Source organism: Arthrobacter sp. CP30, from assembly GCF_053470025.1.
On sequence record NZ_JBQEMM010000002.1, the window covers coordinates 168,963 to 224,444 of the forward strand.

Sequence of the window (55,482 nt, forward strand, 5' to 3'; positions counted from 1 at the left end):
CCGTGGGCACCACCAGGACGGGGAACGCGGACGACGGCGTGCTGATCACGCGCGCCTGCTTGCTGCGCTCGAAGTTGAGGCTCTCGTCGAGCTCGAGGCCGAGGGCCCCGAGTTTGGCGACGACGGCCGCGCGGAAGTCGGCCGCGTTCTCCCCGATGCCCGCGGTGAACACGAGGGCGTCGGCACCGCCGACGGCGACGTGGTAACCGCCCACGTACTTCGCCAGCCGGTAGGACGCCACCTCGACCGCGAGCTTCGCGCGCTCGTCGCCGGAGTCCGCGGATTCCGCGACGGAGCGCATGTCATTCGTACCGGCGAGGCCCTTCAATCCGCTGTTCCGGTTGAGCAGCGTGTCGAGGTCCTTCTCGCTGTATCCCTCGCGCAGCAGGAACAGCAGGATGGACGGGTCGATGTCCCCGGACCGCGTCCCCATCACGAGCCCTTCGAGGGGCGTGAAGCCCATGGAGGTGTCGATGCTCTCGCCGTCACGCACGGCCGTGACCGAGGCGCCGTTGCCGAGATGCGCGATGACCCCCGTGAACGCGTCCGTCCCGAGGAGCTCGGCCGCACCACGCGCCACGTAGGCGTGCGAGGTGCCGTGGAACCCGTAGCGGCGGATGCCGTGCTTTCGGTACAGCTCGTCCGGCACGGCGTACCGCCAGGCGTGCTCGGGCAGGGTGCGGTGGAAAGCGGTGTCGAACACGGCCACCTGCGGCAGGTCCGGCCACTTCTCGGTGATGGCCCGGATCCCCGTGACGGCCGCGGGATTGTGCAGGGGGGCGAGCGGGTTGAGGCGCTCGATCGCGCGGGTGATCTCGTTGTCGATCAGGACCGGCTCGCTGAACCGCTCGCCGCCGTGCACCACGCGGTGCCCGACGGCGTCGATCGTGCGCTCGCCGAGTGCCTCCGCCACCTCGTGATCCACACGGTCGAGGGCGGCGGCGTGGTCGGGGACCTCCGCCTCGCCGATGCGCTCGACCAGGCCTTCCGCCAGGACGTCGTCGCCCTCGCGCACCTGGTACTTGAGCGAGGAGGAGCCGGAGTTGATGACGAGGATGATCATGGGGTCCTGTCCTGGAGCGGGATCGATGGGAACGGCTAGGAGGTGGGCTGCTGCGCCTGGACGGCGGTGATGGCCACCGTATTGACGATGTCCTCCACGGTGCAGCCGCGTGAGAGGTCGTTGACAGGCTTCCGGAGGCCCTGGAGGACGGGTCCGACGGCGACCGCGCCGGCCGACTGCTGTACGGCCTTGTAGGTGTTGTTGCCGGTGTTGAGGTCGGGGAAGATGAACACCGTCGCCTGACCCGCAACGGACGATCCGGGCAGCTTGGAGGCCGCGACCGAGGCGTCGACTGCCGCGTCGTACTGGATGGGGCCCTCCACGGCGAGGTCCGGGCGGAGCTTCCGCACCAGCTCGGTGGCGCGCCGGACCTCGTCCACCGCGCCGCCGGACCCCGACTCCCCGGTGGAGTAGGACAGCATGGCGACCCGCGGCTGCACGCCGAACTGCTCGGCGGTCTCCGCGGAGGCCACGGCGATGTCCGCGAGCTGCTCGTCGTTCGGATCCGGGTTCACGGCGCAGTCGCCGTAGACGAGCACGCGGTCCTGCAGGAGCATGAGGAACACCGAGGACACGATCTTCACGCCGTCCTTCGTCTTCACGAACTCGAGCGCGGGGCGGATGGTGTTCGCCGTCGTATGCGCCGCCCCGGACACCATGCCGTCGAGCTTCCCGAGCTGCACCATCATGGTCCCGAAGTATGCGCCTTCGAGCATCCTTTCACGGGCCTGGTCGAGCGAGACGTTCTTGTGGGCGCGGAGGCGGGCGTACTCGGCGGCGAACTCCTCCAGGAGGTCCGAGGAGGCGGGGTCGATCAGCGTGATGCCCGTGAGGTCGATACCCTGGCCGGATGCGAGCTCGCGGATGCGAGCCTCCGGCCCGAGGACCGTCAGATCGCAGACGTCCCGGCGGCGCAGGATCTCCGCCGCCTTCAGCACGCGGACGTCCTCGCCCTCGGGCAGCACGATGTGCTTCCGCTCGGCCCGCGCACGCTGGATCAGCTCGTGCAGGAAGCGCAGCGGGGTCATGCTCACGGGCCGCGGCAGTTCGAGGCGCTCGAGCAGCTCGTTCTCGTCGACCTGCCGTGACCAGGCGCCGAGCGCAGCGGCGGCCTTCCGCCGCAGTCCGCTGGCGATCTCCCCGCGCACCTCGCTGACCCGCCGCGCCGCGGTGTAGGTGTCGTCGTCGAGCGCGAAGACGGGGAACGGCGCCTGCGCGAGAAGGGCGAGGATGTTGGGATCCGGGGCGAGGCCGCCGGTGAGGAACATGCCCGAGGGCACCGGGAACTCGGGCGAGAACGACGACGCCAGGGTCGCCACGAGCACGTCCGCGCGGTCGCCGGGCACGATCACCAGCGCGCCGTCCGTGAGCAGGTGCAGGAAGTTGCCGACGTTCATGGCGGCGACACGCACGCTCGTGACGTCGCGCTCCAGGTTCGAGTTGCCGGCGATCTGCCGCGCACCGAGCTCTGCCGACACCTCGGACACCGTGGGCTGGGAGATCTCGGTCAGTTCAGGGATGACGTAGACGGGCCGCCCGGACCGCCCGGGCCGCACCTGCTCGCTGATGGCGGTGACGGCGTCGTCCGCCGCCCGGTTGACCATCATGGCCAGGAGGGACACCTTCGCGGCGTCGAGTTCGCGGCGCGCGACGTCGACCGTGTCCGCCGCCTCCTCCACGGACATGTCCTTCGCGCTCACGACGGCGAGCACCATGGCACCGAGGTTGTTCGCGAGGCGGGCGTTGAGGTCGAACTCGACGGCGGCGTCGTTGCCGGAGAGATCAGTGCCCTCGACGATGACGACGTCGCACTCCGCGGCGATCTCGCTGTAGATGGCGACGCACCGTGCGTCGATCTCGGCGCGATCGCCCGTGACCAGGAGTGCCCGTGCCTCGGCGCGGGTCAGGCCGCCCCGGGCACGGCTCTCGGGGAGGTCGAAGGCGCGCTGCATGAGGCGCACCATCGGATCCGCCGAGGGGTCGCTGCCCTCGACGATGGGCCGGAAGAAGCCCACGCGGTCGGCGTGGCGGTGCAGCATGTCGGCGAGGCCCAGGGAGATCAGGGACTTGCCGGAGCCGTTGGTCATGGCGCTCACATATATTCCGCGGGTCATGGGGCCAGTCTCGCAGGCTCCCCGGACGCGTGCCATAACGGGTGTCACGTCCTGGTGGGTGTCCGCGCGGACGCCGAGAGGACACAAAAGACCGCTCGGAGGCCCTGTGACGCGTCATGTCTGTCCGTTCGGCGGGGTGGCTGGACCAGGGCCGGCTGCCACCCTTGACCGGCGTCCAGACCCCACGTAACGTACAACCATATGGTTGTAGTTCAGATGGGTGAGGACGAGGTGGACCGCCTGTTCCAGGCGCTCGCCGACGCGACCCGGAGGGACATCGTGTCCCGCGTCCTGGTCGCCGAGTACTCGGTCTCCGGCTTGGCGGAGCAGTACGCCATGAGTTTCGCCGCAGTGCAGAAACACGTGGCCGTCCTGGAGCGGGCTTCGCTCGTCATCAAGGAGAAGCGCGGACGGGAGCAGATCGTGCGGGGACGGGTGGACGCAGTGCAGCGGGCCCGCCGCCTCCTCGACGAGTACGAGCACATCTGGCGGCAGCGGATCGACAGGATCGGCGACCTCCTCGCCGAGGATGCATCGGATCAGGACTAGGAAGGCAGCATCATGGCAGTCATCAGCACCGAGAAGGACACCGACGCTCTCCACTTCCGGCTCGTCGCGGAGTTCGACGCCGGCACTGAACGCGTGTGGCGGATCTGGGCGGACCGGACCCAGCTGCAGCGCTGGTGGGGACCGCCCACCTGGCCGGCGACCTTCGAGACGTACGAGTTCGAGGAGGGCGGGCGCGCCGCCTACTTCATGACCGGGCCCGACGGCGAGAAGGCGCGAGGCTGGTGGCGGATCACCGCCGTCGAGCCCCACCGCCTGCTGACCTTCGTGGACGGCTTCGCGGACGAGAACGGTGATCCCGTGCCGGACATGGGGGAGACGACGGCGACCGTCACGCTCGAGGATCTCGGCGGACACACGCGCATGACGATGACGACGGCCTTCCAGTCGCTGGAGCAGCTCGAGCAGATGGCTGCGATGGGCATGGAGGAGGGCGTGCGCGAGGCGCTCGGCCAGGTCGATGCGCTGCTGGCGGAGGACGCTCCGGTCTGAGCCGGGTCGTTCCTCCGACAAGGCGCCCGAGAGGACAGAAATGACCGCCGGAAAGGCTCTTCGGCGGTCGTTTCTGTCGTTTCGACGAGGTGGAGCGGAAGAACCGCCGCGCGGGCTAGGCCGTGGCGGCCTTCTGCTTGCGCGGGGGCAGGGCCAGCTTGAAGATCTTGGCCCACGTGGAGCCGACCTGCTTGGGCAGGGGGCCCGTGGTGTAGGGCAGCTTGTAGCGCGTGCAGATCTCGCGGACCTTCACGGCGACCTCGGCGTACCGGTTGGAGGGCAGATCGGGGAAGCAGTGGTGCTCGATCTGGTGGGACAGGTTCCCGGACATCAGGTGCATGAACTTGGAGCCGGAGATGTTGGCCGAGCCGATCATCTGGCGGACGTACCAGTCGCCGCGCGTCTCCCCGTCCACCTCCTCCTCCGTGAACGTGTCCGTCCCATCGGGAAAGTGGCCGCAGAAGATGATGGCGTGCGCCCAGAAGTTGCGGATGGCGTTGGCCGCCAGCGTCCCGTAGAGGGCCTGCTTGCCGGAGCCGGTGAGCATCGCGACGGCGGGCGTCGCGGCATAGTCCTTGGAGAACTGCTTGAGCACCTTGACGCCCACGGCCTTGAGGTCGCGGTTCATGGCCTCCTTGGTCTTCAGGCCCTCCTTGTACTCCGGGATCTCGAGGTCGTACAGGGCGATACCCCACTCGAAGACCGGCGCGAGGATCGCGTTGTACAGTGGGTTGCCCAGGTTGAAGGGGCGCCACGGCTGGTCGGGGTCCATGCGCAGCAGGTTGTATCCGATGTCCCGGTCCTTGCCGATGACGTTGGTCCAGCGGTGGTGGAGATCGTTGTGTGTGTGCTGCCAGGAGCGCGCCGGCGTCACGAAGTCCCACTCCCAGGTGGTGGAGTGGATGTCGGGATCCCGCATCCAGTCCCACTGGCCGTGCAGCACGTTGTGCCCGATCTCCATGTTCTCCAGGATCTTCGCGACGCTCAGCATCGCGGTCCCGGCGAACCAGGCGGGCTTGTACTTGCTGAACAGCAGGGTGCCGCGTCCGGTGAACTCCAGTGAGCGCTGGATCCGGATGATGCGGCGGATGTACGCGGCGTCGGTGGCGCCGCGCTTGGCGAGGATCTCGTCGCGGACGGCGTCGAGCTCGCGGCCCAGTTCCTCGACCTGCTCGTCCGTCAGGTGCTTGGCTGCATCGGGACGGACCAGGGGGTGGCCCGACGCCGCGAGGGCGCCCGGGCGGGTCAGCGTGGTGGTCATGGGGGACTCCTCTGGTGGGGGGATCTACAGGTCGAGGTTCACGGGCCCGGCGGCTGCCGAGACACAGGTCTGGATGAGCTGGCCGGGCTCGTTGTGCAGTTCACCGGTCCGCAGGTCACGGACCTGGCCGGAGCGGAGCGGGATGAGGCAGCTGTGGCAGATACCCATGCGGCAGCCGCTCGGCATCAGGACTCCGGCGTCCTCGCCGATGTCCAGCAGGGGGGTGTCGCCGTCGGCCTGGACCTCGCGGTCCGACTGCTCGAAGGTGACGAGGCCGCCGTCGTGCCCGGCGCCGGCCGTCAGGTCCGTGCTGAACCGCTCGATGGTCAGCGTGGCGCCGCCGGATGCGCCCGCGGCGACGTTCGGGACGGTGCGCGCCGTCTCCAGCGTCGCCTCGCGCTGCCACAGGTCCTCGGCGTCGTTCAGGAAGCCTTCCGGGCCACAGGCGTAAGCCGCGCGGCCGCGCCAGTCGGGGCACAGGTCGGCGATGGTCTTCGCGGTGAACTCGAGGCGGCCGCGGGCACTCGTGAACCAGTGCCGGACCGTCAGGTTGGAGAACTGGTCGGCGAGCTCGTCGAGTTCCTCCCGGAACAGGCTCTTCTCGGGGGTGCTGTTGGAGTTGATGAGGACCACGTCGGCGTCGGGGCGGCGCGGGATCAGCGTGCGGATCATCGACATCACCGGGGTGATGCCACTGCCCGCGGTGAGCATGAGCAGCGACCGCGGGTGCTCGGGGAGCACGAAGTCGCCCTGCGGAGGTGCGAGGAACAGGACGTCGCCGGGCTTGGTGTCGCGGACCAGGACGTGCGAGACGGATCCGGCGTCCTTCACGGTGATGGCGGGATCATGGCCGGCGGCGTTGCTGAGGGAGTAGGAGCGCCACTGGCGTACCCCGTTGAGCTCCACGCCGATGCGGGCCCACTGGCCGGCCTTGTGGGCATGCCAGCCGTGGCCGGGGCGGAAGTAGATGGTGGCCGAGTCCTCGGTCTCGTGGACCACACGGGTGACGACGCCGCGCAGCTGGCGTGAGGAGTACACCGGGTTGAACAGCGCGAGGAAGTCTTCCGGTGCGAGCGGGGTGGTCAGCGCGGATGCTGCACGCGCCAGCTTCGTGAACCGGATCATTGTCCTAACGATATAGCCTCTGCCGCTAAAGATCTTCATCCCGGGCATACAGTTGGGGGATAAGAACTGTCACGGAGAAATAGATGGGGGTCGTCCATATGGGTTCCGACGAGGTAGCCGTCGCTCCACCGGAACCGCCGTGGCTGGCTCTCCCGCCCGGTGTGAGCGACCTGCTGCGGCCGCTCAACGCCGATCTGGTGGAGGCCATCATCGAGGCGGTCCCCCAGCTGGTCCCCGCCTACGCCCGGCCCATCGAGGGGAGCTTCGGCCGCGGACTGCGGATGGGAGTGGCTGCCGCCCTGGAGCGGTTTCTCGACTTGCCGGGCACGAGGCTGCCCGCCCTCTCCGACCAGAGCCGCCAGTTGGTGGCGGGACTGGGCCGCGGCGAATTCCGTCAGGGGCGCAGCATGGATTCGTTGCTCGGCGCCTACAGGATGGGGGCGCGGGTGACGTTCCGGGAGATGTCCCGCCGCTCGATGGACGCGGGACTCGGCTCGGCTGTGGTGGTGGATCTCGGGGAGTCGATCATGGCGTACATCGACGAGCTCTCGGCCGTGAGTGCGGAGGCCTACGCGTTCGAGCAGTCGGAACGGGCCGGTGCTGTGGACCGGCGGCGCGCCGAACTCCTGGAGCTGCTGCTCCTCGGCAAGGCCGACGAGACGGCGCTGCGGCAGGCCGCGCAGCTGGCGGACTGGACCGTGCCGGCGCAGGTCGTCGTCGTCACCCTCCCGCTCGACCGCGCCCAGGGACTCCGGCAGCGGCTCGCGCCCGGGGCGATCGTCATCGAGCGCGATTCCGACGCCGTCGCCCTGGTGCCCGAGCGCGGTGCGGTGTCCCGCGCGGAGCTCCACCGGACGCTGACCGGACGGAGCGCGGCCGTCGGCCCCGCAGGGGAGCTGCACCAGGTCGCGGAGTCCCTGCGTCTGGCCATCCTCGCCGCTTCCATGCTCCCGCCCCGCGAGGGCGACGACGAGCCGCCCGTGTGGGCGGACGAGCACCTGACCGAGGTGGTGCTCGCGGCGGAACCGTCGGCGGTCGGTGAACTCTCGCGCCGTCGACTCGCACCGCTCGCGGAGCTGCCGGAGAACCAGCGGCAGAAGCTCGAGGACACCCTCCTGGCGTGGCTCCGGCACTGGGGCCAGCGGTCGCCGATCGCCGAGGAGCTGGGGATCCACGGGCAGACCGTCGGGTACCGCGTGCTGCAGCTGCGGGAACTCTTCGGCGACGACCTTCGGGACCCGAAGATCCGCTTCGAGCTGGAGATCGCCCTGCGGAGCGTCCGCAGGACGCCCGCCCCGTCCGCCTAGGACGGGTCAGCCGCCGCGATAGGTCGCGGACGTCCAGAGGTGGAACAGCGCGTAGGCGCGGTAGGGCCGCCATGCCTCGGATCTCCGCTCGGCGTCCCGGATGCTCGGGTTGCCCATGGCTCGGCGTGCCACCAGGTCCCCCGGGGTGAAGGCGTCGGCGTCGCGGAGCACGCGGACGGAGAGGTAGTCCGCCGACCACGGGCCGATGCCCGGGATGGCCAGGAGTTCCCTCCTCAGGCGCACAGGCTCTGCCAGGGGATCGAGGGACAACCCGCCGACGACGGCGCGCGCCACGTTCTGCACCGTGGCCGCCCGGCTGCGGGTCACCCCGACGGCGGCACGCAGCTCCTCGGGCGGCGCCGCCGCGATCGCTTCCGGCGTGGGGAACACGGTGAGGCCCGACGGCGACGGCGTCCCGTAGGCGGCGGCCAGCCTGCCACCGAACGTCCCGCCGGCCGCCACCGACACCTGCTGGCCGAGCACCGTCATGATCGCGGCCTCGAACGGCTCGGGGTAGCCGACGGCGCGCAGACCCGGGCGCTCGCGGACCAGGGGGCCGAGGAGTGGGTCGGCGTCGAACGCGCGGGCGATCGCCTCCGTGTCCGTGTCGAGGTCCAGCCAGGCGCGGGTCGTCGTGACGAGGTGTGCGAACTCGCCGTCGTCGTCCGTGTCGGCGGTGAGTTCGACGTCGCCCGGCCGGACGGTGACGGTCACCCGGCGCGGGCCGCCCGGCGTCGTGAGCAGCCGGGTGTGCCGCCGGCCGTCCCGGTCCGTCACCTCGCATCCCGGGACGGCGTGGTTGGCGAGGATCGCGGCCATGGGGCCGGGCTCCAGGGCGCCGTGCGGCGTCAGGACCGCGCTGCGTGTCACGGGAGGATGGAGTCCACGTATCCGCCGTCCACCCGCACCGCCGCGCCCGTGGTCGCCGAGGCGAGCGGCGACGCGAGGTAGGTGACCATGTTCGCGATCTCCTCGGGTTCGATCAGGCGCTGCAGCAGGGACTGCGGCCGGTGGTCCTTCATGAACTGCTTCTGGGCGTCCTCCCACGGAAGGTCCTTGTCCACCAGCTGGTAGACGAAGTCCTCGACGCCGCCGGTGTGGGTGGGCCCGGCGATGATCGAGTTCACGGTCACGCCCGTCCCCGCGGCCTCCTTCGCGAAGCCGCGGGAGACAGCGAGCAGCGCGGTCTTGGAGACGCCGTAGTGGATCATCTCGGCCGGGATGGCGACGGCGGAGTCACTCGCGATGTACTGCACGCGGCCCCAGCCCGCACCGATCATCCCCGGGAGGTAGGCGCGCGTGAGGCGGATCGCGGTGAGCACGTTGACCTCGAAGTAGCGGCGCCACTCGTCGTCGTCGATCTCCAGGGCCGGCTGTGCGCCGAAGATGCCGAGGTTGTTGACCAGGACGTCGACGGCGGGCAGGACGCCGAGGGCCTTCGCGACGCCGTCGTCCGTGGTGACGTCGGCGGGGACGGCGATGAGGTCGGCATCGGGTACGTCCCTGCGGATGGTTTCCATGGCGCGGGCGACGCTGCGGTTGCTGCGGCCGTTGACGCCCACGCGGGCACCGGCGGAAGCGAGTCCCAGGGCGATGGCCAGCCCGATGCCCTGCGTCGATCCGGTGACCAGGGCGGTCCTGCCGCTGAGGTCGAGTGCCAGTGCCATGGGAAGCTCCTTCAGCGTTCGGCGGGTCTCGGATACACCCTACGACGACGGCGCGGGGGTGGTCGCGGGGTCCCCCCGCCCCGCCGCGACGGACCGGGCGGACGTGATGCTGGACACGGAGCGGGGGCCTGGCGACACCTATCACGCCGGAGCCATCGCGTCACAATGAAGTGCGGTTCGATGCGCTGGTGACGGGTGGAGAAAAACCTCAGCGCCAGCAGGTATATTGCTCCCGGTATATGGAATACTTCCACCTCCCCCGAGGTTGAGAGTGGCATCTGGGCGTCATTCCCGCCCATAGAAGGAGATCTACCCCCATGGCAACCGACTACGACGAGCCACGCGTTCGCCCGGAAGACCAGCCGGCCAACGAGTCCCTCGAAGCGATCCAGGCACAGCGGAGTGCGACCACGCAGACCGCACTGATCGACGTCGAGGACGGCGAGACCGCTGAAGGCATCGACCTCCCCGGGGCCGACCTCTCCCACGAGGAACTCCTCATCCAGGTCATCCCGCAGCAGGAGGACGAATTCACCTGCATGTCCTGCTTCCTGGTGCACCACCGCAGCCAGCTCGCCCGTGAGAAGAACGGCGAGAAGTACTGCACCGAGTGCGAAGGCTGACACCCCTCCGGACGTACGCAAAGCCCCTGGCCCGATGGCCGGGGGCTTTCTTCGTCCACAGGTCCGGCCGGGCGCCGCGGCAGGTCAGGGCAGGACGACGAGCGGCAGGCCCGCCGCGGCGCAGGACACCCGGACCAGGCCGTCCCCCGCACCGCGGGACAGGCGGTTGTTGACCCCGGTGTCGTCGCACCAGTCGATGCCGTACGGGTACGCGGACACGAGGTACTCCCCGGGTGGCGTCCCCGGGGGCACCACGACCTCGGTGGAGAAACCGCCCGCATCGGTCATGGGTGCGAGCTCCCGGAGGATGCGCACGCCGTCGATCGTGGTGACGAACACCTCGACCTGCGCCGCATCGCCGTACCTCGGATCGCAGTCCGCCTCGTCCGCGTCGATCCCCACCGTCCCGCCGGCACGTATCTGATCGGGGGCGACGACGTACGGCGGGGGCAGGCAGGCGGGCTGCCGGAGGAAGCCGCCCGGGCCATTCCCGCAGGCTGCACTGCACAGCAGCGCCGCCACGACGGCCGCGCCGAGGCCGAGGTGCACCCGCGTGCCGCGTCTCCCGCCGTCGCTCCCGGTATCTCCCACGGTCCAGATCCTCCACCCGTCGGTGTGCGGGGGACAGGGCCGTGTCGAACCGTCGCGCGATCGTGACGCGGGCGACCGCCCAGTACGGTGATGGGATGGATTCCTCCCACGTGATCGTGCTGCCCGGCGGCGGGTACACCATGCTGTCCGACAACGAGGCGGAGGTGGTCGCGGAGCGCCTGCGCTCGTTCGGCCTGTCCGCGAGCGTCTTCGACTACCCCGTGCAGACCCGGCACCCAGGACCGCTCGACGCCGTCCGCTCCGAGGTCCGGCGCGTCCGTGCGGCCGGCGCTGCCCGGGTGGCCCTCCTGGGCTTCTCCGCCGGCGGACACCTTGCTGGGCAGGCAGCCTTGGCCCCCTCCGGCGAGCCGGCCGAGCGCGTGGACGCCGCGGTGCTCGGCTACCCGGTCGTGTCCATGGAACTCGCGACACATCGAGGTTCGCAGGACGAACTCCTCGGGCCCGACGCCGGGAACGCGCTCCGCGCCTCGACCTCCCTGGACCGTCTCGTCACCGCCGATGCGCCGCCGTTCTTCATCTGGCACACCGCGGCGGATGAGGCCGTCCCGGTCGAGCACGCATACCGGCTCGCGCGGGCGCTCGCCGCACACCGGGTTCCGCACGCCCTGCATGTCTTCGAGGAGGGTGAGCACGGTCTGGGCCTCGCCGACGGGCAGGGTGCCGCCGGCCAGTGGAGCCGGCTGGCGAGCGAGTGGCTGCAGGCCCGGGGCTGGTGATCGCGCCGATCCTGACCCCCGGCAGGGGCGCCGCCCGATGATCCTGCAGACCATCGTGGCGCTCGGCCCGGTGATCGGGCTGATCGCGCTCGGCTATGGCATCCGTGCACGGGCGTTCCTCGCGCCGTCGTTCTGGCCCCCTGCGGAGCGGCTGTGCTATTTCGTCCTGCTTCCCGCTCTGTTCATCAACGGCACGGCGACCGCGGATCTCGGCGGGTTGCCGATCGCCCTCATGGCACCGGTACTCGCCGGCCCGGTGGTCCTGACAGCCCTGGGACTCGTCGTGGCGCAGCGGTGGCTGGACCTGGACGGGCCCGCGTTCACCTCCGTGCTGCAGGGGAGCATCCGCTTCAACAACTACCTCGGCCTCTCCATCGCCCTCGCCCTGTTCGGGACCGACGGCGTGGCGCTCGCCGCGATCGCGAACACCATCCTCGTGCCGCTCGTCAACGTCGTCTGCACGCTCGGTTTCGCGCGGTACGGGGCGGAGCGGCTCACGGTCGGCGGGACGGTCCGCAGCATCGCCACGAACCCGCTGATCCTCGGCTGCGTGATCGGTATCGGCCTGAATGTCACGGGGATCGGGCTGCCCCCGGGCGTCGAGGGCCTGGTGCGGACGCTCGGTGCCGCGTCCCTGCCGCTCGGCCTGCTGTGCGTCGGGGCTGCCCTGGAACTGCGCAGCATGGGACGCAATCTCGGCGCGGTGGGCCTCGCGACCGCCGTCAAGTTCGTGGTGATGCCAGGACTCGGTCTCGCGGGTTGCCTGCTGGTGGGCCTCACCGGCGAACCGGCGGCAACGGTGATCCTCTTCCTCTCCCTGCCCACCGCGTCCTCGGCCTACGTCATGGCGAGGGCGCTCGGCGGTGATTCCCGGCTCATGGCCTCGATCATCACCCTGCAGACCGTGGCGGGCGTCCTCTACCTGCCCGTGGTCTTCCTGGTCATCAGGGCCTTCGCCGGTTGATCGCGCCGGTTGATCGCGCCGGATGGCCGCGACGGGTGGCCGCGACGGGTGGTCGCCTCGGTCGGTCGCGCCGGTTCGGACACGGACAGCGGACCCGTCGACCGGCAGAGGCGCGCTCAGCGGCGAGCGGGCGAGTGATGCGGCGACCGGGATGAGGAGCAGGAGCACGACGGCTCCACGGAGCCGCCACCTCTCCCAGCCGCCACCGACCCGGTGCCAGAAGGCCGCACGCGGTGTTCGACGGCGATGGACGTGACGTCGAAGTGCAGCCACCACAGTCACACCGAGAGTGCGACGCCGACGACCGCGCCGAGGAGGATCGGGACGCTGACCGGTTCCTGGGCCGCACCGACAGCGATCGCGACGAGCGATGCACCGAGCGCCAGGATGACCACCCGTCCGTAGCGCTCCGTCCGGTGCGCGACGGAGTGGTGGATGCGCCGCGTGCGGAGGCGAGGAGGGCTGGATCAGCGGATCGCCGAGCTTCGGTGCCGACGGCAACCACGTTCGGTACTAAGCATGCTTGCTATCAGGTCGATCGGCCCCTACGGTGAGGAGGAACGATCCACGTCGAAAGGGCCACCATGATCACGCTCGACCAGATGAAGGACTCGATGAACGCCGGCGGCAACGTGCTGAGCGAGGACGGGGCGGTCCTCGGGCCGATGGGGCACCTCTACGTCGACGATGCCACCGGCGAACCCAGCTGGGTCACGATCACCACCCACGCGTCGGGCGAGCCGGAGTCCTTCGCACCGCTGCGCGATGGGGTCCTCGACGGGAACGACGTCCGCCTGCCGTACCCGCACGGCACCGTCCATTCGTCACCGAAGATGTCCCAGGACGGGCACCTCAGCCCGGAGGAGGAGCAGCACCTGCTGCGCTACTACGGCCTGATGGCGCCGAAGGACGAGACGCTCACCGAGACTCCCGCCACTGGCGGCAACCGGTCCTCACGCACCGACGCCTTCGCGGGGCGTGCCGAGCAGCCGCGCCGCGACGAGGGACTGCGACGCGGTGCCGGCCCGGGTGGGACGGACGATGACGGCGATCTGGCCATGACGCGCTCCGAGGAGCAGCTGAGGGTCGGTACCGAACTCCGGGAGACGGAACGGGTTCGCCTGGTCAAGCGCGTGGTCACCGAGGATGTCACCATGACCGTCCAGATCCGGCGCGAGGAGCTCGTCGTCGAGCGCGTCCCGGTCAGCGACGGCAAGCCCCTCTACGACGACGGCTCGGGCACCTTCAGCAAGGCCGAGCGCGAGCGCCTGTACTCGGCGGTGGAGACGGCCTTCAGCGGGGACGTCGTCGAACTGGTCCTGTACGAGGAGAAGCCCCGCGTCGAGATGGACGTGGTGCCCATCGAGCGGGTGCGTGTCAGCCGTGAGGCGCACACCCACGACGAGACGGTGGGCGGCCAGGTCCGCAAGGAAGTCATCGAGACGGAGCGCATCGAACTCTGACGGAGGACGGGCGGGGCCGAGCGGCTCCACCCGAAGGATGCGATGAAGGACCGTCGGAGCTGCCGTCCGGCGGTCCTTCGTCATGTCCGGGCGGGTTGCGCCTCCCGCCGGATCGGACTCGGGCCGGGGATCAGTACTCCCGCGAGGACAGCACGCAGAACTCGTTGCCGTCCGGGTCGGCGAGGACTTCCCAGCTGACGTCCGGACCCTGGCCCACGTCGGTGCGCGTCGCCCCGAGGCCCACGAGGCGCTCGATCTCGGCGTCCCGATCCTGGCTCGTGTGCGGCGCGAAGTCGAGGTGCAGGCGGTTCTTCCCCTCATTGGCGTGCTCCACGGGCACGAACACGAGTCCGGGCGGCACCTGCTCGAAGGCCAGCTTCGAGCCGAGATCGCGAGCCCAGGGCGGTACGAGGACGGCTTCCTCGTCGGTGTCGAACATGACCTCCCACCCGAGTGCCTCGGCCCACCAGCGCGCCAGCGCACGGTGATCGGTGGATTCGATGACGGTGGAGTACCAGCGCAGAGTCATGACCGGATTCTGCTCCCCGACTGCACCGGGCGCACGTCCTCGCGGTCAAGGAGTGTCCGCATGGCTGTCGGCGGGCCGGGCGGTAGGGCCGAATGCGGCGTCGGAATAACGTCACAATCGCATGCGCTAATCCCTGCTAAGGTAATCCTTACCTGATGCTCCGAGGGTCGATCCGACCGGTAGCACGCCGGTACCCGTCATTGTCGTCACCCTGGAAGGCCCCCATGCTCCGCGCCCCGAAACTCCTCACCCTCGCTGCCGCCGCAGCCATGACCGTCGCGCTCGCTGCCTGCTCCACGCCGGCCGCCGAGTCCGCCGCCGAGGCACCCTCCAGCGCCGGCTTCGAGCCCATCACCATCGAGCACGGCTTCGGGACCACCACCATCGAGGAGAAGCCGGAGCGCGTGGCGACCGTGGCCTGGGCCAACCAGGAGGTGCCCCTCGCGCTCGGCGTCGTCCCCGTCGGCATGGCGGCCGCCACCTTCGGTGACGACGACGGCGACGGCGTCCTCCCCTGGGTGACCGAGAAGCTCGAGGAGCTGGGCGGCGAGACGCCCGTGCTGTTCGACGAGACCGACGGCATCGACTTCGAGGCCGTCGCGGATACCGCGCCGGACGTCATCCTCGCGGCCTACTCGGGCCTGACGCAGGAGGACTACGACACCCTCAGCGAGATCGCCCCCGTCGTCGCCTTCCCCGAGACCGCCTGGGGCACCCCGTGGCGCGAGATGATCGAGCTCAACAGCGCCGGCATGGGCATGGCCGAGGAGGGCAAGGAGCTGATCGCGGACCTCGACCAGCAGATCAGCGACGCCACCGCGGAATTCCCGGGCATCGCCGGCAAGAAGACCATGTTCATGACGCACGTTGACCCCACGGACCTCAGCGAGGTCAGCTACTACACCACGCACGACACCCGGGCCATGTTCTTCGAGGACCTCGGCCTCGCCACACCGGCGAGCGTCGCCACCGCATCCGCGGAGACCGACCTCTTCTCCGGGACCATCAGCACCGAGCAGGCCGACGTGCTGGACGACGTCGACATCATCGTCACCTACGGCGACGACGAACTGGTCTCCACGCTCGAGGCCGACCCGCTGCTCTCGCAGATCCCCGCCGTCGCCAACAAGGCTGTCGTGAATCTACCCGGCACCACGCCCGTGGGCACCGCGGCCAACCCCACGCCGCTGTCCATCTCGTGGGTGCTCGAGGACTACCTCACGCTCCTCTCGGACGCCGCAGACAACGCCTAGTGCCCCCGTCCGCCCCGCCGGCCGTCGCAGCCCCCGCCACCGCGCGGGGACTGCGACGGCTCCGGCCGCTCTGGCTCGTCATCGCCCTCGCCGTGCTGGGGGTGGTGGCCTTCGCGTCCGTGGGCATCGGCTCACGCGACGTGTCGCTCGCCGATGTGATCGCGGCCCTGGGCGGATCGACGGACGGCTTCAACGAGGCGGCGGTGGCCAAGCGGATCCCGCGGACCCTGCTCGCGGTGCTCGCCGGTGCGGCCCTCGGCCTCTCCGGGGCGGTCATGCAGGGCGTCACCCGCAACCCGCTCGCCGACCCCGGGATCCTCGGGGTCAACACCGGAGCCTCCCTCGCCGTCGTCACCGCGATCGCGACCGTCGGCCTGAGCTCGGCGACGGGCTACATCTGGGTGGCCATCGCCGGAGCCTCGGTCACCGCCGTGTTCGTCTACGTGGTGGGCTCGCTCGGTCGCGGCGGAGCGACGCCCCTGAAGCTCGCGCTGGCCGGTGCCGCCACCTCTGCCGCGCTGACCTCGCTCATCAGCGCCGTCGTGCTCCCACGCGGTGACATCTCGGGTAGCGTGCGGTCCTGGCTGATCGGTGGTGTGGGCGGAGGCACCTTCTCGAGCATCTTCCAGGTGCTCCCGTTCCTCGCCGTCGGCCTCCTCCTCAGCCTCCTCTCCGCCCGCTCGCTCAACTCCCTGGCCCTCGGCGACGAGCTGGCGGCCGGGCTCGGCGAACGCGTGGCCGTGGCGCGGGGGCTCGCCGCCTTCGGCGCCGTCCTCCTGTGCGGGGCGGTGACCGCCGTGACCGGGCCCATCGGCTTCGTGGGCCTCGTGGTCTCGCACGCCTGCCGCCTGCTGATCGGCGTGGACCACCGCTGGCTGCTGCCCCTCTCCGCCGTCCTCGGGGCCATCCTCCTCACGTCCACCGACGTCCTCGGGCGGATCGTGGCGCGCCCCGAGGAGATCGACGTCGGCATCATCAGCGCGCTCGTGGGTGCCCCCTTCTTCATCTACATCGTCCGCCGGCAGAAGGTGCGTGAACTGTGACAGCGCTGCAGGCACCACCGCGCGTAGGCATCACCGCCGGTGAGATCGCGCAGGGGCGACGGCACCGCACGGCTCGGCGACGCCTCGTGGTCGGTGTCCTCGCCGCCCTGATCGTCGTCGCCTTCATCGTCTCCCTGTGTGTCGGGCAGACCACCTACTCCCCCCGCGAGGTCCTCGGGGTGATCCTGGGGCAGGACATCGACGGTGCGAGCTTCACCGTGGGGCGCCTCCGGCTCCCGCGTGCCACACTCGCGGTCATCGCGGGCCTCTGCTTCGGGATCGGCGGCGTGACGTTCCAGACCATGCTGCGGAACCCGCTCGCGAGCCCGGACATCATCGGGATCAGCGCGGGTGCGAGCGCCGCGGCGGCCTTCGCCATCATCACGCTCGGACTCGGCGCCACGCAGGTCTCGATCTTCGCCATCATCGCCGGTCTCGGGATCGCCCTCCTGGTCTACGGGCTGTCCTTCAAGGGCGGCGTCGTCGGGACGCGCCTGATCCTGATCGGCATCGGGATCGCCGCCATGCTGGACAGCCTCACGGCGTACGTCCTGAGCAAGGCCGCGCAGTGGGACCTGCAGGAGGCCTCGCGCTGGCTGACCGGCAGCCTGAACGGGGCCCGCTGGTCCGAGGTGGTGCCCGTGGCCATCGCCCTCGCGGTGCTTGCGCCCGTCCTCCTGACCCAGTCCCGGAACCTGTCCACGTCCCAGCTGGGCGACGACGCCGCGGCGGCCCTCGGGGTCCGCGTCGAGCGCACGCGCATCATCGTGATCATCGCCGCCGTCGGCCTCATCGCGTTCGCGACGGCGGCTGCCGGGCCGATCGCGTTCGTCGCCTTCCTCTCGGGGCCCATCGCCGCGCGGATCGTCGGCCCCGGCGCGTCGCTGCTCATCCCCTCCGCCCTGGTGGGCAGCCTGCTGGTGGTGACGGCCGACTTCCTCGGCCAGTACGCCTTCGACGTCCGCTACCCGGTCGGCGTCATCACCGGTGTGCTGGGCGCGCCCTACCTCGTCTATCTGATCGTGCGGACCAACCGCTCGGGAGGCTCGCTGTGACCACTGCCCATACGCTGAACGCCCTGGACCTGACGGTCGGATACGGGGACCGGACCGTCGTGGAGGGCCTCGATCTGCAGGTGCCCATGGGTGGCATCTCGGTGATCGTCGGGGCCAACGCCTGCGGGAAGTCCACCCTGCTCCGCGCCATGTCCCGGCTCCTCGCACCCCGCGGCGGGCAGGTGGTCCTCGATGGGCGGGCGGTGCACCAGACACCGGCCAAGGAGCTGGCACGGACACTGGGGCTCCTGCCGCAATCGCCCACCGCACCCGAGGGCATCACGGTCGCGGACCTCGTGGGCCGCGGGCGGCATCCGCACCAGGGCCTGTTCTCCCGGTGGACGCCGGCCGACGACCAGGCCGTGGCGGACGCCCTCACCGCCACCGAGACGGCTGCGCTCGCGGACCGGCCGGTGGACGAGCTCTCCGGCGGGCAGCGGCAGCGCGTGTGGATCGCGATGGCCCTGGCGCAGCAGACGGACATCCTGCTGCTGGACGAACCCACCACGTTCCTCGACGTCAGCCACCAGCTCGAGGTGCTCGATCTCCTCACGGACCTCAACCGGTCCCGCGGGACCACCATCGTGATCGTGCTCCACGACCTGAATCTCGCCGCGCGCTACGCGGACCACCTCATCGCCCTCACCGACGGAAGGGTCCATGCGCTCGGCACCCCGGCCGAGGTGCTGACCGAGGACACCATCCGGGCGGTGTTCGGGCTGGACAGCCGCGTGGTCGTGGATCCTACGTCGAACAAGCCGCTCATGCTCCCGCTCGGCCGGCACCACACGACCACGGAGCGCTGACCCGCCGGATGCGGGGCGGGGGCGCCGCCGTCGCGCCGCCTGCGAGGGATACCAAGCCTGCTGATGATAGGCGTAGGCTGACGGGACGACGTCGGACGAGCACCGCTGCCGCGTCGGACCGACCAGGCACCATCCCACCGGAAGGACGTCCCATGAGTACTCACGACGAGAAGCCCCAGCACGATCCGAGCGCCGACCAGCAGCTGTCCGAGTCCCTGGAGGGACATAAGGAACTGGCCGACGAGGCCGAGGAGGGCTCACCCCTCGAGGAGACCGACAGCCCGGTGCGCACCGAGAACAGCTGACCCGCTCCGGCCGGGCCGACGTAGCGGCACGGCTGGACGGGGTAGACGCAGAAGGGGCGCCCGCAGCAGCGGGCGCCCCTTCCGTCGTTCGGGCAGGACTACTTCTCGACCGGTCCGAACATCGCATCGATGTCCGCCATCTCCAGGTCCGCCGTAGCCTGGATGAGCTCGAGCAGCGCGGGGTCCAGCCCGGGGGCGAACTCCTCCAGGCGCTCGGGCGCGATCTCCGACGGCACACCCTGCGGGGCCTGCTCGCTGGCGTCCAGCTGGGTGCCGTCGTTCGACGGGGACAGCCCCTGGTAGATCTTCCCGGCCTCCGACTGCCCCTTGAGGTCGAAGGTGTACTGCTTGCTCTGCAGCCCGAGGTCGAGGAGCTTCTTGACCTCCGGGAACTGCTCGGCGTTGGTCTTGGGGATGGGCAGCAGCGCTTGCCACTTCACGCCGAGCGTCTCGAGGGCCTTGGCGTAGCCGTTCTCGTGTGCCTGGTCGCGGACGATCAGGTAGGCGATGGTGGAGCGGGCGGTCTTGTTGTCCGTCATCTCGTACATCCGGCACTTCTGGAGCCGGCCGGTCGCCTCGAGCATCAGGTTGTACAGGAGGTCCAGCGGCAGGTTGCCCGAGTTGTAGACGTAGCTTCCGCTCCAGGGATTACCGGCCGAGTCCACCGGCATGGCACCCTGAGCTCCCACGAGGTAGTGGTGGATGTTGCCCTGGGACAGGGCGAGGTTCAGCGGGATCGCGCCACCGGCGCCGGGGGTGTCCAGCGGGTCGTCGAGCGTGCCCTGGTAGCGGGGTGAGCCGTCGAGGAGTCGGGAGATGGTCGTGCCGATCAGTTCGACATGGCTGATCTCCTCCGTGCCGATGCCCTGGATCAGGTCACGGTAGGGCTTGGCGGCCGCGCCGCGGAAGTTCATGCTCTGGAACAGGTACTGCATCATGGTGCGCATCTCGCCGAACTGTCCGCCGAGGCCCTCCTGCAGGGCGTTGGCTGCGGCGGGATCCGGCTCGTCGGGGATGATCTCGTTGATGAGCTGCTGGACGTGGAAGAACATGGGACCTCCTCAGGGAGCGGCAGAATGCCACTCGATTCCCACACTCGTCCCGAGAAGTCGGCCTCACAACCACCCTTGCTTTTCTGTGGTGGGGGTTGCCAGAACCACCCTGATCGGCGGCACCGGCGGAATCATCACGACGGCGGCAGCCCGCGGCTCCGTCGGTGTCGGTCGATCCCGCCGCGCCCCGTAGGCTGGGAGCTCACCATGCTGGGGGGTCCATGATGTCCGGGAAGAAGTACGTCTGGTTCGTCGTCGCGGGAGGATGCTTCGTGGCGGCGGCACTGGTCTTCGGCGGGCGGTCGCTGCTGCTCGACTGGCTGGGCACGTCCCCGGCATACCGCACGGTGATCGCCGCCGGCTGGGTCCTCCTCGCCGCGGGGGCCGGCGCGGTGGCGAGGGGATGTACCGCCGAGGTGCCCGACGGCGATGCGTCCCGTGGGGCGACCGAGGGCAGCACGCCGTGAGCCCGTTCCCGGGCGGCGTCGGCCCGGCAGCCCAGGTCCGCCAGACCCATCGCGGGTATGGCGCCGATGCTGCCGGACCGGTGGTGACACTGCGGCAGGCGGGCTGGGCCCTGATGTTCGTGGTGCTGTACGTGGCGGCGGCGTGCGGGGTCATCCTGGTCCTCGGGCTGACAGGCCTCGTCGACTTCACGCTGGAACTCCTCGTGCCCGTGCTGCTGGGAACCGTCACCGCGGCGGCGCTCGCAGCGCTGTCCGTCCATCTCGTCCGCCGCAACCACCTCACGGCGGCCCAGCTGGGCTTCCGCCGCCCGGGCCCACGGATGGCCCACCTCCTCTGGCAGATCCCCGCGGCCATCCTGGGCGCCCTCGTGCTGCAGGGCGTGTTCCTCGCCGTCCTCGGTCTGACGGGGTTCGACATCGGCGCAGCCCCCACGACCAACGATCCGCTGGCGGACCTGGCCGGACTCCCCGTCCCGGTCGTCCTGTTCGTGGTGCTCGTCGTCGCGGTCCTCACGCCGCTCTGGGAGGAGGTCCTCTTCCGCGGCGCGTTCCTCGACGGGTTCGGCCGCCGCTTCCGCCCCGCGCTCGCCGTACTGCTGTCCGCCGCCCTCTTCGCCGCCGTGCACCTCGTGGTGGTCGGGTTCGCCTATCTCTTCGCGCTCGGCGTCGCGCTGGCCCTTCTGCGACGGTTCCACGGGAACCTCTGGGTGCCGATCCTCCTGCACGCCGTGAACAACGGCCTCGCCGTGCTGATCGTGCTCTCGGCTATCTGACCCCAAAGGCGCCGACCCCGAAGGCACCGCCTCCCGCTTCAGTTCTCCGGGAGCGCCGCGAACGTCTTCTTGGTGCCGTTGTACCAGCCGAGCCCCTTGATCGGGTTCTTCCAGCGGCCCTTCATGGCGGCGCGCGCCGGCTGGTGGGCGGTGTCACCGGCGGCGACCGCGTCCTTCAGGTGTTGGTCCTGGGCCTGGATGATGATGTCCGCGGAGTCACCCGTGAGGGCGAGATCGCAGGGGCCGCCGAGCTGCTTGCAGGTCATGGTCTTCATGGCGTGTTCCTCCTGTGGATGCGGGCGACCCGGAGCGGTGCCCTACCTGTACGACGACGGCGAGCAGCCGGATGTGACACCGGCCGCGTCATTTCTTCTCCGCACCCGTCCGACGCACGAGGGAGGCGAGGACCTGCGGCTCCGCGCGGAAGGTGATGGCGTGCACCAGGCCGTCGGCCACGGTGAAGTCGAAGAGCACGCGGGCCTCGCCCCGGTGGTACCAGGCGGCGCCGGGACGGCCGTCGACGACGACGGGCAGGGCGGCTTTCGCGGCGCCGTCGAACATCGAGGCGACGGCCTCGCGTCCGGAGAGCAGCTCCGGGGTCCCCGCCGCGATCGCGGCGGTATCGGCGCGGACGACGGCGTCGGGCGCCAGCAGGTGCAGCAGGCGTGCGAAGCTGCCGCCGCGGGAGGCCTCGAGGAAGGCATCGACCACCTCCCAGTCGGCGGGCGCTTCCGCCTGTACGGCCACCGCGACCTTCGAGCGGGCGCGTGACGCGAGTTTCCGTGCGGCATCGGCGGACACATCGAGGACGGCCGCCACGGTGCGGAACTCCACGCCGAAGGTGTCGTGCAGGACGAAGGCGACCCGCTCGGTCGGCGTGAGCCGGTCGAGGACGATCCGCAGCGCGACCCCGACCGCCGCCGCCCGGACCACGCCGTCCGCGGGATCGGGGGAGGAGGGCCCGACGTCGACCCCGGGCTCGACCGGTTCGGGGACCCGGGCGCGGAGCCGGTCGAGGCACAGGCGCGTGGTGACGACCGTGAGCCAGGCCGGCAGGTTCCCGATGACGGCCGTGGTGCCGTGCAGGCGGAGCCAGGCCTGCTGCACCATGTCCTCGCCCTCCGCGCGGTCGTCGAGCACGCCGGCGGCGATCCGCACGAGGCGCGGCCGCTCCGCCTCGAACTGTCCGGTCAGGTCCATACGGCCACCCTAGGCGGCGGAGGCCGTCCGGCGAAGGGAGCGCGGCCTCACGTGCCGCGGAGGGCCACGACGGGCTCGATGCGCGTCGCCTTCCGGGCGGGCAGGCTCCCTGCCGCGAGACCGACGATCGCGCCGAGGAGGGCACCGCCGACGGCGACCAGCGGATGCGTCACGGGCGTCCACTGCTGGGCCGCCGAGATGGCGATCACGGCGAACACCCCTGTGGTGGCACCGAGCAGCCCGCCGAGCAGACCGATGATCACGGACTCCGTGACGAACTGCGCGGCGATCTGCCGCCGCGTCGCCCCGATGGCACGTCGCAGGCCGATCTCGCCCGTACGTTCCATCACCGAGAGCATGGTGACGTTCGCGATCCCCACTCCGCCGGCGAGCAGCACGACGACGGACAGGACGACGAAGATGAGGTTCACGTCCGCCTGGACGGACTCGGCGAGATCCGAGCGTCCCTGCGGCGCTGCGACGGTGACGGCCTCGGGAGCATCGGGGGAGAGGGCGAGGGCCGCCTGCTCCGCGACCTGCGGGCCTGCGCCGATGACGATCCTGGCCTGCACCTCGCCGGGGGCGGTCAGGCCGAAGTCCTTCCGGGCCGCGCCGGTCGGGATGACCACGCTGTCGAGGAGTTCGGCGCGTTGCTGCACGTCGCCGAAGACGCCGACCACCGCGTAGGGGATGCCGTTGACGAAGATGGAGGGTTGGGAGTCCACGCGGGTGATGCCGAGGCGTCCGGCGAGCCGCTCGCCGAGGACTGCCACCCGGTCCTGGCGCTGGTCGTGGCCGTCGTCGAACAGGCGGCCGTAGCGGACGGTGCCCTCCAGCGCGTCGACGAGGCCTGCGGACGCCGCGAAGATCCGCGGTGGCACTGTCCCGGGGGCCGAGGGATCGTTGACGGGAACCGCCGTGACGGTGCCCTCGGGCAGGCTCACCTCGCTGATGAGCGCGGCCTGCTCGATCCCGGCGAGGCGCTCCATGCGCTGCACCGCGTCCCAGGGCAGCGAGCTGGTGTCCACGCTCTCGCCGTCGGCGGTCTGCGCCTGGGCGGGTGAGGCGACGATCTGCGTGGCGGCGAAGGCGTCGAACTGCTTGCTGAGCTGCCCCGCCGTCGTCTGGGCGAAGCCGATCGTGGCGACGAGGGCGCCGATGCCGAGGACGGTCCCCGCGAGGGTCATCAGGAGGCGGCCGGGGCGGGTCCCGAGATCCGACGTCGCTTCGATGAGGAGATCGGTGACGCCGAATCGGTCCGCGGCGGGCACGGGATGGAGCAGGTCCGGCAGGCCGTCGGTGGACTCGTCGGTCGTGCCATCGGTCATGTCATCCGTCGTGCCATCCGTCGTGTCAACCGGGGCGTCGTCCGGCGCGGCGGGCGGGAGGTCGGGGGCGAGGTGTCGTGTCACGGCGCGCTCGTCACCCGTCCGTCGGCGATGCCGACACTGCGGGGTGCGCGGCGGGCCACCGCGGCGTCGTGGGTGATGATGACGAGCGCCAGGCCGTCGGAGACGAGCTCCTCGAAGAGTTCCATGACGTCGGTGGACGTCCCCCCGTCGAGGTTTCCGGTGGGCTCGTCCGCGAGGAGCAGGCTGGGCCTGGTGACGACGGCGCGGGCGACGGCCACGCGCTGGCGTTCACCGCCGGAGAGCGTGCCGGGCAGGAACGCGAGGCGGTGCCCGAGCCCCACGCGTTCGAGGGCCTGCCTCGCCCGGTCCTCCCGTTCGTCCCGCGGGGTCCCGCTGTACAGCATGGGCATCATGACGTTCTCCAGCACCGGGCGCCGTGGCATGAGGTGGAAGGCCTGGAACACGAACCCGATGCGCTGGGCCCGGACGGCGGCGCGCGTGTCCTCGTCGAGGGCGCCCGTGAGGTGGCCGGCCAGCCGGTACTCGCCGACGCTGGGCCGGTCGAGCAGGCCCAGGATGTTCAGCATGGTGGACTTGCCGGACCCGCTGGGACCGACGATCGAGACGTAGTCGCCGTCGTGCACGGTCAGGTTGATGCCCTTCAGGGCCTGCACCTCCGGCGGGCCCGGGAAGGACCGGGTGACGTCCCGCAGCTCGACGAGCGGCGTGCTCATCGCCCCACCACCACGAGATCGCCCTGCTCCAGTTCGCCCTCGAGGGGCGTGACCTCCACGGCGCCCGGCGTCGCCAGTCCGCTGCGGACCACCACCAGGCGCGTCGTCGTCTCCTCACCCGCCCGCGGGTCGCCCTCGGTGACCTCCACCCGCGTCTCGCCGCCGGGGCCGGCCGTCAGCGCGGCGTACGGGACCGAGAGGACCTCGCCGTCGGTGGCGCCGACCGCGATGGAGACCCGGACGTTCGAGCCCTGCAATTCCCTGATCTGTTCCGGGCTGAGCGGATCGGGCGTCAGCTCGATGGTCCACCGCTGGGAATCGCCCTCGCCCGGCGTCACCGCCGTGATGGTGGCCGGATGGGGCGTGCCGTCCGGCAGCTCGAAGGACGCCGTGTCCTCGACCTTCAGGAGCCGGGCGTCGCCCTCGGCGGCGGACCCGGACAGGCCGACGGTCGCACCCGAGACGGTCATCGCCGGGCCGTCGAGGACGCTGCCGCGCTGTGCGGCCACGGCATCGACGCGGCGCGGCAGTTCGGTGAGGTAGAGCACCTCGCCCGCGGGCAGCGCGGGCAGGGCGGCCACGTCGGCGCGCGCCAGCTCCTCCTGCGCCGCGATCAGCTGCGCGGTCGCTGCGTCGACGGCGGCCCGCTGCGGTGCGTCGGTGCGGTCGGACCCGACCTGCTGCCGTCGCAGCTCCGCGAGCTTCAGTCCATCGGCCGCGGCGCCGATCTGCAGGGGATCCTGCGGGTCCGCCTCCTGCGCGGCGGCGAGTTCACGGCGGGCGCCCGCCACGGCGTTGTCGGCTTCGAGGATCTCGACGGCGGTGGCCCCGACCGGCGTGGCCGCGAGGTCGTTCTGGGCCGTGACGAGACCCTGCTCCGCGGAACGGACGGCCTCCTGGGCGGACCGGAGGCTCTCCTCGCTGCCCTCCTCCGAGGCGGGGGCGCTGTAGCCGGCGTCCGTGTAGAGGGTCGCGACGGCGTTGGCCGCCTCGACGCCGAAGACCGGGTCCGCGGGATCGCCGGCGTCGATGCCGATGGTCCGGAGCGCGGTCTTGAACTGCACGACGTCGGGACCGGACACCCCGATCTGCAGGGTCCGGTACGCCGGGAGCTCGCCGGGCAGGACGATCACCGGACGTCCGGCCACCTCGAGGGCGATCGAGAGCGCCTTCAGTTCCGCCCCCTCCTCCGGTACCTGACCCGTGACGACCGCCGCACCCGCGATGGACGACGTGTCGACGCGGACCTCCACCGGATCGGCGTACGCCACCTCGCCCCGGATGGTCACGTCGTTGCTGAGGCGCCCGAACTCGACGGGGACGGTCACGAGGCCGGGGGCCGGCGGCTCCGCCGTCGACGCGGCGTCGGCGGGGGAGACGAGGAACCGGCCGAGCAGCAGCCCGGCGACCAGGCTGAGGACGGCGGCGACGGCCACGATCCAGAGGGTGCGGTTGCGGCGGAAGACGGCGGCCAGCCCGGCCCCGGATGCGCCGCGCGGGCCGTCCTCCCCGTCAGGGGCAGGAGTCAGGATCTCGTCGAGGCTCCGGGTCTCCGCCGTGGCTTCCGCGGTTCGGGCTCGCCGGAACCGTGCCACTCAGCTTCCCTGCTCGAGATCGGCGCGGAAGGCCTCGAGTTCGGTCTTATGGTCGTCCACGAACTGCTGCTCCTGGGCGAACTGCACCTCCTGCTGCTTCTGCCGGTAGTCGGTCTCCTCCCGGCAGTCGAGGTCCGCGAGGGCGAGCTCGATCTCCTTCTCGCCGAGGGCGTCCATCTCCGCCTGGTTCGGCATGCCCATCCCACCCGCCATCGCCGTGTCATCCGTCGTGCCGATCTCACCGGTGCTCTCGTAGAGCTTGTTCATGTCATCGTTGATGCTGGTCTGGGCGTCCATCTGCGCGGAGAACCCGGGGTGGCCCGCGTCCGCCATGCAGGAGGACCACGCCGCGTCGATCTCGGTGAGTTCGGGCGAAGTCATCATGGTCTCGTAGAACGTGTTCATCGCGTCCATGAGGGGCTTGTGCTCGTCCGTGGACATCGGGTCCACTGCGGTACCCCGCTCGTTCTCCGCCCACCCGTAGCAGCCGGCCGTGGTCCAGTCCCACTCCATCGGCTCACCCTCGGCGGGCATGTCCTCCGGGTCCGGCATCGGCCCGTGCAGGGCCTCGTTGAACGCCTGCTGCTCCGACTCCGAGAGGCTCGCGACGTAGTCGGCATTGGCGTCGACGTATTCGCCCTCCCCGCCGGACTCCATGTCGTCGCGCCCGGGGTAGTTGATCATCCCGTACCCGTACTGAGCCACCCATTCGCGGGAATCCGGATCCCATTCATCACCGCTCACCGGCATGGACATCGAGGCGGACTGCACATTCGGTGAATATTCGAACCCTTCCTCCGACATGCATTGCGCCACGAGTTCCTCACGCTCTCGCTCGTCCTCCGCGAATTTCTTCTCCTGCTCCTCCTGGCTCAGGTCCCCGCCATAGGCGGAGGCGAAGAAAGCGGACAGCGGGGATTCCTTCTCGGCGGCGGGAGCTTCCTCCGGCGACGCGCAACCCGCGAGCAGGGCCGAAGCACACATCGTCGTGGCCAGGGCAGTGATGACGCGGGATGACAGTCGCACGGGTCCTCTTCCTCCATAGGGCAATAGTGAGGATGCTATTGCCTGGAATCGTCCACGGAGTCATACCTAGGGAGGACATCGCGGCCCGTTCGATAACGATTGGGAACCGTGTCCTTTTCGTCCCGTCAATGGTAGACAATCAGGCGGTCTCCCCTTGATCGGATACTGCCGGACCGAATTCCTGCGGCAGACCCGAGGGGCCGCGCGTGTCAGCACAGCGGAGCACCACCACCCGGACAGCGTCATGATCACCGCGGGTCCCTCGGCCCGTCGGCACCCTGAGACTGCTGCGAGATCCTCGGGACGACGACGGGGCGCCCGCTCGTGCGGACGCCCCGTCGGTCGGGTGGAGGGAGGGTGCCTAGCGGGTCAGCGTCACCCGGTAGGTGCCCGTCGCGGTGCCGTCCTCGCTCGTCACCGTGATGACGGCGGTCCGGTCACTGCCCTTCGGCTGCGTCACGGAGACCGTGGCGTAGGGATCCGCCGCTGCGGCGGACACGGCGGGCAGCTTGCCCTTGACCGGCACCGCGTAGGTGGTGACCGCCGGGTCGAAGCCGGCGATCGGCGTAGCGCCCACGCTGATCGAGGAGAGCGTGGCGTCCGAGGACACCGCCGGAACGGCCCCGAGCACCTGGATCTCGCTGACCACCATGTGCGTGTTAGGGCGGGCCGTCATGACCACCCGCACGGACTGCGCCGTCACCCCGGTGAGCGGCAGGGTCACCGCGGGAGCCGGAGCGCCCGAGGGGACGGCCACCGGCGCGCCGGCCGAGGTCCAGACGCCGTCGGCGCCCTGTACCTGCAGCTGGAGGGTCTGCGCGTAGCTGTCCGTGGTGCCGTCGCGGAAGAAGTTGACCACGACGCCGCCCAGCGGCCGGGCCGACGGCAGGGTCACCGTCAGGGTGTCCGAGGTGTTCTTCGCGCTGGACTTCCAGTTGGACCAGGCCTTGTCGCGGAGATCGCCGTTGAAGAGCCCGGCCGTGCCGTAGCCCGGCTCGGTGAACGTGGCCGTGGCGGTGGTGCCGCCGTCGTCGGCCACGTTGTCGAGCGTGCCCTCGGTGACCTGGATGCGGACGGCCGCCGGGAGCGTGCCGCCCGCGCCGTCGTCCGCCCGGCCGGCGAGCTCGTACACGCCGGGGGCGGGGTAGCTGACGGCGGTGTCCCAGGTGACGTCGCGGTCCACGGTGCCGCCGAGGCTGCCCATGGCCGTGACGGTCGGAGGCAGGACGGGAACGGCTCCGACGACGGCCTTGGCGCGTGCCGGCTGCGTGGAGACGAGGGTGTCGACCGTGACGGTCAGTTCGGCGGGGAACTGCGCGCCGGTGACGTCCGTCGCGGTGCCCTTCACCTTGACGGTCCCGGCCTTCTTCCAGCGGTTCCCGTTCGGGATCTTCCACTCGACGGGGATGGCCCCGCGGGCGCCGTCGCGGTACACCGGCGTCACGGTCTCCGGCAGCACGGGTGCGGTGCCGGGGACGGTGAAGGCGGTGGCCGGTTCGACGCCGAGCACGGTCTCGTCGACCAGTATCCAGCGCTGGTTCGCACCCGAGTTCGCGAGGTACAGCGTGACCGCCGCGCCCTCGGCCGTCGATCCGCCACCGACCTCGAGCAGGAGGTCGGTCTCGGCGTTGACGAACGTGTAGGTGCCGTCCCCGGTCGTGGAGGCGATCCACTCGGCCCGGGGGTTGCCACCGGCGGGAGCGACGACGGCGGCGCCGCCCTCGTCGGCGAGCTGCGCGGCGCCGTCGAGGGTGGTGATCGCATAGCGCTCGCGGTTGGTGTTGTCCTCGCCGAGGCTGGTGAAGCGGAACAGCTGCTGCGCGTCGGCGGGGTCGGTGGCGCTGATGACGGCGGTGCCGCCGGCGGTCTCGATGGACTTGCCGCTCTGCACGCCCTGCAGCCGATACACGTGGCCGTCCTGGAGGGCGGCCGCGTCCTCGGCGATGCCCGAGACGCCGTCGACCACGAAGGTGGTGACGGACTCGGCCGGTGCGGTGACGACGGCGCTGCCGCCCTCGATCGCGACCGGCTCACCCTCGACGAGGGCGCCGTCCGCATCGCTGACCACGGGGGTCACCGTGGCACCCCTGGCGACGGAACCGAACTTCGAGAAGTCCAGGACCACGGGCTTGTCCTCGGCATCCTCGTTGATATGCACGACGGCGGCACCGGAGTCGGTGATCGCGGCGGTGGTGTCCTCGTCGTCCACCTGCACCAGGCGGTCCCCGGGCTGGATGTAGTGCGTGTAGTTCCGCACGGTGTTGAACTTGGTGTTCGTGTAGATGGGGCACGTCTCGAGGGTGTCCACGTCCGTGCAGTCGAAGGGCATCTGGATGCTGCCCCAGTTGGCGCCGGCGGCGGACTCGCCGCCGGGTGCCATGTTGTCGTAGTCCTCGACGGGCTGCCAGAACACCCAGGCGCTGGGCTCCAGCTCGCGGAGGTCGTCGGTGATGCGCTTGGCCATGCCGAGGCCCGGCTCCATGCTGGTGAAGCTCTGGCCGTCACCCCAGGAGCCCTCGACCTCGCTCATCCACACGGGCTTGTCCTCGGCCTTCGCGATGTCCCGGACGGTGGTGCGCTGCCCGGTGCCGTAGGTGTGCACGTTCAGCTGGTCCACGAGGGCGCGGACGTCCTCGGGGTAGGAGTTCCAGTTCGTGGCGAAGGTGCCGGGGTTGGTCTCGTCCATCGCGGAGATGGTGGCGTCCGTGTCGGCGTCCTGCAGCTGGGCGGCGAGGTCGCGGAGGACCTGCTGCTGCAGCTGCGGGCCCATGTGGGCGCCCTCCTGGCGGCCGCTGGTCGGTTCGCCGGTGGCGTCGAGCTGCGTGCTCCAGTAGTTGGTGTTCGGCTCGTTGAACGGATCGAGGGTGTCCACCTCGATGCCGTGGGCCTTCTCCAGCTCCTCGGTGACGCGCACCAGGTAGGCGTTGAAGTCGGAGATGCTCCCGGGCTTCAGCTGGTCGGCGGTGGAGTTGAACCCGCCGGACGTGTAGCCGCTGACGGTCTGGAACCACGGCGGCGAGTTGCTGAAGGTCTCCCAGTGGGTGATGTCCTGCTTGATGCGGTCGATCCACCAGCGCTGCGTGGCGTCCGCCTCGAGGTTCCAGTCCGCGGGGTCCTCGGGGGACCACCAGGCGGTGTCCTCGCGCGTGGTGCCCTCGGGGGCGTTCCACCAGCCCTCGACGGCGCCGCCGGGCCGCAGGTAGTCCTTCACGTCCGGGGCGTTGCCGCCGCCGATGTTGTACCGGGCGATGTTGAGGTTCAGGCCGTCGGGCCCGAAGACCAGGTCGGCGAGGCGGTTCCGGATCTCGTCCGGGTAGTCGCCGGTGGCGTTGGCGAACCAGACGAGGCTGGTCCCCCAGCCCTCGAACTCCTCCCCCTGGTAGGAGGGGTCCGGGGTGAGGGTCAGTGCGCCCTCGGGTGCCGCGGGCGGTGCGGGCGGGGCCGGGGGTGCGGCCTGCGCCGCACCTCCCATGAGGGAGGCTGCCGCCAGGACGGCGGCAACCCCTGTCGCGGCCGCTCGTGTGGCGGCGCGCCTGGATCGATTCGTCATTGAACGTGGTTCCTTCCAGCGAGGGGTGGTGCAGGTCTTACGAGACGGTGGTGCGGGCCTTCCTCGTGAGGACGGCGACGGAGCGGGGAGCCAGCTTGGACTCCTCGCCGGTGAGGGTGTCGCCGTCGACCCCCGTGATGTCCACGGGTGTGTCGGTGCGGTTGATGAGGAAGACGTGGTCGGCGTCGTCGCCGGTGCGGATGACCTGTTCGACGGCGCCGCGGAGTTCCGCGGGGAGCTCGCTGGTCACGCCGGCGCGGGCCGCGAGGTCCGCGAGGACGGTCTCGAGTCCCTCGGCGCCGAGGCGTGCGCCGACGTACGCCGCGCTGCCCCGGCCGGAGGCGCGCCGCGTCACGGCGGCGTCTCCCGCGTGGTCGCCGGTCGTGTAGCGGGAGAGGACCTGGACGCCGTCGAAGCGGGGGAGTACGCGGTCCGCCCACAGGGTCGCGGTGGTGCCGTTGTCCAGGGCGACGGACTCGCCGTCGAGCAGGGGGCCGAACTCGTCGATACGGATGCCGAGCAGGTCCGCGAGGGCCCCGGGGTAGCCGCTGAGCCAGATGTGGTCGTTCTCGTCGGTGATGCCGCTGAAGTAGCTCGCGACGAGGTGCCCGCCGCCGGCCACGTAGTCCTCGAGGCGCGCCTTCAGGGCGGCCGGGACCACGTGGAGGACGGGGGCGACGACGAGCCCGTAGCCGGTGAGGTCCGTCGCGGCGGGGATGACGTCGGCGCGGATGCCGAGGGCGAGGAACGCCGAGTACCAGTCCAGGGCCTCCTGCCGGTAGCGCAGGCGGTCGGAGGGGTGGGAGTCCTGCTCGGAGGCCCACCAGGAGTCCCAGTCGAAGAGGATGGCCGCGGGTGCCTGGCTGCGGCGGGAGCCGACGACGCCGGACAGTGCGCCGAGTTCGCGCCCGAGGGCGACGACGTCGCGGAAGATGGGGCTGTCCTCGCCGGCGTGGGGGACCATCGCGGAGTGGAACTTCTCGGCGCCGGCCTTGGACTGCCGCCACTGGAAGTAGCAGACGGCGTCCGCGCCGTGGGCCACGTGGGTGAGCGAATCGCGGCGGAGGGCACCGGACTTCTTCGGGGTGTTGACGGGCTGCCAGTTCACCGCGCTGGTGGAGTGCTCCATGAGGAACCAGGGCTTCCCGCCGGCGATGTTGCCGGTGAGGTTCGCGGAGAAGGAGAGCTCGTCCACGGCCTGGGGGCCGGGCACGAAGTAGTGGTCGTTGGCGACGAAGTCCACCTCGGCAGCCCAGTCGGCGTAGTCCATGCCCTTGGTCTCGCCCATGACCATGAAGTTGGTGGTGACGGGGATGTCCGGGGTGATGCGGTTCAGGATGTCGCGTTCGGCGCGCAGGTACTGCTTGAGGGCGTCGGAGGAGAAGCGCTTGAAGTCGAGCTGCTGCGTGGGGTTCGGGTGCGAGGCGGCCTGGCGCGGGGGCAGGATCTGCTCGAACCGCGTGTAGCGCTGGGACCAGAAGTCGGTGCCCCAGGCGTCGTTGAGGGCGTCGATGCTGCCGTAGCGGTCGGCGAGCCAGGTACGGAAGGCGCCGGCGGCGTCGTCGGAGTAGTCGTAGATGTTGTGGCAGCCGAGCTCGTTGGAGACGTGCCACGCGCAGACGGCGGGGTGGTCGCCGTAGCGCTCGGCCATCGCCGTGACGAGCTTCAGGGCGTGCTCGCGGAAGACGGGGCTGGTGGGGCGCCAGTGCTGGCGGGCGCCGGGCCAGAGGGTGCTGCCGTCGACCGTGACCGGGAGGATCTCGGGGTGCTCGGTGGCGAGCCATGGCGGCGGGGAGGCGGTCGCGGTGGCGAGGTCGACGGCGATCCCGTTCGCGTGCAGGAGGTCGATGACCTCGTCCAGCCAGGCGAAGTTCCATTCGTCGCGCTCGGGCTGCAGGCGGGCCCAGGAGAAGATCGCCAGCGACACCACGTTGACGCCGGCCTCGCGCATGAGGCGGACGTCCTCGTCCCACGTCTCGCGCGGCCACTGCTCCGGGTTGTAGTCGGCGCCGTACGCCATGCGGGGGCGGGCGGGCTCGGACGGCCAGCGCAGCCAGCGGTGGGTGGTGGGTGTCGACACGGTGAAGCTCCTTGGGTGATTCTCGAGACGTGTGGCGCGCGGGTGGTGCTCCCGCCGTCGTCGTGCCCATCCCCTGACGGAGGGGCGGGGGACGACGACGGTGGGTCCAGCGGGGATGGAACAGGGGTGGAACGGACCGGGCGGGTGCGCGCGAGCTCCCGCCCGGCCCGGGTCCGATGAAGCAGGGACTACTCCGAGACGGTGAAGCCCTGCTCGTTGCCGTACTTGACGCTGGCGTCCTGCCAGTTCTTCAGGCCCTCGGACAGCGGGGTGTCCGAGACGTAGGCCTGGCCGGCGGTGTCGTTGAAGATGCTGTTCGCGTAGACCTGGAAGGGCAGGTAGGACCAGCCCTCGGGGACGTTCTGCGCGGATTCGGCGAAGATCTCGTTGGCCTTCTGGCCGCCGAAGTACTCGAACTCGGTGTTGAGGAACTCCTCGGACTGGAGCTGCGCGGACGTCGCCGGGAAGGCGCCGCCGTCGATCCTGGTCTGGACGCCGTCGCCCACGTTGGCGTAGTCGAGGAAGGCGTACGCGAGGGCGCCCTGCTCACTGGCAGCAGGGATGGTCAGCGAGGAGCCGCCGTTCTCCGCGCTCGCGGTCTGGCCCTCTTCCCACTGGGGGAGCGGCGCGGCACGCCACTGGCCTGCGGCCTGGGGGATGCCGGAGGTGAAGTTGCCGGGCATCCAGGCGCCGGTGGAGAGGGTGGCGATGGTGCCGTTGCCGAGGCCCTGGTACCACTCGTCGCTCCAGGAGCTGATGGGGGCCAGGAGCTCCTCGTCGAGGAGCTGCTGCCAGGTCTCGGCGAACTTCGTGGAGCCCTCGTCGGAGAAGTTGACGGTGACGTCCGTACCGTCCACCTGGTAGGGCTGGCCGCCGGCCTGCCAGATGAGGCTGGTGGCGAAGCCGGCGTCTCCCGTGTCATTGGCGATGTACACGTTGGGGTCCGCCTCGTGCAGCGTGCGGGCGGCCTCGACGTACTCCTCCCACGTGGTGGGGACCTCGACGCCGTACTTCTCGAACACGTCCGTGTTGTAGAAGAGGGCCATGGGCCCGGAGTCCATGGGCAGGCCGTAGATGCCCTCGTTGGCCTGGACGGAGCTCCACGGGCCGGGGCTGAAGGTGTCCTGGAGATCGACGGCGCCGTAGCCGGTGAGGTCCTTCACGGACTCGGCCAGGGCGAACTGGGGTAGTGCGTAGTACTCGACCTGCGCGACGTCGGGCACGCCCGAGCCGGCGGCGATCGCGTTCTGCAGCGCCGTGTACTGGTCGTTGCCGGTGCCGGCGTTCACGAGGTCGATGTTGACGTTCGGGTACTCCGCCTCGAAGTCCTCCACGACCTTCTCGAGGGTGGGCTCCCAGGCCCAGACGGTGAGGTCGCCACCGGTCTCGAGGGCTGCCTGGACGTCGTCCGCGCTGACCTCTTCGGGTGCAGCGCCACCGGCGTCGTTGCCGCCGCCGCCACCGCAGGCGGAGAGGGTCAGGGCGGCCGCGAGGGCCAGGGCCGAGCCGCGGAGCACGGCCGGGGAGATTCTGCTCTTCATGGGGTTCCTTTTCACTTCATCGTTTTCGGAAGGGGGTGTTCGGGAGGGGTTCTACTCTTTGACCGCGCCGGCGCTCAGGCCGGACTGCCAGAAGCGCTGCAGCAGCAGGAACGCCGCGATCAGCGGAATGATGGTGAGGAGGGAGCCGGTGATCACGAGGTTGAAGATCGCCTCGCCGCCGGCGGTGGACGCCTGGTTGTTCCAGGCGTTGAGGCCCAGGGTCAGCGGGTACCAGTCCGGGTCCTTGAGCATGATCAGCGGCAGGAAGTAGTTGTTCCAGGTGGCCACCATGGTGAACAGCAGCACCGTGACGATGCCCGGTCCCAGCAGCGGCAGGGAGATCTGGAAGAACGTGCGGAACTCGCCGGCGCCGTCCATGCGCGCCGATTCCAGCAGCTCGGTGGGGATGGCCTCGGAGGCGAACGTCCACATCAGGTACAGCCCGAACGGGGAAATCAGCGAGGGGATGATCACCGCCCACGGCGTGTTCGTCAGGCCCATCTGGCTGAACATCAGGAAGGTGGGGACCGCCAGGGCGGTGCCGGGGACGGCCACCGCGCCGAGGACGACGGCGAACACGGCCTTCTTGCCGGGGAACGTGAACTTCGCGAGGGCGTACCCGCCGAGGACGGCGAGGAAGGTGGCTCCGCCGGCGCCCGCCACCACGTACAGCACGGTGTTGAGGAACCAGCGGCCGAAGATGCCGTCGTCGTACGTGACGGTGTCGCCGATGTTGCTGAACAGCGCGAAGTCCCCGCTGAACCAGAGGCCGAAGGAGCTGAACAGGCTCTCCTGCGTCTTCGAGGAGTTGATGACGAGCCAGACGAGCGGGACGAGGCTGTAGACGAGGACGATCCCGGTGAGGACGGTCAGCAGGATGCTGCGCTTCGGGGTGTCGACGCTGCGGCGCGAGCTCTTCATGCGCACGTAGCCGGGCCTGGTGGTCCGCTTGTCGCTGCGGGGGCGGGTGGGTTCGACGGCGACGCTCATGGTCAGCCCTCCTTCCGCATGCCGCGCAGCTGCACGGCGTAGGCGATGACCATGGTGATGATGCCCATGACGATCGCCACGGTGGCGGAGTAGTTGTACTGCTGGCCGGAGAAGCTCAGCGAGTAGGCGTACAGGTTGGGGGTGAAGTACGTGGAGATGGAGTTCGGCGCGAGGCTCTGCAGGATCGCGGGCTCGTTGAAGAGCTGGAAGCTGCCGATCACCGAGAAGATGGCGGCCACCACCATGGCACCGCGGATGGCGGGCAGCTTAATGGCGGTGACGAGGCGGAACTGGCTGGCGCCGTCGATCTCCGCGGCCTCGTACAGGGACTTCGGGATGACGCTGAGCGCCGAGTAGAAGATCAGCATGTTGTAGCCGATGAACTCCCACGTGACGATGTTGCCGATCGAGGCGAGGATCAGGTCCGGGTTCAGCGGGTTGGGGATGTTGGTGCCGAGCGCCTCGTTGATGTTGCCCACCAGGCCGAACCGCGTGCCGTACATGAAGCCCCACATGAGGCTGGCGACGACGGCGGGGACCGCGTAGGGCAGGAAGATCGAGATGCGGAAGAAGGATTTGCCATAGAGGCGGCCGCTGTCCAGGGCCAGGGCCACCAGCATGGCGATCAGGAGCATCACCGGGACCTGCACCGCGAGGAACAGGACCACCCGGATGAGCGAGGACCAGAACTGGGAGTCCTGCAGCACCTGGGCGTAGTTGGCGAGGCCCACGAAGCCGTTGCCGCCTACCAGCTGGTTGCGGAAGAAGCTCAGGTAGATCGAGTAGGCGATGGGTGCGAGGAACACGAGCGCGAAGACCGCCATGAACGGGCCGATGAACAGCCAGCCGGACCAGGAGCTCTTCTGGCCGCGCTTCTGCGCTCGTTTCGCGGGCTTCGGCTGCGTGCCGAGCGCGGCGGGTGGGGGTGACGCCGTCGTCATGTTGGTCCTTGTCCTCGATCGATGTTTGCGTAAACACCAGCGTGCGCTCTTCTCGATGTTTACGCAAACATTGTTGTTACGATGGTCACATGTCCACCACGCCGCGTCAACACTCCATCCGGGATGACCGGCGTGTGTCCATGTCCGATGTCGCCCGGCTGGCCGGTGTCTCGGCGCAGACGGTGTCGCGGGTGTCCAACGGCAGCGCGGGGGTCATCGACGCGACGCGGCAGCAGGTCATCGCGGCCATGAACGAGCTCGGCTACCGCCCCAACAGTGCGGCGCGGGCCCTGAAGCGGGGGAGCTTCCGGACCATCGGCGTCATCCTGTTCACGCTCTCGACCACCGGGAACGTCCGCACGCTCGAGGCCATCGCGGCCCGGGCCGCGGAGGAGGACTACGCCATCACGCTGATCCCCGTGGCTGCGCCCACGCAGGCCGGCGTGCGGGGTGCGTTCTCGCGGCTGAACGAACTGGCGGTGGACGGCATCATCGTGATCATGGAGGTCCACCTGCTCGACGCCGCCACGGTGTCCCTGCCGCCGGGCGTCCACGCCGTGGTGGTGGACTCCGATGCCAGTGACGGCTTCAGCGTGATCGACACGGACCAGGCCGACGGCGCCCGGAAGGCCGTGGAGCACCTGCTGGACCTGGGGCACTCGACGGTGTGGCACGTGGCGGGGCCGTCGGCGTCCTTCGCGTCTGAGCGGCGCGTGAACGCGTGGCGGTCGGTGCTCTCATCCCGGGGGTGCGCTGAACCTGCGTTGCTGCGGGGGGACTGGTCGGCGGACTCGGGCTACCTCGCGGGCCTGACCTTGGCCGCGTCCGACTGCACCGCGGTGTTCGTGGCGAACGACCAGATGGCGCTGGGAGTGCTGCGAGCCTTCCACGAGAAGGGCATCCGGGTACCGGAGGACGTCTCGATCGTGGGCTTCGACGACATCCCGGACAGCACCTCCTTCAGCCCGCCCCTGACCACCGTGCACCAGGATTTCGCCGAGGTGGGCCGGCGCTGCGTGGACAAGGTGCTGAAGCAGATGCGGGAGAACTCGACGGAGCCGGGGCTTGACCTCGTGCCGACGCGGCTCGTGGTGCGGGATAGCACCGCGGCACGCCTGGGCTGACCGACGGGCCTTTGCCCGGATCTGCATCAGCGCTGCCCACCCTCGCCTGCACCTCCACCATGTGTGGGTTGGCTTCCTGGTCGGGGCCGCCGGGTCAATAGCTCCCCGATGACCCGCCGCCGCTGAAGCCCCCGCCCCCGTTGAAGGACGACCCTGAGGCGTTGGTCCCGCTGCCACCGGAGTAGAGCGCCGGGTTGGCGGCGTAGAGGGGAAGCCACACGGCCGGGTTGGAGACGGCGTCGTCACCGCAGTGGCTGTACCGGTATTTCCGGTATGCATCGCGCTGCTCCTCGGTCAGGCGCAGGTCCGGGTAGGCGTCCTCAGCCGAGCGGATCTCCTCGTCGGCCTCGCGGCGACGGCGTCGGGAGTGTGCGACCCCCCACCACATCAAGGCTCCGATGAAGACGGCCATACCACCGGCCACTGCTGCGAGGAGACCCCAGTCGAACGGCTCCTTCACCGGATCCTGGCCCTGGGCGTAGCCATAGATCTGGCCGACGGCCTCCGTCAGACCCCGGGCGTACTCCTCGTCCGCGAAGGCCGGTTCGAGGACGTCCTCGATGACCTGCTCGGCGTTGTCGTCGGAGAAGGTTTCACGGGCACCGTCGGCGGTCTCGATGCGCAGTTCGCGCTCCCCGGTGTCCGCGACCACGAGCACGCCGTTGTCTTCGCCGTCGTCGCCCACACCCCACTCCGTAGCGACGGACCGGGCGTAGTCCTCGATCGAGCCACTCGCGTCCTCCACGGTCAGGATGGCCACGCGTGCGGCGTCGGTGCGGGCGTTCTGCTCGTCGATGAGTGCATTGAGCTCCTGCTCCTGAGCAGCGGTCAGGACGTCGGCTGCGTCGAGCACATTGCCATCGGCCGGGGGCTCCGGAACCGCTGCCGTGCCGCCAGCACCGCAGCCCGTGAGGGCGATCAACAGGAGGGAGACGCTCGCGGCGGCGACGGCTGCGCGGTGGTTCGTCATGGCTGCTCCCCTGCATCGACGGTGGCGCGGGGCCGGTCGTGGGGTCCCGCTCACGGACAGTCTAGGGGCCGCCTCCAGCGTGTGGTGGGTTGCCGGTGCGAGTCAGAGACGGGCTACCAGGGTCTCGTGCTCGTCTGGTCCGAGGTTTTCAGAGCTAGGGCGAAGACCATCGCACGAGGCACCAAGGTCCAAGCGCGTTGCGCGGCGAACGGGTTTCGCCCTCCTTGACGGCTGTCCCATTTGAGGATCCGCTTGTGCGATGCACACCGATGGCGGTGTAATCAGCCCGGGGTGTCTTGGGTGGTTTCGGTAATGCTGATTGCCCACTGCTGACCGGTCTCGCCCTCGACCTCCACAGAAAACTCTCCCTCTATGGAGCGGGTATCGAACACGTTCCGCAGGCCCTCACCTTCCGGGTCGACCTGACACGGTGCCGTGAAGCTGCCGAGGCTTGAGGCCTGGACGTCTACTGTTCCAGTACCCCTGCAGCCGACGTACACGGCGATCGCAGGTGCCTCCGTCGAGAGCGGCCCGAGCGCATTGGTCCCTTCCTGCTCATCCAGAAAGCCGAGCACCGTCTCATTCGCCGGCTGGTACGCCAGTATCGGGCCCGGCGTCGGTGTTGTGGCTGCAGGCGTCGGCGCTACGGCTTGACTCGGTGCGCTGGCCTCAACTGTGGAAGGAGTCGTTTGATCGGGTGCCGGGGACGAGGACGTACATCCGCACAGCGCGAGGAGGCTGCCGATCAGGATGGTTGAGGCCGTACGGCACATACTGCTACCCCCACGTACTTCGGTATTCTCTGACGATGTTCCTCGAACTGTAGAGGACGGGGTAGAAGGATTGCTGATAGCTGAGGCCTCATTTCCCATCAATACAAACCACGAAGCGGAACGACTCCCCACAGGGCGCTAAGGGATGGGCTCGAGGAGTCGCTTCACGTCTCACACATACATCCGTTCAGCCATCCGCTCACAGTAGAGCCATCGGTCTCAAGTTGGCCGCCCCATATGACGATCGGTCTGCGGGACGCCTCGTACTATGGCACTCGCTTGCCGTCATAGCCGTGTATCAAGCCGAGCCGGGCGAGCGAGGTATAGGGCGGGTACCAGTCGATGGACTGCCCAGATAGCCACTCTTTCAGTTCTTCGAGAGTGGCGAACCAGGGGTCCGGGTCGTCGTCACCGGGGCCGGCCAACGCATCATCGGTGATGAAGTAGTCGGCGGCGAAGTCGAAGTCCTTCGGTTCATACGATCGGTTCAGGTCAGCCTCGCCATAAACGTGAATGAGAAGATCGTGACCGATATAGGGGCCGCTGATCACTTTGCCGGCGAACTCACGCCGCCCGGCGACGAGTCCTTCCCAGGACGGTCCATAGCCGTAGTCAGGGATCGGTTGGGCTTCCAGCTCCAGCAGACGGGCTTTCCGCATGCGCCACTCCCTGCTGAGCTTCAACTTCAGCTCCCACCATCTCCACATCGCTCAAGTATGAGGCGTTAGCGGTGACGAAGGATGAGTTATGAGCGGCCATTTCCCGCTGAGGGATCTCTCAACGGGCGTCCCGCTGAGGGATCAGATAAAGCGCTCTATGCAAGACTCTCGAACACCATCGTCGCTTGAATGCGGTCACCGCCACCGAGTCCTTTGCTCCCGCTGCTCGAGGTGGTGATGGTGTGGAGCCGGTAGCCCTTCGCGGTTTGATCGTTGATGGACTTCTCCAGCGAAGTCAGGTTGCCTGATCCAGTTCCGAGCAGCTTTTCTTTGAGGATTACCTGTAAGACGACGTAGTGCGGCATTGAATGAGATCCTCCCGTTGCTGGCTAATTGGGGCCATGCTACTCGGTGTGGCGGGCGCTTCCCGTGGGCAGAGTAGTGACACCACGAGATTTCAACCCGCCCGCAAGCCGATCCCTTAGCGTGATCCGTGGCGGGCATCGTTCGTCGTTGCGTCCTAGATCTCGACGGTGATTCTTAAATAGTTCGAGAACTGGGGAACCTTTTGACTGGCTGCGGACACTACAGAGTATGAGCGTCAGTGATGAAGAGGTGTGGGTCGAGGTACTGGCAGGTAGGGGACACGCGTTCGGAGAGGTCTTCGACCGTCATCGCACCCGCCTTTACCGGCACTCCCGTGGTCTGGCCTCGTCGTGGTCCGACGCAGACGACATCGTTGCTGTGACGTTCCTGGAGGCTTGGCGCAAACGCGACGACATCCGCTTCGTAGGCGGGTCGATGCTGCCCTGGCTCCTTCGAACGGCGACGTTCACAGCGAGCAACCTGGCCCGAGCCTCGCGGCGCCACAAAGCCGCGCTCCAACGCCTTCCCCCGGGAGACACACAACCGGATCACGCGGAGCAGTTCGACGACGGCGAAGCAGTAACAGCCCTCAGGAAGCTCTCCTCAATCGACCAGCAAATCCTCACACTATGCGTCCTCGAGGGTATCAGCGTGGAAGACGCCGCCCGGGTCATGGGCGTCCGCCCAGGCACGATCAAGTCCCGTCTCTCACGAGCCACAGCGCGACTGCGGGAGTCCCTCAGCGAACCAACCACAGCACTGCGACCGGAAGGTGCGACCCATGTCCTCTGAACTGCCTTCATCCACTCGCGATGCAGAGCTACGACACATGCTCGTCGCGACCGCCTCAGCTGCCCCCATCCGTCCTCGACGCCGCTGGAGGGTCGCCGCCCCGATCGCCGCCTTCGCCCTTGCAGGAGCAGTGACGGGAACGGTGTCTGCCACCGCACTGAATGCAACGAACGCACCGCAGGATGACGCACCCGTCTCCATGGACAACTCAGTCGCCATGTTCGTGCACGACGACACGCAGCTCATCGGCGAGCCGGTACAGGTCAGCGGACAAGACGAAACCGCCATCCCACTCGGAGCGAAACCAGAAGGCGCAACCGAACTAGCCGTCATCCTCCGCTGCCAAGGCGCCGGCACCTTCAACGTCTTCATCGACGGTCAACCCAAGGTGACCGTTGTGTGTGACGAGGACTCGAACGCCACTGCGGGTGGCGGGAGCTACTTCACCGTGGAGGACAGGCCCACCCACGCAGTAACGGTCGATGCCGGTGATGGAGAGCAATACGCGGTCTGGGCTTCCTGGGCCGCTCGCGCCGTTCCTCCTGCACCATCGTCCAAACAGACAGAAGCGATAGCCGATGGTGAGGTCACCGAAGCGGAGTACCACGCACAATTCGACCGTTACTCCGAGTGCATGACCGCCGCCGGCTACCCCCTAGGATCGATCAACAAATCCGACACGGTCATCACCTACAACAACTCCGGCGCTGCCGTCACCTCGGGTGATGAAGGCCGCTGCTACGCCGAACACTTCTCGCAGGTCGACATGGCTTGGCAAAGCGACCACGCCCCACAGACAATCATCGAACAAGCACGCTGAAGGATCCTGCAACGTGCGGGCGGGCTGGGTCTCGGTTCTATCCGTTTTCGCGTCCAGGTAGCGGAGTCCCGTCGAGGAAAGCCTCGTAAGCTTCGCGTGCATCTTCTTCCACCGTAGGCTGCTGAGAACTGTATCGGCCATCCGTCCGGTCCCGCTTCGGCCCTGATACCCAGTATTCGTCGCCTGAGTCGACATCGTAGAAGTTTGAGTCGAAGTTCGCTCGAGCGGTTCCCGTTACTCGGTGCAGCGTGCGTCCCTGGAAATACACAGTGCGCCAGGTCTTACTGAACTGGACTCGCGAGATCCAAGCCGGGCCTCTATCTGTGCCGAAGCCGGTCTTGAGTTGGACGTACACGATGCGTTCATTCACTCGCTCAGAGTAGCCATACTCAACGGAGACCTTACGGAAGCGGATCCGTGACGCACTGCTGATTTTGGTGTCTGCTTGTACGACGCCGCTTCATGAAGGCGGAGGAGAGATGGCGGTATGACGAATGTTCTAAGTCTCACCGAGCGACATGTCCCCGGGACCATCTGGGTCAAGGGCGGGTTGTTTCGTCGCGGGCATACGGAGGAGACCGTCGAGGTGCACTTGGACTTCGTGATTGACGGTAAGAACTTGCGTGACTGGATTCAGGAGTGGGAGGAAGAGGACACAGCCCCGGAGGAGGTGTCTCTTCTCATTGCTGCGCAGCCCAAGCTTGCGGCGGAGCAGATTGATCGGCTTTTGGGGCGCCGTGCCCATCAGTACTGGGATCGAGGCTGGCTACTGTTCTGCCTCTGCTGGGACGAGGGCTGCGGCGGAGTGACAGTCGAGATTCGTCGTGCTGGCGGAAAGGTCTATTGGTCACATTTGGGGCTGGAACAACTCCTACGAGTCTGAGACGGACTACATCGAGAACGCGACTGACTTCGTGTTTGATGAGCTCCAGTACGAGCAGGTGCTATTAGAAGCGCGTGCTCAGCTTGTCGGAGAAGAACTGACCTGACCTGGGTGAGTGTAGGGCCACCCCCGCCCCGCAGCAGGATCCCTCAGCGGGTGGCCGTCAGCGGTCGGGGATCATGGTGATATGCCCATCAAGGTTGCCGATGTATACGAGGAAGCCACCTACCGTCCGTTTCCGGAATGGATCGTTGAGGAAGAGGACAAGCGCGTCTTCTCTGGAGCGTCCTTCGGTCTGTCGGGCGACGCGTGGGCCACCGTCTTCTCAGCGCAGCTAGTTCTCGAAGACCGGCTCCTCGCGGGCCTCTCCAAGCGACTCGGTCGCTTCAGCCACCTTCTGCCGCCTGTTACGAACCTGATTGCCGATGAACTTTGGCTAAGGGTCTGTTCCCCGACTTTCGAGGACACAGACCAACGCTTCGTCCGTGGAGACCAACATCTGGCTCTTGTGCAAGACCGCTTTGATCGCGTTGGAGTCGAGGACTACTTCCGCGGCAGAGTAACCGACGTCGAAGATCGTCGATTGCCGGCGGCGTTCACCAGGCTTCAGCGATACTTCTACGTGGTGGACCCCATGGACTGAAGGAGTTCGGTAACGGATTACCCTGCGGGTGACCTGACCGTTTAGTCAGCTGTGGCGGTTCGTGTTTCCACTGTCCTGTAGGCGTAGCCGTCCTGTTCGACGGTCTCCCATCCGAAGTCAACGGCGCTACCTGGGGGCAGGGTTCGGTAGCCGTCGACTGAGACGCAGCTGAAGTGAGTCCAGCACCCTCCGGGCGTGGCTGGAGAGTCGATAACTCCCCAGCCGTCCTCGTCGTTCCAAAATCGGACAACACCTCGCGTACTCATTGAGCCAGTCTAGAACTGGAAATACGCCGGACAGCAGGAGCCATGATCAGCGAATGAAGCGCGATGAGCGATCCTTGAGTGGGCGCCTTCGAAGTGATGTTTGTGGGTGCGGAAGGGGCCTTCGCGTTGGCTCCGATCCTCAGGACCCAGCCGACCAAGTGTCCGTGATGCCTGCGGCGTTCCCGCACGCTGGACACAGTGTGGTGCATGGCGCTCCCGACCTCCGCCAATCCACTTCCGCAATCTGAGGGGTACCGCACGGAAACTTGGTCGATCCGTGTCACGCGGCGTGACCGACCCCGTGCACGGCTGGGATCGGCAATAGCCCTCAGGGATCGCTGTATCGGCTTCCGCACTTCGGGAAGGTGGGAGACGGGTTGTACTTCGTCCTTCTGGCTGTCCCGGACAGGGATCGGCATACGGTCCGCCGTCCACCGATGAGATCCTTCGGTAACGTTTTGTTTCATGATCAACCTGCCAGTGCCGCCTGCGCTGTCTCGTCCATCAACGACGGTCAAGACGTCGTACCTTATCGGCGAGCAAGCTGACACGTTGCACCGGGGATCGGACACGGCTTGGCTGCAGGCGGCAAGTCGCGACTTCGATGGGTTCGTGGCAGACAGAGTGGGCATACGACAAAGGTGGGGCGTTCCTTCTGAGCTGTTCTGGTTCACCTCCGGTGAGTACTACATCGGCTCCCTTGTCATCCGTCACCAGTTGACCGGCGACGAGGGCGGCGGCCATATCGGCTATCACGTCGTCTACCCGTGGCAGCGCAAGGGCCATGCCACCCAGATGCTTCGGGATGCTCTCCTAAAATGTTCGGCTCTAGGGATTAAAAGTGCCCTCCTGACGATTGCTCCTGAGAACGCCGCTTCACTTGTGGTGATGCGCCGCAATGGAGGAGTTGCTGATGGAAAAAACGGCGAAGGTGAGCTTCGCTTTTGGATCGACACATCGTCCGTAAGCTAATCAAGCTGTGAGCCGATCCATAACCGAACACCGTTCGGCAGGGTCAGTGGCTGTACTCGGTGTGTTCCCACAGCAACTCGTCATCGACTACGACCGAGGTCAGCGTGAGACCGAGGCGGTGGGCGATACGTGCTGAGGCGTCGTGGTCCGGGTGGATGAGAGCCCTGATCCTCCTGACGTGTTGATCGAGGAGCCAGGCGAGCATGGTCCTAGAGGCTTCGGTGGCGAACCCCTGGTTCTGCTCTGATGGGGTGACAAGCCACGCGACGTCCGCCACAAGACCGTCGTCGTCCATTGTGAGAGTGGCCTGCACATACCCGATCGCAGCTCCCGTTTCCTTCGTGCGGATGACCCAGTTCAACCATCCCGCGTCACCGGTAGGAGACTGGCCGCCGGACTGACGTTGATAACGGGCGCAAAGATCATCGTCAGTGGGCGGTTCGCCACCGGTGAAGGTGTAAAGCTCGGGTGCGGCCAGAACCGGGACCATTTCGGTCGCGTGTTGAGGTTCCAACGGTTCGAGAGTGAGCCGGAACGTCTCGAGCTGGGCCGCGCGGAGCCAGGGCATGAAGCACATCGTTCCACAGCACTCCACGTCAGCCCGTATGCCTATTGTCGACCGTGCACAGTCGAAGATCCTTGTGCGGAGGTTTGAGGCGCCAGCTAGTTCAGGGTGTCGCTGCGTGACCTGGCGTCATTTTCGGCGGCGGCCGGTCGTGCCACGGGCAGCGCGATGGTGTAGGCCAGTGAGGTGAGAAGGAGGGCTACGAGGCCCAGAAGCATCAGCCCAATTCCACCAATGTCTCCCACGGACGCTTCCGCCGACCTGAACGAAAACAGGTAGATCCCGTTCGCTACGAGAACTGGGATGCTGGCTATCGCCAGGAGCTTGGTCCCAATCTTCAGGAGGCTTCGGCGGCACCCTGTCGCCCGGCCGACCAACAGGAATGCTACTGAGACGCACAAGATGAGAATTGTCGACCCAATGTGCGACACCGTGAAGAAAAATTGTGGGTTAGAAGCTGTGTCGAAGATAAGGCCGAGGTTGGTCGCAAAGAGGTAGGCAGAGATGAACGACAGTGTCAGGGCAGTCAAGCCTGGTAGGACTCGAAGCGCGGTTGTCATGGCTCACTGTCGCACAGGGCGTGAGGCTCAGCGAGGCGCGGCAAGTACCGATAGTTGATGAGCCTGACAGGTACGTCGACGGCGGTGACGTGGACCCCACGAAACCACGAAGCAGACGCGTCTCATTTGTTGATCAACGAGTCGATGTCAGCGCCCGTAAGCCGGTCCTCCATTGGGACATCTTCCGCTAGGAGAATCGATTAGACACGTTCCGCACTGAGCCTGACGTGGTCGATTCCCGTAAGACCCGCCCGAGAAAATGCCCGATGAAGGTACCCTAACTGGGACAGGTGTCGCCGGTCTTTGGCCTCCCAGTCATCTGCAGGTCAGGGGGGGGGCACCGGATGCTGAGCTGCTCAGCCGGCTCGGGGGAACAAGCACGCCACTTCATGCGTTAGCATCGATGTATCAAGGGGAGTACTCCCGTCTGTGATCGGCCCGTCAATACGGATGCACTGAAGCATCCCGGGCCCATCGGTTCCGGTTTGTCCGGGCGGAGGAGACCTTGGCGACCATCCGACGCCGACCCCCTTTGGAGTACCTCCGTGGACATCTCTCCCACAATCTGGCTGATCACCATCGCGGTGACCATCGCCTTCTTTGTCTATGAATTCTTCGCGCACGTGCGCACGCCCCACGAACCGACCATCGGTGAATCAGCCCGCTGGTCCGCCTTCTACATAGGCCTTGCCCTCCTCTTCGGTGTGGTGATCGGCCAGGTGTGGGGCTGGGACTTCGGCGGTGAGTACTACGCCGGGTACTTGACCGAGAAGGCACTCTCGATCGACAACCTCTTCGTGTTCCTGATCGTCATGACCGGCTTCGCGGTTCCGAAGAAGTACCAGCAGAAGGTGCTGATGATCGGCATCATCATCGCGCTGATCCTCCGCGGAGCGTTCATCGCGATCGGCGCCGGCCTGATCGAGAACTTCTCCTGGATCTTCTACATCTTCGGCGCGCTGCTCCTCTTCCTCGCCTACAAGCAGGCCTTCGGCAGCCACGACTCCAACCCGGCCGACGGCAAGTTCATGCAGCTGGTCCGGCGCGTGCTCCCCGTCACGGACGAGTACCACGAGGACAAGCTCACCGTGAAGAAGGACGGCAAGCGCTGGGTCACGCCCATGCTGCTCACCATCATCGCGATCGGCTTCGTGGACCTGATCTTCGCCGTCGACTCCATCCCCGCGATCTACGGCCTCACCGAACAGGCGTACATCGTGTTCACGGCCAACGCCTTCGCTCTCATGGGCCTCCGCCAGCTGTACTTCCTCATCGGCGGCCTGCTGGAACGCCTCGTCTACCTGGCGCAGGGCCTCGCCGTGATCCTCGCCTTCATCGGTGTGAAGCTCGTGTTCCACGCCCTGCACGTCAACGAACTGCCCTTCATCAACGGCGGCGAGCCGCTCCTCTGGGTGCCCGAGATCCCCATCTCCGTGTCGCTGCTCTTCATCCTGGCGACCATCACCGTGGCCACCATCGCGAGCCTCATCAAGACCCGGGGCGACGCGGCGAAGAAGGACCGCGACGAGGTCGAGGGCGAGCCCGTCATCGCCGCCGACGCCGAGGGCACGGACATCGAGTCCGGGCGCGACGACGACAAGAGCACGGCAACCAGCCGGAAGTAACCCCGCTCGATGACGAGACGTCCCGGTCCCCTGACGCAGGGGGCCGGGACGTCTCGCGTGATCTAGGTGGAATTCTTCGTGCCGGATCCCGGTTCTGGAGAGCAGAGGTTTGAGCTCGACGGCGCGGGCGCCGACCGCCTGAAGGTGGTAGGCAATCGCACCGACGGAGCCACCCTCTCGTCCTGATCGCCGGGACCGCACCGTCCCCGGCAGCACCGAACACCGCAACCTGGAGTTGATGCGCTATCAAAGCAATCGGAGTCACCGAATTCGGCGGACCGGACGCCCTAACCGTCCACGACCTTCCCGAGCCGCACCCGGGCGAGAAGGAAGTTCGCATCCGCGTAAGGGCAGCCGCGGTCAGCCCGACGGACACGAATGTCCGCACGGGCGCCTATGACATGAGCCAGTCCGAGCCGCCCTACCTACCCGGCATGGATGCTGCCGGCGTCATCGATGAAGTAGGGCGCGGCAGTGCGTGGAAGGTCGGTGACGAGGTCATGGCCATCGCGCTGCCTCTGGGGGAGCACGGCGGTGCGTACGCCGAACACCTCGTGGCTGCCGATGATTCGATCGCTCGGATCCCTACCACCAGCACGCTCGAGGAGGCAGCCACCATTCCCATGAACGGGCTCACTGCCGTACAGGTCCTCGAGTTCGCCGCTCTCACGCCCGGGCAGGTCATCGCCGTCACGGGCGCAGCCGGGACGCTCGGCAATTACACGATCCAGCTCGCCAAGCAGCAGGGCCTGACGGTCATCGCGGACGCGGCACCCAAGGATCGCGAGTTGGTGCAGAGCCTCGGCGCCGATCACATCCTCGACCGCGGTGAGAACCTCGCCGGTCGCGTCCGGGAGGTTTTCCCGGACGGCGTCGACGCGATCGCCGACACAGCGCTGCTGCACGACGACGTCGTGCCGGCCCTCCGCGACGGTGGGGTCTTCATCTCCGTGCGCGGCTGGAAGGGTGAACCGACCCGCGACATCCGCTTCGAGGCTGCGTGGGTGTTCGACGAGTACCACTCGCAGGCAAAGCTCGACTCCCTGCGGCAGGCCGTCGAGGACGGCGTGCTGACCCCGCGCGTGGCAGACACCCTCCCCGCCGAGCAGGCGCCTGAGGCCCACCGGCGCCTCGAGGCGGGCGGCGTCCGCGGCCGGTTGGTGCTGACGTTCTAGCGGAGCCCTCACGAGGAACGCCCCCGAGCCGAGAGCTCGGGGGCGTTCCTGTCTCCTGCCGGCATGGCACATTCGTAGGGGCGCGAGCCCTGCTGCTTGGCATACTGGGCGGATCACCCTCGACGAAGAGAGCAACGATGCCCCGCACCCTGCCTGCCCTGGCCCTCGCCGGTTTTGTCCTGACCGCCTCGCTCGCGGCGGTCGCACCCGCCCACGCCGCACCGGGACAGGGGAGAGCGCCCTCGCCGGCATCGGCCTGCGCCCTTGACGACGGGCGCACCACGCTGACCATCCCGTCGGGCGGACTGGACCGCACCGTCGTCGTGCATGTCCCGGAGTCCGCGGGCACGCGGGCAGCGCCCCTGGTCCTCGATCTCCACGGCAGCAACAGCACACCGGCGGAGCAGCTGACGCGGTCGCAGCTGGACCGCACGGCGGACCGCGAGGGCTTCATCGTCGCCGCACCGCAGGGCGCCCTCCCGGCAGCGGCGGGCTTCGTCTGGAACGTGCCGTACACCGCGACGGACGTCGCGGAAGCGCCCGACGACGAGGCCTTCCTCCAGGACGTCATCGACACGCTCGTCGACACGGGCTGCGTGGACGAGCGCCGCGTGTACGCGGCGGGCTATTCGGGCGGCGGGCGCATGGTGTCCCAGTTCGCGTGCGACAACCCGACGGCGGTGGCGGCGATCGCGCCCGTCGCCGGCCTGCGGGCGGGTGCACCGCTCGCCGTCGACGGCGGTCTCGCGCCCGATCCGGCAACCTGCGCGCCGGGCGACGGCGTCCCGGTCATCACGTTCAACGGCACCACAGACCCGGTCAACCCGTTCGCCGGGGGAGGAGCGGCGTACTGGGGGTACGGGGCACTCGCGGCGTCCGAGCGCTGGGCGGACCTCAACGGCTGCCACACGGTGAAGGAATCACGCGTCAGTGAGAACGTCACACTGACCGACCACCGCGGCTGCCCCGGCAACGCCGCAGTCCGCCAGTACGTCATCGCCGGGGGAGGGCACACCTGGCCCGGCGGCAATGCTGCCGCGTTCCCGGGAGCGGGCGTGACGACCACGGAGATCAGCGCGAACGACCTCATGTGGGACTTCTTCGAGCAGCGTCGCACCCGCTGACACGCAGGGAGGGCTCCGGGACACCTGGTCCCGTAGCCCTCCCTGACGAGCATGTGCTGCGGTAGGTCAGGCGACGCAGCCACCGAGCGCGATCTGCCCGTCGATGGCCTTGATCTGGCCCTGAACCGCCCCGAGCCTGTCCTCGAGCGCGTTGACAGTGGCCTTCTGCGTGGTGATGGCCGTCTTGTTCGCCTTCTTCTGCGCCTCGAGTGTGCGCAGGACGGTCTGTGCGTCGGTCACCTGCTTGTCGAGGGTGGTGAGCTGGCTCTGCAGGGACGTGAGCTGGGCTTCGGTGGCGCTGATCTCACCGTTCAGTCCATCCAGTTGCGCGAGGAGCGGAGCAACGCGGCCCTGCAGCGTCAGGACCTCCGCCTCCTTGCCGGCGATGCTCGAGTTCAGCGCGGCCAGCGCGCCCACCAGGCGATCCATCTCGGTGTTGAGGGCGACGATCTCCGCCTGCTTGTCCGTCACTGCCTTCGCCGCGCTGTCGGCAGCTGCCTGCAGGGTGGGCAGACGGTCCTGCAGCCCGCTGAGCTCGGTCGACTTGGTGGCGACGGCGCTCGTTGCCGACGCCAGCCGGGCTTCCGCTCCGGAGAGGTCGGTGCGCAGCCCGGACAGGACGTCCTTCTGGGTGGTGATGGAGGCCTCGGCGGCGGCGACGCCGTCGGTCAGGCCGGGCAGCGCTGCGACGAGATCGGCGACCACCTGCTCCTGGTCCGCTACAGCGTCACGGGCTTCGTCGGCAGCCGTGACGAGGGCCGGCAGCTGACCCTGAAGGGTGGTCACGTTCGCCTGCTGGGCAGCGACCAGGGCCTTCGCGTCGGCCAGCGCGGTCTGCAGCGCCGGCAGCTGGGACTTCAGGGTTGCCACATCGGCGTCCTTCGTCGCGACGGCGGTATTCGCGGCGGTCAGCGTGGCCTGCAGTTGTGCTGCCTGCAGCTGGAGGGCGCTACTCTCGCCTTGCTTCGCCAGCAGCTGTGCGTTGAGGCTGTCCACCTGGGTCTTGAGGGTCGTGAGGTCGCCCTGCAGGCCGGAGATCTGGGTGCGCTTGTCCGCGATCTGCGTGTTCACGGCGGCCAGGTCGGCCTGCTTCAGCGAGCGCTGATCCATCAGCGACTTCCTGAGGTTCGAGTTGTTTCCTTTGATCTCGCTGATCCTGGTCGTGAGATCGGCGATGTCGGAGTCGAGAGTCGTCTTTTGCACCTGAAGCGCCGTCAGTTGCGTCTCCGCCGTCGTCAGGGCGGTCTGCTTCGTCGTGATCTCACTGTTCTTCGCCGTGATGTCCTTCTTCAGCTGCGTGATCTGCCCGGTCACGGTGCCCTGGATTGCGGTGTTCGCGGTGACGGCGTCGGCAGCTTTCGTGGCGTCGGCCCGGAGCGTGACGAGGGCGGCCTCGGCGGCAGTGACGGCCGTCGTCTGCGCGGTGACGGCATCCCCGGCGCGGGTGGCCGCCGTCTGAAGGGTTTCGAGGTCGGCCTGTGCGTTCGAGACGGCCGTGTTCTTCGCCGTCACTGCTGCCGCCGCTGCCGTGGCGGCGGTCTGCCGTGCAGTGAGGTCGTCCTCGGCCTGGGCGATGTCGGTCCGCAGTGCGTCGAGCTCCGCCTGCGCCGTGGTGCCGGCGGCGACGAGCTGTCCGAGGAGATCCTCGCCTTCCGCGACAGCCGTCCGGGCGGCAGCGACGGCGTCGGCTGCTTCCCGGGCCGTCGCGGTGAGCCCGGCCAGTTCACCCGTCGCCGTCGTGATGGCGTCGTTCTGGCGGGCTGCATCGCCGGCGGTTCGGGTCACGGTGGCTTCGAGGCCTGCCAGTTCTTCGGACGCACGACGCACGACCTCACGCTGCGCGTCGACCTGCGCAGTCGCCGCGGATGCCTGGTTCCGGAGATCGGCCGCTGCCGCCTCGGCCGCCGTCAGCTGCGCCTGGATCGGTGCGAGAGCCGCGACGGCTGCAGCCTGCTCAACCTTCAGGTCGGCGAGCTGGGTGTTCGTCGTCGCGATGGTCCGCGTCACGGCTTCCTGCTCCGCGACGACGGTTGCTTCGGCGGCCCGGGCTGTGGTGAGGGCCGTGGCGAGGCGTGCATCCTCGGCTTCGAGGGCTGCGAGCGCTTTGGTCGCGTCGTCGATCTGGGTCTTCAGGGAGGTAGCGCTCGCCTGGAGTGCCGCCTTGTCCGCCTGCAGCCTGGCGATGATGTCGGCGTTCTTCTTCGCTGCGGCCTTGAGGAGGTTCTCCTGCACCATTCCACGGTGCGCCAACTGGTTCACCACGCCGTTGCAGATGCCCGACGTCGGACCGGTGGCGGCCGAGGCCTGCGGGGCCAGGAAGAGGGCGCCGCCGAGGAGCCCCGGCAGGAGGACGGCAGTGGCGAGGCGGCGGGAGAGAGGGGATGCGGCGAGACTGGTACGCACGGGTGCTCCTGAATGAGTGAGGGCAGCCACGTCGCCGCCTCCCCAAAGGTAGGGAGCGCCTGCAGATCCGAATACAGTGGCGCGTACGTCAGTCAGCGGCCCCGCTACTCGCGTTCTTGTTCCCAGCTACCTGTCAGGGAGTGCTCAGCGGTTACGGTCCGCTGTCCTCGGTGGCTGCCAGGGTTGTTACTGCAATCACGGCTGAGTACCGTGAAGAGCGAGGACTGAAGTGGCACTGCCACCTGCTTCTGAGGGGGACGATCATGAGCAACACAACACCTCGGGCGTTTCTCGCGCTCTTCATCGGACTGTTCATCGCGGGCGCCGCGCTGGTGCTTTCGCTCCCGGCGGTCTTCGGGCCGCATGAGCCCTACCAGGCCTGGCTGGCCATGATCCTGGGAGGCGTGACCGCGGTCCTCGCTGTCGCCGTGATCCTGATGCGTCCACCGAGACGCGGCGTGAACCACTAGATCATCGAAGGGGCCCTGCGCACTCCCTGCAGGGACCCTTCCCCACGTCAGGGCCGCCCCCGCTCGCGCCGAGGTCAGGGGGCCGGAGGCCGCGCGATGAGGAGCTCGCCCCTGCCGTCGAGGTCGATCGGGCCCTCCCCGGCCGGTACCAGCCACGTGCTGCCGCGCGGGGCTTCCCGGCCGGACAGGGTCACCGGTCCGTCACTGACCACCAGCACCGCGAAGCCCGGATCGAGCCGCGCGGGGCCGTCGACGGGCCGGCGCTCCAGCCGGAAGAACGCGTCCGCGCCGGACGGGAAGGCGGAGCCCGACAGCGGTGACGGGCGCACCAGCCCTCCGAGCGCTTCGCGGGGCAGCGCCGTCCGGTCGACCGCCGTGAGAGCCACGCCGAAGCCGAGGCCCAGATGCCCGTCCGCCGTTCCGTCGAGGGCGAAGTCCCGCCATTCCAGCAGGATCGAGAGGTCCTCCGGCTGCTGCAGTTCGAGCAGCAGCACGCCCTCGCCGATGGCATGCAGCACCCCCGGCGGGACGAACACCACATCGCCGGGGGCCACGTCCACCGGGTGCAGCAGGCCGAGGAGCGCATCGACGTCCTGCGCCTCCACGAGGGCCGCCAGGTCGTGTTCGCCGACGCTCCGCGCCAGTCCGAGGTGCACGGTGCCGCCGGTGAGGATGTACCAGGCCTCGGCCTTGCCATGGCGGTGGCCGAGGTGCTCCGCGGCGAAAGCATCGTCGGGATGCGCGTGGACCGGGAGCCGCTGACCGGCGTCGAGCAGTTTGACCAGGAGCCGCACGTCCCCGCCCCAGCGCGCCGCGTGGTCCGATCCCAGCCAATACCCGGGATCGGCCGTGACGGCGTCCCGGAGGAGCCGGCCGTCGGCGAGGCGCCTCAGTCCGAGGCCCTGCTCACCGAAGATCGTGGTGGTGGACCCGATCCAGTCCTCGGGCTCGAATGCTGCGTCCGACGCCTCGCCGCGGAAGGACGAGATCTGCGCCCCGCCGCGGTAGAAGCGCTCGGGCGGGCGGTTGGACGGCAGGCGTTCGATCATGGTTGCGGTTCCGGCACGGGTGCGTGGACCACCAGGAAGCCACCCACGAAGCTGTCACCGAGCCCGATGGTGGTGGGCGTCGCGGTGTCGATGCGGAAGGCGGGCACTCCCGCCGCTCCGGTGATCATCCGCTCCACGCCCTCCACCACGTCCTCGCCGCGCGCGCTGCGCGAGAGGAGCGCCGTCGCCTCGAAGTCGGACTCCGTGAAGCCGTCGCCCAGGCGGAAGCGGGTGGCCGCCATCTGCACGGCGCTGGCCACCGCGTCGCGGTGCCCGGCGGCGGCCGGGCCCACGGCGATGGCCCAGTGCTGCGTGTGCACCAGCAGGGCAGGGACCGGGATGAGGCGATGCGCCGCGAGGAGCGCGGCGGCGACATCGGCCGGGTCCAGCAGGTCCACGGGCCGGTCCACGTACTCCTGCAGTTCGTCCTCGTTCATCCCGTACACGTCGATGCGCTGGAGCAGGTGCGCCCAGATGCGTTCGGCGAACCGCCTCACGTAGAAACCCGCGTCCTCGTAGTACACGAGGGCGTCGGGCGGCAGGTGCTCCAGGGCGGCGTCGAGGTCGGTGAGCCGGCGTTCGAGCAGGGCCTCGTCCTGCATGGTGTTGAATCCCGAGACCAGGAAGGCCCTCGCCTCGGTGAGGGCGTCCCCCAGTTCGGGGGCGATGGCCATGCTGCGGTTCGGCGGATCATTGGCGAAGATCAGGCGGTTCGACGACGGCGAGACGATCTCGCCGTCGTCGAACCGGATGACGGTGCCGGGTGGGTACTGCACGATCAGATGCGGGTCCAGGGTGTCCCCGGTGGCCGAGCTGACCCAGGAGATGGACGCCGGCATGAGCCGGCGCACGTGGTCGTCGATGCTGACGAGGTGCTGGACGCTGGGGATGCCGAGCCGGTCCAGGGCGATCCCGGCCCGGACCCCCGTGCCGCCCAGCGTGATCTCCGTGGTGAAGCGGTCCGCGAACTGCTTGACCACCTCGGAGGACTCCACGAAGCGCTCGCCACCGGCGCCGTCGAGCACGAAGGCGAGGATGGTGACCACCAGGGAGCGTTCGTCCACGATCGGTGCCATGGTGGTGAGCTCCGCGCGCCGGATCCCGTACTGCACGGCCAGCGCGCCGAGGACCTCCGCGTCCCAGCGCACCTCGTAGTCGACGGTTCCGCCGAGTCCGAGGACGAGCGTGGTTCCCATGGCACCGATCCTTTCCTGCCGACCTGCGCCGGCGTCCGTCACCTCTGTCGACCCTCTGCCTGACCTTTGTCTGACCTCTGTCAGCCTCCTGCCAGCATGGTCCCGCGGGCAGGCCTCAGTACAGCTTGGCCTTGCCGTCCGCGCCGAAGAGGTCGATCTTCTCGGCTGCCGTGACCTTCAGGGCGGCGATGGCCTCGGGCTGGATGGCGTTCGGCTCGCGAAGGCGCTCGTCCGTGCCCAGGATGCGCCGCATGGCGTTGTGGTAGGAGACCTTGATGTCGCTGGAGATGTTGATCTTGTTGATGCCGAGGCTCACCGCACGCGCCAGCTCGCTGTCCGGGTTCGCCGAACCGCCATGCAGCACGAGGGGGATGCCCACGGCGGCCTTGATCTCCTCGAGGAGGTCGTGCCGCAGCTCCGGGTTCTTCTCCGCCGGGTACAGGCCGTGGGAGGTGCCGATGGCGATCGCCAGGCTGTCCACGCCGGTCTCCTTGACGAAGCGGACGGCGTCGTCGGTGTTCGTGTAGATGATCTCCGCCGCACCGGACTCGCCGTAGCTGTCATTGGCGCCGATGGTGCCGAGCTCGCCCTCCACCTGGATGCCCACGGCGTGCGCTGCCTCGACGACCTTGCGGGTCAGGGCCACGTTCTCGTCGAAGGGGAGCAGTGAGGCGTCGATCATCACGGAGGTGAAGCCGGCCTGGATGGCCGTGATCATCTGCTCGTAGGTTCCACCGTGGTCCCAGTGGATGGCCACCGGGACGCTGGAGCGGTGGGCGCG

Annotated in this window: 54 protein-coding genes and 1 pseudogene (2 of these 55 running past the window's edge); 24 read left to right on the forward strand and 31 right to left on the reverse strand. The window is 68.7% G+C overall.

Features of this window, described 5'->3' with window-relative positions; genetic code table 11:
- Positions 1–1,063: the 5' portion of an acetate/propionate family kinase gene (locus tag ACTIMO_RS04125; RefSeq protein WP_448181555.1), read on the reverse strand. The gene continues 53 nt to the left of window position 1, outside the view; only the first 1,063 of its 1,116 coding nucleotides appear in the window; its start codon is at positions 1,061–1,063; its stop codon lies beyond the left edge, outside the window.
- A gap of 35 nt (positions 1,064–1,098) precedes the next feature.
- A complete protein-coding gene (gene pta / locus ACTIMO_RS04130) occupies positions 1,099–3,177 on the reverse strand; it encodes a phosphate acetyltransferase (RefSeq protein ID WP_055765803.1) in 2,079 nt (692 codons plus the stop codon).
- A gap of 201 nt (positions 3,178–3,378) precedes the next feature.
- Here pta and ACTIMO_RS04135 point away from each other — a divergent pair, with 201 nt between their 5' ends.
- Together ACTIMO_RS04135 and ACTIMO_RS04140 are read left to right on the forward strand one after the other, a co-directional pair.
- A complete protein-coding gene (locus ACTIMO_RS04135) occupies positions 3,379–3,726 on the forward strand; it encodes an ArsR/SmtB family transcription factor (RefSeq protein ID WP_448181556.1) in 348 nt (115 codons plus the stop codon).
- A 12-nt stretch (positions 3,727–3,738) separates the two neighbouring features.
- Positions 3,739–4,236: an SRPBCC family protein gene (locus tag ACTIMO_RS04140; protein WP_448181557.1), complete on the forward strand. Its 498-nt coding sequence runs from the start codon at positions 3,739–3,741 to the stop codon at positions 4,234–4,236.
- A gap of 115 nt (positions 4,237–4,351) precedes the next feature.
- On the opposite strand, the gene ACTIMO_RS04145 is transcribed toward ACTIMO_RS04140, so the two are convergent.
- Positions 4,352–5,497 (reverse strand): fatty acid desaturase family protein, encoded by a 1,146-nt coding sequence (locus ACTIMO_RS04145; RefSeq protein ID WP_448181558.1) that lies wholly within the window; start codon positions 5,495–5,497, stop codon positions 4,352–4,354.
- Positions 5,498–5,521: 24 nt separating this feature from the next.
- A complete protein-coding gene (locus ACTIMO_RS04150) occupies positions 5,522–6,622 on the reverse strand; it encodes a ferredoxin reductase (protein WP_152817045.1) in 1,101 nt (366 codons plus the stop codon).
- Between the two features lie 83 nt (positions 6,623–6,705).
- On the opposite strand from ACTIMO_RS04150, the gene ACTIMO_RS04155 reads away from it, so the two are divergent.
- Complete coding sequence (locus tag ACTIMO_RS04155) at positions 6,706–7,929, forward strand: PucR family transcriptional regulator (protein WP_422391021.1); 1,224 nt, start codon at positions 6,706–6,708, stop codon at positions 7,927–7,929.
- Between the two features lie 6 nt (positions 7,930–7,935).
- Here ACTIMO_RS04155 and ACTIMO_RS04160 read toward each other — a convergent pair whose 3' ends face one another.
- Both ACTIMO_RS04160 and ACTIMO_RS04165 read right to left on the reverse strand, forming a co-directional pair.
- A complete protein-coding gene (locus ACTIMO_RS04160; protein ID WP_448181559.1) occupies positions 7,936–8,799 on the reverse strand; it encodes a DNA-3-methyladenine glycosylase family protein in 864 nt (287 codons plus the stop codon).
- On the reverse strand, positions 8,796–9,590 hold the full coding sequence (locus tag ACTIMO_RS04165) for an SDR family NAD(P)-dependent oxidoreductase (RefSeq protein WP_448181699.1): 795 nt from the start codon (positions 9,588–9,590) through the stop codon (positions 8,796–8,798). The genes ACTIMO_RS04160 and ACTIMO_RS04165 overlap by 4 nt, the downstream gene beginning before the upstream one ends.
- A 323-nt stretch (positions 9,591–9,913) precedes the next feature.
- Between ACTIMO_RS04165 and ACTIMO_RS04170 the strand changes: the two genes are divergently transcribed.
- Complete coding sequence (locus ACTIMO_RS04170; RefSeq protein WP_055765785.1) at positions 9,914–10,219, forward strand: DUF4193 domain-containing protein; 306 nt, start codon at positions 9,914–9,916, stop codon at positions 10,217–10,219.
- 84 nt (positions 10,220–10,303) lie between these two features.
- Here ACTIMO_RS04170 and ACTIMO_RS04175 read toward each other — a convergent pair whose 3' ends face one another.
- A complete protein-coding gene (locus ACTIMO_RS04175; protein ID WP_448181560.1) occupies positions 10,304–10,810 on the reverse strand; it encodes a hypothetical protein in 507 nt (168 codons plus the stop codon).
- 95 nt (positions 10,811–10,905) lie between these two features.
- Here ACTIMO_RS04175 and ACTIMO_RS04180 point away from each other — a divergent pair, with 95 nt between their 5' ends.
- Both ACTIMO_RS04180 and ACTIMO_RS04185 read left to right on the forward strand, forming a co-directional pair.
- Positions 10,906–11,547 (forward strand): alpha/beta hydrolase, encoded by a 642-nt coding sequence (locus ACTIMO_RS04180; RefSeq protein WP_448181561.1) that lies wholly within the window; start codon positions 10,906–10,908, stop codon positions 11,545–11,547.
- A 37-nt stretch (positions 11,548–11,584) separates the two neighbouring features.
- Complete coding sequence (locus ACTIMO_RS04185) at positions 11,585–12,511, forward strand: AEC family transporter (RefSeq protein WP_448181562.1); 927 nt, start codon at positions 11,585–11,587, stop codon at positions 12,509–12,511.
- Positions 12,512–12,789: 278 nt separating this feature from the next.
- On the opposite strand, the pseudogene ACTIMO_RS04190 reads toward ACTIMO_RS04185, so the two are convergent.
- Positions 12,790–12,954 (reverse strand): annotated as a pseudogene (locus tag ACTIMO_RS04190) (low temperature requirement protein A); the annotation flags it as partial.
- 141 nt (positions 12,955–13,095) lie between these two features.
- Here ACTIMO_RS04190 and ACTIMO_RS04195 point away from each other — a divergent pair.
- Complete coding sequence (locus ACTIMO_RS04195) at positions 13,096–13,974, forward strand: YsnF/AvaK domain-containing protein (protein ID WP_448181563.1); 879 nt, start codon at positions 13,096–13,098, stop codon at positions 13,972–13,974.
- A 130-nt stretch (positions 13,975–14,104) separates the two neighbouring features.
- On the opposite strand, the gene ACTIMO_RS04200 is transcribed toward ACTIMO_RS04195, so the two are convergent.
- Positions 14,105–14,503: a VOC family protein gene (locus ACTIMO_RS04200; RefSeq protein WP_448181564.1), complete on the reverse strand. Its 399-nt coding sequence runs from the start codon at positions 14,501–14,503 to the stop codon at positions 14,105–14,107.
- 224 nt (positions 14,504–14,727) lie between these two features.
- Here ACTIMO_RS04200 and ACTIMO_RS04205 point away from each other — a divergent pair, with 224 nt between their 5' ends.
- The 5 genes from ACTIMO_RS04205 to ACTIMO_RS04225 all read left to right on the forward strand — a co-directional run bounded on the left by ACTIMO_RS04205 (position 14,728) and on the right by ACTIMO_RS04225 (position 18,965).
- Positions 14,728–15,756 carry an iron-siderophore ABC transporter substrate-binding protein gene (locus tag ACTIMO_RS04205; protein WP_448181565.1) on the forward strand — a complete coding sequence of 343 codons (1,029 nt, stop codon included), beginning with the start codon at positions 14,728–14,730 and terminating at the stop codon, positions 15,754–15,756.
- Complete coding sequence (locus ACTIMO_RS04210) at positions 15,756–16,799, forward strand: FecCD family ABC transporter permease (RefSeq protein WP_448181566.1); 1,044 nt, start codon at positions 15,756–15,758, stop codon at positions 16,797–16,799. Before ACTIMO_RS04205 ends, ACTIMO_RS04210 begins: the two co-directional genes overlap by 1 nt.
- Positions 16,796–17,854 carry a FecCD family ABC transporter permease gene (locus ACTIMO_RS04215; protein ID WP_448181567.1) on the forward strand — a complete coding sequence of 353 codons (1,059 nt, stop codon included), beginning with the start codon at positions 16,796–16,798 and terminating at the stop codon, positions 17,852–17,854. The genes ACTIMO_RS04210 and ACTIMO_RS04215 overlap by 4 nt, the downstream gene beginning before the upstream one ends.
- The gene (locus ACTIMO_RS04220; RefSeq protein WP_191932076.1) at positions 17,851–18,660 is read left to right on the forward strand and encodes an ATP-binding cassette domain-containing protein; all 810 of its coding nucleotides are present in this window, start codon (positions 17,851–17,853) and stop codon (positions 18,658–18,660) included. Before ACTIMO_RS04215 ends, ACTIMO_RS04220 begins: the two co-directional genes overlap by 4 nt.
- Positions 18,661–18,812: 152 nt before the next feature.
- Positions 18,813–18,965, forward strand: coding sequence for a hypothetical protein (locus tag ACTIMO_RS04225; RefSeq protein ID WP_157365697.1), 153 nt, complete (start codon positions 18,813–18,815; stop codon positions 18,963–18,965).
- 98 nt (positions 18,966–19,063) lie between these two features.
- Here the strand turns inward: ACTIMO_RS04225 and ACTIMO_RS04230 are convergent, their stop codons facing one another.
- Positions 19,064–20,017, reverse strand: a complete 954-nt coding sequence (locus ACTIMO_RS04230; protein ID WP_055765761.1) for a manganese catalase family protein — start codon at positions 20,015–20,017, stop codon at positions 19,064–19,066.
- Between the two features lie 221 nt (positions 20,018–20,238).
- On the opposite strand from ACTIMO_RS04230, the gene ACTIMO_RS04235 reads away from it, so the two are divergent.
- Both ACTIMO_RS04235 and ACTIMO_RS04240 read left to right on the forward strand, forming a co-directional pair.
- On the forward strand, positions 20,239–20,484 hold the full coding sequence (locus ACTIMO_RS04235) for a hypothetical protein (protein WP_055765757.1): 246 nt from the start codon (positions 20,239–20,241) through the stop codon (positions 20,482–20,484).
- Positions 20,481–21,257: a CPBP family intramembrane glutamic endopeptidase gene (locus ACTIMO_RS04240; protein ID WP_448181568.1), complete on the forward strand. Its 777-nt coding sequence runs from the start codon at positions 20,481–20,483 to the stop codon at positions 21,255–21,257. Before ACTIMO_RS04235 ends, ACTIMO_RS04240 begins: the two co-directional genes overlap by 4 nt.
- 38 nt (positions 21,258–21,295) lie before the next feature.
- Here the strand turns inward: ACTIMO_RS04240 and ACTIMO_RS04245 are convergent, their stop codons facing one another.
- The 11 genes from ACTIMO_RS04245 to ACTIMO_RS04295 form a co-directional block, all read right to left on the reverse strand.
- The gene (locus tag ACTIMO_RS04245; protein ID WP_448181569.1) at positions 21,296–21,532 is read right to left on the reverse strand and encodes a hypothetical protein; all 237 of its coding nucleotides are present in this window, start codon (positions 21,530–21,532) and stop codon (positions 21,296–21,298) included.
- A gap of 88 nt (positions 21,533–21,620) precedes the next feature.
- The gene (locus tag ACTIMO_RS04250; protein WP_448181570.1) at positions 21,621–22,457 is read right to left on the reverse strand and encodes a sigma factor; all 837 of its coding nucleotides are present in this window, start codon (positions 22,455–22,457) and stop codon (positions 21,621–21,623) included.
- Between the two features lie 47 nt (positions 22,458–22,504).
- Positions 22,505–23,785, reverse strand: coding sequence for an ABC transporter permease (locus ACTIMO_RS04255; RefSeq protein ID WP_448181571.1), 1,281 nt, complete (start codon positions 23,783–23,785; stop codon positions 22,505–22,507).
- Between the two features lie 80 nt (positions 23,786–23,865).
- Positions 23,866–24,543: an ABC transporter ATP-binding protein gene (locus ACTIMO_RS04260; RefSeq protein WP_448181572.1), complete on the reverse strand. Its 678-nt coding sequence runs from the start codon at positions 24,541–24,543 to the stop codon at positions 23,866–23,868.
- The gene (locus ACTIMO_RS04265) at positions 24,540–26,138 is read right to left on the reverse strand and encodes a hypothetical protein (protein WP_448181573.1); all 1,599 of its coding nucleotides are present in this window, start codon (positions 26,136–26,138) and stop codon (positions 24,540–24,542) included. Before ACTIMO_RS04265 ends, ACTIMO_RS04260 begins: the two co-directional genes overlap by 4 nt.
- Positions 26,139–27,164: a hypothetical protein gene (locus ACTIMO_RS04270; protein WP_448181574.1), complete on the reverse strand. Its 1,026-nt coding sequence runs from the start codon at positions 27,162–27,164 to the stop codon at positions 26,139–26,141.
- A 361-nt stretch (positions 27,165–27,525) separates the two neighbouring features.
- Positions 27,526–30,714 carry an RICIN domain-containing protein gene (locus tag ACTIMO_RS04275; RefSeq protein WP_448181575.1) on the reverse strand — a complete coding sequence of 1,063 codons (3,189 nt, stop codon included), beginning with the start codon at positions 30,712–30,714 and terminating at the stop codon, positions 27,526–27,528.
- 37 nt (positions 30,715–30,751) lie between these two features.
- Entirely contained in the window at positions 30,752–32,794 is a 2,043-nt protein-coding gene (locus tag ACTIMO_RS04280; protein WP_448181576.1) for a beta-galactosidase, read from the reverse strand.
- Positions 32,795–32,982: 188 nt separating this feature from the next.
- Positions 32,983–34,335 (reverse strand): ABC transporter substrate-binding protein, encoded by a 1,353-nt coding sequence (locus ACTIMO_RS04285; RefSeq protein WP_448181577.1) that lies wholly within the window; start codon positions 34,333–34,335, stop codon positions 32,983–32,985.
- A gap of 51 nt (positions 34,336–34,386) precedes the next feature.
- A complete protein-coding gene (locus ACTIMO_RS04290) occupies positions 34,387–35,325 on the reverse strand; it encodes a carbohydrate ABC transporter permease (RefSeq protein ID WP_448181578.1) in 939 nt (312 codons plus the stop codon).
- A gap of 2 nt (positions 35,326–35,327) precedes the next feature.
- Positions 35,328–36,266, reverse strand: coding sequence for a carbohydrate ABC transporter permease (locus ACTIMO_RS04295; RefSeq protein WP_055765734.1), 939 nt, complete (start codon positions 36,264–36,266; stop codon positions 35,328–35,330).
- An 89-nt stretch (positions 36,267–36,355) separates the two neighbouring features.
- On the opposite strand from ACTIMO_RS04295, the gene ACTIMO_RS04300 reads away from it, so the two are divergent.
- Positions 36,356–37,390: a LacI family DNA-binding transcriptional regulator gene (locus ACTIMO_RS04300; protein ID WP_448181579.1), complete on the forward strand. Its 1,035-nt coding sequence runs from the start codon at positions 36,356–36,358 to the stop codon at positions 37,388–37,390.
- 94 nt (positions 37,391–37,484) lie between these two features.
- On the opposite strand, the gene ACTIMO_RS04305 is transcribed toward ACTIMO_RS04300, so the two are convergent.
- The 4 genes from ACTIMO_RS04305 to ACTIMO_RS04320 all read right to left on the reverse strand — a co-directional run bounded on the left by ACTIMO_RS04305 (position 37,485) and on the right by ACTIMO_RS04320 (position 40,157).
- Positions 37,485–38,360 (reverse strand): TPM domain-containing protein, encoded by an 876-nt coding sequence (locus tag ACTIMO_RS04305; protein WP_448181580.1) that lies wholly within the window; start codon positions 38,358–38,360, stop codon positions 37,485–37,487.
- A gap of 281 nt (positions 38,361–38,641) precedes the next feature.
- Positions 38,642–38,935: a hypothetical protein gene (locus ACTIMO_RS04310; protein ID WP_152817101.1), complete on the reverse strand. Its 294-nt coding sequence runs from the start codon at positions 38,933–38,935 to the stop codon at positions 38,642–38,644.
- A gap of 464 nt (positions 38,936–39,399) precedes the next feature.
- Positions 39,400–39,792, reverse strand: a complete 393-nt coding sequence (locus ACTIMO_RS04315; protein ID WP_448181581.1) for a hypothetical protein — start codon at positions 39,790–39,792, stop codon at positions 39,400–39,402.
- A 155-nt stretch (positions 39,793–39,947) separates the two neighbouring features.
- Complete coding sequence (locus tag ACTIMO_RS04320; RefSeq protein WP_448181582.1) at positions 39,948–40,157, reverse strand: DUF4177 domain-containing protein; 210 nt, start codon at positions 40,155–40,157, stop codon at positions 39,948–39,950.
- Positions 40,158–40,386: 229 nt separating this feature from the next.
- On the opposite strand from ACTIMO_RS04320, the gene ACTIMO_RS04325 reads away from it, so the two are divergent.
- The 5 genes from ACTIMO_RS04325 to ACTIMO_RS04345 all read left to right on the forward strand — a co-directional run bounded on the left by ACTIMO_RS04325 (position 40,387) and on the right by ACTIMO_RS04345 (position 44,534).
- Entirely contained in the window at positions 40,387–40,950 is a 564-nt protein-coding gene (locus ACTIMO_RS04325) for an RNA polymerase sigma factor (protein ID WP_448181583.1), read from the forward strand.
- Entirely contained in the window at positions 40,940–41,770 is an 831-nt protein-coding gene (locus ACTIMO_RS04330; protein WP_448181584.1) for a hypothetical protein, read from the forward strand. Before ACTIMO_RS04325 ends, ACTIMO_RS04330 begins: the two co-directional genes overlap by 11 nt.
- A 487-nt stretch (positions 41,771–42,257) precedes the next feature.
- Positions 42,258–42,653, forward strand: coding sequence for a hypothetical protein (locus tag ACTIMO_RS04335; RefSeq protein ID WP_448181585.1), 396 nt, complete (start codon positions 42,258–42,260; stop codon positions 42,651–42,653).
- Between the two features lie 187 nt (positions 42,654–42,840).
- On the forward strand, positions 42,841–43,296 hold the full coding sequence (locus ACTIMO_RS04340; RefSeq protein WP_448181586.1) for a hypothetical protein: 456 nt from the start codon (positions 42,841–42,843) through the stop codon (positions 43,294–43,296).
- A 731-nt stretch (positions 43,297–44,027) separates the two neighbouring features.
- Positions 44,028–44,534: a GNAT family N-acetyltransferase gene (locus tag ACTIMO_RS04345; protein WP_448181587.1), complete on the forward strand. Its 507-nt coding sequence runs from the start codon at positions 44,028–44,030 to the stop codon at positions 44,532–44,534.
- 43 nt (positions 44,535–44,577) lie between these two features.
- On the opposite strand, the gene ACTIMO_RS04350 is transcribed toward ACTIMO_RS04345, so the two are convergent.
- Positions 44,578–45,102, reverse strand: coding sequence for a GNAT family N-acetyltransferase (locus ACTIMO_RS04350; RefSeq protein WP_448181588.1), 525 nt, complete (start codon positions 45,100–45,102; stop codon positions 44,578–44,580).
- 95 nt (positions 45,103–45,197) lie between these two features.
- The gene (locus ACTIMO_RS04355; RefSeq protein WP_448181589.1) at positions 45,198–45,659 is read right to left on the reverse strand and encodes a hypothetical protein; all 462 of its coding nucleotides are present in this window, start codon (positions 45,657–45,659) and stop codon (positions 45,198–45,200) included.
- Between the two features lie 545 nt (positions 45,660–46,204).
- On the opposite strand from ACTIMO_RS04355, the gene ACTIMO_RS04360 reads away from it, so the two are divergent.
- The 3 genes from ACTIMO_RS04360 (at position 46,205) to ACTIMO_RS04370 (ending at position 49,583) form a co-directional block, all read left to right on the forward strand.
- Complete coding sequence (locus tag ACTIMO_RS04360) at positions 46,205–47,284, forward strand: TerC family protein (protein ID WP_055765719.1); 1,080 nt, start codon at positions 46,205–46,207, stop codon at positions 47,282–47,284.
- Between the two features lie 254 nt (positions 47,285–47,538).
- Positions 47,539–48,459, forward strand: coding sequence for an NADP-dependent oxidoreductase (locus ACTIMO_RS04365; protein ID WP_448181700.1), 921 nt, complete (start codon positions 47,539–47,541; stop codon positions 48,457–48,459).
- 137 nt (positions 48,460–48,596) lie between these two features.
- Positions 48,597–49,583 (forward strand): extracellular catalytic domain type 1 short-chain-length polyhydroxyalkanoate depolymerase, encoded by a 987-nt coding sequence (locus ACTIMO_RS04370; RefSeq protein ID WP_448181590.1) that lies wholly within the window; start codon positions 48,597–48,599, stop codon positions 49,581–49,583.
- 66 nt (positions 49,584–49,649) lie between these two features.
- Here the strand turns inward: ACTIMO_RS04370 and ACTIMO_RS04375 are convergent, their stop codons facing one another.
- The gene (locus tag ACTIMO_RS04375) at positions 49,650–51,986 is read right to left on the reverse strand and encodes a chromosome segregation ATPase (RefSeq protein WP_448181591.1); all 2,337 of its coding nucleotides are present in this window, start codon (positions 51,984–51,986) and stop codon (positions 49,650–49,652) included.
- 263 nt (positions 51,987–52,249) lie between these two features.
- On the opposite strand from ACTIMO_RS04375, the gene ACTIMO_RS04380 reads away from it, so the two are divergent.
- Complete coding sequence (locus tag ACTIMO_RS04380; protein WP_448181592.1) at positions 52,250–52,456, forward strand: hypothetical protein; 207 nt, start codon at positions 52,250–52,252, stop codon at positions 52,454–52,456.
- A 74-nt stretch (positions 52,457–52,530) separates the two neighbouring features.
- Here ACTIMO_RS04380 and ACTIMO_RS04385 read toward each other — a convergent pair whose 3' ends face one another.
- The 3 genes from ACTIMO_RS04385 to ACTIMO_RS04395 all read right to left on the reverse strand — a co-directional run.
- Complete coding sequence (locus tag ACTIMO_RS04385) at positions 52,531–53,505, reverse strand: class I mannose-6-phosphate isomerase (protein ID WP_448181593.1); 975 nt, start codon at positions 53,503–53,505, stop codon at positions 52,531–52,533.
- On the reverse strand, positions 53,502–54,701 hold the full coding sequence (locus tag ACTIMO_RS04390; RefSeq protein WP_448181594.1) for an ADP-dependent glucokinase/phosphofructokinase: 1,200 nt from the start codon (positions 54,699–54,701) through the stop codon (positions 53,502–53,504). Before ACTIMO_RS04390 ends, ACTIMO_RS04385 begins: the two co-directional genes overlap by 4 nt.
- A gap of 115 nt (positions 54,702–54,816) precedes the next feature.
- Positions 54,817–55,482, reverse strand: partial view of a ketose-bisphosphate aldolase gene (locus ACTIMO_RS04395; RefSeq protein WP_448181595.1) — the 3' portion only. 198 nt of this gene lie beyond the right edge of the window; 666 of the gene's 864 nt are visible here — the last part of the coding sequence; its start codon lies beyond the right edge, outside the window; it ends in the stop codon at positions 54,817–54,819.

What these genes read in the sequence shown, in the direction of transcription:
- pta (WP_055765803.1), bottom strand. Translation starts at nt 3,177, where the DNA reads ATGACCCGCGGAATATATGTGAGCGCCATGACCAACGGCTCCGGCAAG.
- ACTIMO_RS04135 (WP_448181556.1), top strand. Translation starts at nt 3,379, where the DNA reads ATGGTTGTAGTTCAGATGGGTGAGGACGAGGTGGACCGCCTGTTCCAG.
- ACTIMO_RS04140 (WP_448181557.1), top strand. Translation starts at nt 3,739, where the DNA reads ATGGCAGTCATCAGCACCGAGAAGGACACCGACGCTCTCCACTTCCGG.
- ACTIMO_RS04145 (WP_448181558.1), bottom strand. Translation starts at nt 5,497, where the DNA reads ATGACCACCACGCTGACCCGCCCGGGCGCCCTCGCGGCGTCGGGCCAC.
- ACTIMO_RS04150 (WP_152817045.1), bottom strand. Translation starts at nt 6,622, where the DNA reads ATGATCCGGTTCACGAAGCTGGCGCGTGCAGCATCCGCGCTGACCACC.
- ACTIMO_RS04155 (WP_422391021.1), top strand. Translation starts at nt 6,706, where the DNA reads ATGGGGGTCGTCCATATGGGTTCCGACGAGGTAGCCGTCGCTCCACCG.
- ACTIMO_RS04170 (WP_055765785.1), top strand. Translation starts at nt 9,914, where the DNA reads ATGGCAACCGACTACGACGAGCCACGCGTTCGCCCGGAAGACCAGCCG.
- ACTIMO_RS04180 (WP_448181561.1), top strand. Translation starts at nt 10,906, where the DNA reads ATGGATTCCTCCCACGTGATCGTGCTGCCCGGCGGCGGGTACACCATG.
- ACTIMO_RS04185 (WP_448181562.1), top strand. Translation starts at nt 11,585, where the DNA reads ATGATCCTGCAGACCATCGTGGCGCTCGGCCCGGTGATCGGGCTGATC.
- ACTIMO_RS04195 (WP_448181563.1), top strand. Translation starts at nt 13,096, where the DNA reads ATGATCACGCTCGACCAGATGAAGGACTCGATGAACGCCGGCGGCAAC.
- ACTIMO_RS04200 (WP_448181564.1), bottom strand. Translation starts at nt 14,503, where the DNA reads ATGACTCTGCGCTGGTACTCCACCGTCATCGAATCCACCGATCACCGT.
- ACTIMO_RS04205 (WP_448181565.1), top strand. Translation starts at nt 14,728, where the DNA reads ATGCTCCGCGCCCCGAAACTCCTCACCCTCGCTGCCGCCGCAGCCATG.
- ACTIMO_RS04225 (WP_157365697.1), top strand. Translation starts at nt 18,813, where the DNA reads ATGAGTACTCACGACGAGAAGCCCCAGCACGATCCGAGCGCCGACCAG.
- ACTIMO_RS04230 (WP_055765761.1), bottom strand. Translation starts at nt 20,017, where the DNA reads ATGTTCTTCCACGTCCAGCAGCTCATCAACGAGATCATCCCCGACGAG.
- ACTIMO_RS04235 (WP_055765757.1), top strand. Translation starts at nt 20,239, where the DNA reads ATGATGTCCGGGAAGAAGTACGTCTGGTTCGTCGTCGCGGGAGGATGC.
- ACTIMO_RS04245 (WP_448181569.1), bottom strand. Translation starts at nt 21,532, where the DNA reads ATGAAGACCATGACCTGCAAGCAGCTCGGCGGCCCCTGCGATCTCGCC.
- ACTIMO_RS04250 (WP_448181570.1), bottom strand. Translation starts at nt 22,457, where the DNA reads ATGGACCTGACCGGACAGTTCGAGGCGGAGCGGCCGCGCCTCGTGCGG.
- ACTIMO_RS04255 (WP_448181571.1), bottom strand. Translation starts at nt 23,785, where the DNA reads ATGACCGATGGCACGACCGACGAGTCCACCGACGGCCTGCCGGACCTG.
- ACTIMO_RS04260 (WP_448181572.1), bottom strand. Translation starts at nt 24,543, where the DNA reads ATGAGCACGCCGCTCGTCGAGCTGCGGGACGTCACCCGGTCCTTCCCG.
- ACTIMO_RS04275 (WP_448181575.1), bottom strand. Translation starts at nt 30,714, where the DNA reads ATGACGAATCGATCCAGGCGCGCCGCCACACGAGCGGCCGCGACAGGG.
- ACTIMO_RS04285 (WP_448181577.1), bottom strand. Translation starts at nt 34,335, where the DNA reads ATGAAGAGCAGAATCTCCCCGGCCGTGCTCCGCGGCTCGGCCCTGGCC.
- ACTIMO_RS04290 (WP_448181578.1), bottom strand. Translation starts at nt 35,325, where the DNA reads ATGAGCGTCGCCGTCGAACCCACCCGCCCCCGCAGCGACAAGCGGACC.
- ACTIMO_RS04295 (WP_055765734.1), bottom strand. Translation starts at nt 36,266, where the DNA reads ATGACGACGGCGTCACCCCCACCCGCCGCGCTCGGCACGCAGCCGAAG.
- ACTIMO_RS04300 (WP_448181579.1), top strand. Translation starts at nt 36,356, where the DNA reads ATGTCCACCACGCCGCGTCAACACTCCATCCGGGATGACCGGCGTGTG.
- ACTIMO_RS04305 (WP_448181580.1), bottom strand. Translation starts at nt 38,360, where the DNA reads ATGACGAACCACCGCGCAGCCGTCGCCGCCGCGAGCGTCTCCCTCCTG.
- ACTIMO_RS04315 (WP_448181581.1), bottom strand. Translation starts at nt 39,792, where the DNA reads ATGCGGAAAGCCCGTCTGCTGGAGCTGGAAGCCCAACCGATCCCTGAC.
- ACTIMO_RS04320 (WP_448181582.1), bottom strand. Translation starts at nt 40,157, where the DNA reads ATGCCGCACTACGTCGTCTTACAGGTAATCCTCAAAGAAAAGCTGCTC.
- ACTIMO_RS04325 (WP_448181583.1), top strand. Translation starts at nt 40,387, where the DNA reads ATGAGCGTCAGTGATGAAGAGGTGTGGGTCGAGGTACTGGCAGGTAGG.
- ACTIMO_RS04330 (WP_448181584.1), top strand. Translation starts at nt 40,940, where the DNA reads ATGTCCTCTGAACTGCCTTCATCCACTCGCGATGCAGAGCTACGACAC.
- ACTIMO_RS04335 (WP_448181585.1), top strand. Translation starts at nt 42,258, where the DNA reads ATGACGAATGTTCTAAGTCTCACCGAGCGACATGTCCCCGGGACCATC.
- ACTIMO_RS04340 (WP_448181586.1), top strand. Translation starts at nt 42,841, where the DNA reads ATGCCCATCAAGGTTGCCGATGTATACGAGGAAGCCACCTACCGTCCG.
- ACTIMO_RS04345 (WP_448181587.1), top strand. Translation starts at nt 44,028, where the DNA reads ATGATCAACCTGCCAGTGCCGCCTGCGCTGTCTCGTCCATCAACGACG.
- ACTIMO_RS04350 (WP_448181588.1), bottom strand. Translation starts at nt 45,102, where the DNA reads ATGCCCTGGCTCCGCGCGGCCCAGCTCGAGACGTTCCGGCTCACTCTC.
- ACTIMO_RS04355 (WP_448181589.1), bottom strand. Translation starts at nt 45,659, where the DNA reads ATGACAACCGCGCTTCGAGTCCTACCAGGCTTGACTGCCCTGACACTG.
- ACTIMO_RS04370 (WP_448181590.1), top strand. Translation starts at nt 48,597, where the DNA reads ATGCCCCGCACCCTGCCTGCCCTGGCCCTCGCCGGTTTTGTCCTGACC.
- ACTIMO_RS04380 (WP_448181592.1), top strand. Translation starts at nt 52,250, where the DNA reads ATGAGCAACACAACACCTCGGGCGTTTCTCGCGCTCTTCATCGGACTG.
- ACTIMO_RS04385 (WP_448181593.1), bottom strand. Translation starts at nt 53,505, where the DNA reads ATGATCGAACGCCTGCCGTCCAACCGCCCGCCCGAGCGCTTCTACCGC.
- ACTIMO_RS04390 (WP_448181594.1), bottom strand. Translation starts at nt 54,701, where the DNA reads ATGGGAACCACGCTCGTCCTCGGACTCGGCGGAACCGTCGACTACGAG.